The organism is Ruegeria sp. N8 (genome assembly GCF_056531325.1).
In genome coordinates, this window is record NZ_JBQFLQ010000013.1 from 1 (window position 1) to 56397 (window position 56397).

Genomic DNA, 56397 nt, shown 5'->3' on the forward strand with positions numbered 1-56397 from the left:
TCGGACCTGTCTTCACCAAGAAGGGCGACGACAAATCCGGCCGGTGGCTCAGAGTTTCCGAAGTAGCTGTAGGCTGTCATGGCTCTGATCGACTCGCCGTTGACCGTTACTCGCGCGTCCCACTCCCCCTCTGGATCGTCCAAAATTACGGGTTCGATCACGCGCTCTATCGCCCCGCCACCACAATAGACAATGCCTTCGGGCGCTTCGTAGGAGGCCCCCTGGTCAATATCTGACTCGCAGGCGGAACGAAGGGACTGGATTGCCGAGCTGGAACCCTTCAAGTCAAAGTTTCCGTAGCTGACATCTTGATCAATCATCGACAAATTAACCGATGCATTGGCCGCAAGCTGGTCCAGCACAAAACCATAATCCTGCTGACTATTGAAACTGACCTCGACAGGATAATTGTCGACGATCTGCACGTCAGCGTTCTCTGCGCCAACCTGAAATGCGCCAACTTCGGTGGTGCCGTTCTTCAAAAATCGAATGGAAAGCCCCTGCTTATCCACAATGTCCTGGCTGTCCTCGTATCCAGCCGGAGCAAAGCGGATACGGTTACACTGAAGTTCCAGCGTCATGTTTCCGGTCTGAATAAATGCATTGGGATTAGGCCCGGAGTTGAACGACCACTCCGCTGATGCTGTGGTCGCCATTGCCATCATCAGTGTTCCAATGGAAATCGTTTGGAAACTCATTTTCTCTCTCCATGGTGTTGTGGTTCGTACTGTCGTTCAGCAGAGATTCCGGCCCGTTACCTGGGCAACCAGGTCAGGAAACAGGTGCGCCGTATTCGTTTGCGCCTTCTTGGGAAGGTCGCGTCAGCCACCAGATCATCAGGATGGACAGAACCAATTGAAGAATTGAGACAACAACAATACCGGTTACGCCCAGGACGGCCGCAGGTCCTCGCAATGCATCGGGGTTTTCGGTCCCTTGCTCCAATACCGAGAAGAACGCCACCCCACCCAGCATAACAAAAAGAGTTACAATGCTGAGCGCCATCGGCAGCAGCAAGTACCAGCCAGGTCGTCCTGTATCATGCAGCCTTCTCCAACCAGCGGCCAGCATAGGTATGAGAACGGCCAGTTGGAAAACAGAGGACAGAACCCGTGATCCCTGCCCTGTTTCGGGGTTGGTCCCGAATAAGATGGTGTCCAGCACAGCTAAAGCAGCACTCACGAGAACCACAAACAAGAAGAACCACCAGTATTCCGAGCGTATAGCCCGACCGGAGAACTGGAAGTATTTCGAGAAACACGTCTTAACGGCTTCACCAAATCCCATCTTTCAATCCCTTCATTGTTTCTGTGCGGCCTCAAATTGCTTCGCCGCTCAGGGGAACACACTCGCAGCTCCCACTTACTTTTTTGTTTGAACGCAGAGGCCTATCGTACGAGAGCGTAGAGAAATTTACGCGCGGAAAAAATATTGATTTATTAGAAATTAGATTCAAACATGCGAATTCGACACAACTTTATTTTACCTCCGTTGTTGTCGTTGCTGCTCGCTGTGCCGAGCCCTTCCGACTGCTGGAGTGAGTGCTGGCGGCCGGAAGGCACTTTACAATGATTGAGCGCTGGGAGGACGCGATGCTCAGACTAAACGTACTCGCCCTATTTCCAGAGTTTGCTCTAGCATTTGCCAGTGACGTCATTCGGCCTTCACACGTTATTGTCGGCCCCGATAGTCAACGAAATATCGTCCCGCCGACCAAGCCCCCCGCGACAAGTTGTTGGGAAGGGAAATCACAGGGTCGAAGTATGTTCCATAGCCTGCTCTGACGCGAGAACTTCAAACAAGCGCATCCAATTTCAATAATTTCATGGGAACAAGAGGGAGAAGAAAATGTCCAACAAGATGGTGATGATTGCAGGCGCAACTTGTTTCGCATTGCTTGCAGCCTGCGACGAGACGAGTACATCTAGTGCGTCCGCCGAACTCACGCCGGCTCAGCAGGCGTGTTTGCGAGACGTAGCCAGCACAACGAACAATTCGCAAGTCGTGGTGCTCTCATCCGCGTTTAGCGAGGCGGGAACACAGGTCACTGTAGGCGTTGGCGAGGATCGTGCTCCTTGGAATTGCATTGCTTACAGTGATGGCACGACAGCTGGTATCGAGTTCCTGGGCGACGAAGGCGCATTGTGACCAGTTTGGTGCGCGGCGGAGCACGGCTGCGCAGTACTGGCTCGCTCTTTGGAAAGCTCGACTTGGCCTGCCGGATACGCCTTTCAGGCTATGGCATAGGCATCCGTTACGGATCATCGGATGCACCAATTGACCATTAGGAGTTTTGCAAGCAAAGCGAAACCTCTACGAGAAAGAGGCCTGCATGGATGCTAGGTTAGACCTTCTGGTGACTACTACTGGCCACGTGCCAATTGCATTATCGTACGGGCTGATATTCGGTAGTTCGATCCCAGTTTTGCTGGGACTTCCGGTGGAAGGAACGGATCAGACGCATGTCTTCCGTGCGATTATGGGTCTTTACGTAGCAAACGCTTTGTTTTGGTCAGCGACCGTGGCGAAACCGGACTTACAGCGCACCGCGCTATGGGTTCTATTTTTGTCTATCTCGGGATTGGCCGCAGGATGCATACTTAGCATATTTTTTGATGGCGTCCCGAAAGGGATACTTCTCTTTTATCTTGCAGCCGCGATTACAATTGCAGCTCTGGAGGCGGTTTCACTGAAAAAACGTACGATGAAACAGGAAGTGGTAAAATGGTAAGGTTTGGCTTTGCTATCTCGATGATTGCAACACTAGCAGTTTCGACATCCGCTTTTGCACAATCTTCATCTGTCCAGATTGCGGTGGACGAAAACTTCTTAGAACTTGAGACTGCAGTTGCCGATGCGGGAGCTACTCCGATCGCATCGATAGATCATGCGCGCCTGGCCGAGGCCGAAGGTGTCGAAATGCCAGCGTCTCGTGTACTCGTGTTCTCTGATCCAGAGATAAACACGCCAATTCTGGAAGAGAACGTACGAGCAGGTCTGGATCTTCCTTTTCGCGTTCTTTCCTTCGATCAGGATGATCACCCGCAGATCGCATACACAGACTCTCAGTTTCTCAAAGTGCGTCATGGTCTGAATAATAGCCAAGCGTTGAATGCATTTGAGAACAAGTTGCTCGAAGTCCTGAACGACTTGGATGCAGCACCAGCACCGACCAAAGGATTACTTGCAAACTATGGCATCATCGAATTGCGATCTGAGCTCAGCGTGTCAGAGGCAGTAGTACGTCTCAGGACAGCTGTGATGGGACAGGACGATACAGTCTGGTTTGGGGAGATGGATTTTGCGGCCGAAGCGTCCCAACTGGGGGCGCAGCTACCGGATGCTGTTCTCTTGTTATTCGGCGGACCAGCACCCGGTGGTGTGGCAATGGCGGGTTTTCCGGCAATTGGATTGGATGCCTTTTGCCAAAAACTATTGGTTTACGCGAACGAAGAAGGCGGCTCCGTAGTCATTTTCAATGACATCGCTGCCTTGGCAGAATTGCACTACGGTTCCTCAGCCGAGCCTCATCACGGTTTGAACAAAAGGCTTACCGCAACATTTCAAACCGCAATTGAATGACCTTTGGTCAGAAGTCACAATTATCAGAGTTTTATTCTTCGCATTTCACTGCCCCTTTTTAGCTCAATCAGATCGGCATCCAAAATCCGGCAGCGGGCGAACAAAACTGGCACTCAAGAACGCAGCGGGTGGGACGGTTCGGCACCTGCGCAAAATGCAAGATTGGCCACCGCGCCTATCGGAGCGAGTTGGGGCAATCTTCCGGCTTGTTCAAGTGACGATCAACGAGAGTCAAAGGTCGAAATCCCGAGCGGATCATAGACGTTAGACTGCGTTGATTGCGAGTGATCGTGATAGTGGGCCTTACTGCGTGCGTGGCGTAGTGACGCCATCAACACTTTTTCCGGATTATTGATGAGCTGGCTAGCACCGGCTTCGTCATGGTCTGTTTCTGCTGTGGGAGGGACGGGCTGAAGACGGCCTTCAAGTACAGTTCCCCACACTTTGATATCGGCCAGCGTCAAAGGATCCACAGTTAGCGGATTTTCTTCAAGGATTGTGAAGTTGGCCAGTTTGCCGGGCTCGATGGAACCGATCTCATCCTCCAATTGCAGGGAATAGGCTGCACCGATGGTGATACCTTGCAGCGCGTCTTCGGCACTGATGCGCTGGTCCGGACCAACGACACGGCCACTCGTGGAAATCCGATTGACAGCAGCCCACATGTACTTCAGCGGCTCTGCAGGAGCCATCGGCATGTCCGAGTGCATCGAAAAGGGGATACCTGCCCGAACGGCGTCACCTAGTGGCACCATGCGCTCTGTGCGCTCGCTACCCACGCTGCCTGCGGAATACCGATCTGCGAGCGTCGGCGTATAAACGGAATTGCCACTGACAATCGCGCCAAGACGTTTAATACGTGCGATCTGATCTGGTTGAGCGTAGCCAAAGTGCACCACGACGGTGCGATGGTCATATCGCGGATTGCGCTGCATGGCGTCTTCAAGAGCATCAAGAAGGATGTCCAGACCGCCGTCTCCTAGATTGTGTACATGGACCTGAAAACCTGAGTCCCAATAAAGGTCGAACACCTGCTTGAAGAAATCAGGCGTCATAATCCATTGACCTTCATGCCCGTCCAGATAGCCGTCGCGCATGATCATTAATTCACTGAAGATCGCACCATCTAACAGGAGCTTGACTTGCTTAGGTAGGAACTGGGTTCGGCCTTCGCTCCACGCCAGCATAGCTTCGGTCTCGGCCAGTACTTTTTCGGGGCCCTCTGTGTTCAGAAACATACTCCCAAGCGTTCGACCGTCCGGAATAAAGTAAAAGTTGAACGGCGTGTCGTCTGGCCCGAACGCTTCTGCCACCAGAGCTTGGGCGTTCTGATCCACAGGGCCAGCAGGCTCTGCCAGGGTCGTGATCCCGCTGCGGTGATAATAGTTCTCTGTGAACTCCAGCGCCTCCATGACCCTGTCGATAGATGCATAGACCGGAGCAAACTTCTCAAAGAACACATGCTCCCAGAATGCAGCTTCAAGAAAGAGGCCTTTCTCAAGATTGGCTTGAGACCGGGCCAGTTCGCTTGACCAGCCGGCAATGTATTCTTCGGTGATTTCAAGTTGTTCGAGGGCAACCGAGTTGAAGTACATCTCGTGGGTGGAGCGTTGCCATACAGCCAGCGGGATATCGGGGGCCAGTTCGTCCAAAATCACACGGCTCATGTCGCCGTGCCAAGACGCGTGATACCCCCAGACCATCAGCGGTCGCCCGCTGCTTCGATCATATGTGTTGATGACCTCGGACAGACGTTGGCGAAACTCCTCCTCGCTATTGGCAAGAGGCGCAAATCCCGCTGGCGATTGCCAGTCCTCGATGGAAATGATGGCATCCGACATCATCGCAAGCGCGCCCAGAAGCGGGTGCAAATGCTGTTCAATAAACCCGGGCACCATGACCTTGTCTTCAAAACTGCGGTCAATTGCATAGCTACCTTCGGGTAGGCGACCCTCGATTTCCTCCAGGGTTCCAACGTCAGTAATTCGACCATTCCTGACCGCCACCGCTTCAGCCACCGGGGCGTCCGGATTCATGGTGAGAACTTCTCCACCGACGTAGACGGTTGTGCCGGGAAACTCAGGGAAACGCTCGAAGGCGTCTTGCAATGAGGGGGACTGTGCAACGCCGTGAAGCGGCATCAGCGCAAAAGCGAATACTGTGAGAGACTTAAAGAACTTCATTGATGCCTCCGAATGGGATTACGGACATAAATAAATTGCTTCGATCAGAGCAGGCTGATCTGCGATGTGTCAACCTAAGCCCTCAGTCACTCAATACTGACTGAGCAACCCAAACTTGAAAGCCACTTTCGTTGACCGCTGTGGGCTCACAGCAGTCATTCGCCCAAATTCGCAGAATGCTTGCATTGGAAACAACATTGGACTTTCACCAGGCAGCATAGAACGGCAGTAAATCTCGAATTCCCAAGAAAACGGACTACGCTTTGCCTCGTAAAACTAAGTTGTTCAGTTCTTTGAAAACCAGATTTTGACAAGCCGACTGCGGCCGTACTTTAGTTGCAACTCATTTGGAGCGATACTGCGATGCCAAACACTTCGTTACTTTCGAATTCCAATTTTTCAGTTTTTGCGCTTATTGGAGGTTTGATTATGCAAAGCCTTGGAACTTCTCCTGTACATGCTGAAGACGACCCATACGCAACGCCGCGAGAAGATTTTTCCATCCGCGACCTGAGGAATGGTTACACAGCCAAGCAAGCCTACGACCTGAGCTTTGAATGGAATTTGCAGAAGTTCCTCGACATTACCGAAGCCGGGGCGTTTTCGTACATGAACCTCGCCGAGTTCCTGCCAAGTTCGGTTATTCGCCGCGACGGGGCCGTCGCGATGCTTGCGGCAAACCTTAACGATGCCATAGGTGCCACGAGTGTCCCAGGCGCTGATGGAAAGGCTGTCTCGCTTGACGAGATGATTAATGCCGACGATTCCACGGTGCAGGGCGTTATGGTTCTTCACAACGGCGAAATCGCTTACGAGGTATACCCGGGAATGCGACGGACGGACAACCACGTCTGGATGTCCAATGCAAAGATCCTTTCGAGCTTGTTGATCGGCCAATTGGAAGATGAGGGTAAGATCGACGTTCAGAAAACGGTTGGCGATTATGTAGATGGCACAAAAGGAACAGCTTGGGAAAACATAAAAGTCATCGACGTCCTGAACATGCAGTCTGGTTTGGATCTGGAAGAGAACCCCCTTTCACGCAAGGGCGACACACCGTATGGGCGGTTTGTCAGGGCTGAGGTTGGTGTTCCGAACGAAGCAGGCGTCCTGGAAACGCATAACGAAGCCCTGTTTGCTATACCCAAGCTGCGGGAACCGGCTGAAGCCTTCGAATACTCTTCTGCAAACACGCAAATGCTTGGTCTTGTCATTGAAGCCGTTACGAACCAGCGACTTGGCGAAGCGATCACGGAACGGGTTTGGAGCAAAGCTGGAATGACTGGCGACGCCACCCTTGCGCTGTCACCTCAAGGAAACGGTATCATACACGGTCTGATCAGCAGCCGCTTGATCGACATGGCAAAGATTGGTCTGCTCTACACGCCAAGCTGGGACAAGACAGCGGCGGAGCGCGTTGTATCTGAAAAGATGATCGACGCGATCCAAAAAGCGGGTATTGCCGAAAACTACATGAAGGGAACACTCGGCCCACACCTTTCTGAAGCATTCCGTGAACAACCGATGGCAAACGCATACCAATGGGAGGCCGTTTTTGCCGATGGCGATTTCTACAAAAGTGGGATGAATGGCCAAGGCATCTATGTCTCGCCAGGAAAAGACGCAGTCGTCGTTTGGTACGCAACCGGAGGTGCGAGTATCGACATGGAAGCTTACGCCAGAGCCATTGTGAATTCCCTGTAGGTCAGATCGCGCACTGGCGTCTCTGGCCGCAGGCCAATGTATAGTCGGTCGTTTGGTGACTAGAGCATCCATTCGACCGGCAGCCACCTGACCACGGCTGTCAGGGCACGCTGTAAACCATTGGTTTCAGGGTCTACGGAGTGAATGGTGACAGTCCCATCCTTCTCTTCTTGCAACCATATCATCTCGCCGCTGTCGTTGAGTTCGACGCGATAAGAAAACTCAGGCCGGTTCAATTGCTCCGCAAGCGCCTGAGTTATAGTTGGGCTTTCGATCATAAGGCCCATTTCTGTATTCAGCCGTGCGGATCTGGGGTCGAGGTTGTAAGAGCCTATAAAGATCCGTTCTCCATCCGATCCAAAGACTTTTGCGTGTAAACCGGAGGCCGATCCGGCCAGCATCTCGGGCAGGCTGCGCTCGCGATGTTCACGCCGCAAAGCTCGAAGCTCTAACAACTCTACACCGCTGTTCAGCAAGTCTTCCCTGTAACGCATATAGGCCGCGTGAACGGGCATAACATCCGTGGCATCCAATGAGTTGGTCAGAATGCGGACCTTCACTCCGGACTCTGCCAACCCCTCCAAAACCTCCGCGCCTCTTTCGCCCGGAATGAAATACGCTGAGACAAGGTCTAGCGAGGTCTCAGAGGTTTTGGCGAATTCGATAAGTTGCTCGACAATCAGATCTCCACTCTCGACTTCGCCCAGCCCTTTTGACGGATCGTCGACGAAAAGAGTGACTTCGCTCCATTCGAATTTCAGATCGCGCGCCGATATCCGGTCGGCCAGTTCATTTTCCTGAATAGCCCTTTGATAACCTGCGCCAACCGCAGTCTGGCGCGCGGCGTCTGCCTTCGTTTTCAGAGTTTTTTCCGACGAAGGCTCCAAAAATAACTCCGCGTCGTACGCGGAAGCACTGTTCCAATATGCGTCGAAGGATTGCGATACCTCATCTACAATCGGGCCAATAGCTATCGCGTCTACATCCAGGTAGTGCGTTCCCGCCCCGTAGTCGAAATAGATGTCTCCTATGTTGCGTCCGCCAACAATCGTGGCGACACCGTCCACAGTCATTGATTTATTGTGCATCCGCCGGTTCAGGCGACCAAAGTCAAATGCATAAGACAGAAGTTTTGGGTTCCTCAAAGTGAACGGATTGAAAATGCGTACATTTGCATGTGGCAGGGCGTCCAGTTCGGCGAGCAAACCATCCAATCCAGAGATACCGTTATCGTCGACCAACAATCTAACGCGCACGCCGCGCTCTGCTGCTGCTCTGAGCTCTTCCAAAAGCATCAGGCCGGTCACGTCATCTTGCCAGATGTAGTACTGAGCATCGATTGAGGATGTCGCTTCTCTTGCAAGGATCGCCCGGGCCGCAAAGGCTGCACGTCCATTTCCTAACGGCCTTACACCGTCGAGCCCGGGATTGCGTTCAAGTGCATTTTTTATTGTTGCACCCAGTGGTCCGACCCAATCGGCATCTTCCTTCAGCGTTGGCTCAGAAAAGTTTTCTTCAGGAAGCGGAAACGTCAATCGTAACCCCATTATGGTCACTGCGATCACCGCTACCAAAATCAAACATGTTCTGATCAGCCGCATTCGGGGATCCATAGGTGGCACTTCGGATTGTTCTTGCAGCTGAGATTGGCCTATCGACAGATAGTTTTTCAAGAGTTTAGGTTGGAGCAACAGGCTGAGCACCAAAGTTTGTCAGCTATGGAATTGGTCAGCCATGTTTTCGTGCAAACCCGATTAAACATGCCCAAAGTAGTCTCGGGCAGCGACCACCGAGTAGGCATAGTGTAGTAAGGTTCCCCAGTCGAAGATAGGTAGACCCACCTCGCGCTGTGCGGCACGGCTAAACGGTTGCATTCCTGTGCACTCATAGATGATGGCGCCAATGTTCTGATCACGTGCCACAAGTGCCTTTGTCGCTTCGACCATCTGTATTTCGCAGGCTTCGTAACGTGCGTACGGCTCTTGCGGGCGTTTTTCCGGATCCCAGAGTTTGTCGAACTCGGTCACCCCCAGCTCGTCCTGGGCGCCGCCAATGATTAGATTGGAATTCGGATCAATTCCGACAGCCTCAAGGTGGCGATCCGTCAGGAAGCGGCGTTGAGCACACAGGATTGCCACCTTCTTACTGCTGCCTATGAGGGTCTGGGCAAATGGCACCTGCAGCAGGCTGGACGTGAACACCGGCACGCTAACGGCGTTGGCCACCTCCTGCTGGAAATAGGCAAAGTACCCACATTCCGCGGCAATGGCGCGGCACCCGTATTTTTCCAACCGCTTTGCGGATGCAATGATGGGCGCGCGAACTGGTGTTTTGTCCTGGTCCCAAACCAAGGTCTTGTTGCTGACTTCCGTGGCGATGTCATACTGGATCGGAAAGGGAAACGCGCTTGGGTTTCGCACGTCACCGGGGAAGCCCGGATAGGCATCGTCCAGAAGCATGACGCCAAGGCCCATCCCATAGCCCACATGGTTCTGACGCGCGCGGATATCTTTGATGCCGGGGTCACGGGGTGCATAAAACACTTAGTTGGGCCTCTTCGTGTTAGGCATTTGGGCGGGCCAACATACAGTCGACCCAACCCAGTCTGATCAGCTGTTGCGTTTGAGGAAGTCGACCAGCAGGGCCGAGATCTTCTCCGGCTGGTCTTCCATCGAAAAGTGGCCGCAGTCCTCGAGCACATGCAGTTCCGAGCCGGGAATGGCGTCGCTCAGCTTGCAGGCCCACGCGACCACCTGCCAGGCGTCATCCGCGCCCCAGATCAATTGGACCGGACGCTCACCGAGTTCGGCGTAGCGCGGTGCAACCTCATCGGTATGCTTGGGGTCGTAGTGCATAACCTGATGCTGAAAGAAACTGCCCTGTCCTACGGGACCACAGATGAAATCGAGGTAGGTTTCCATCGAGGTCTCGGCGAGACGTTTCTTGTTCTGCACTGTCGAATAGAGCCATTCCCGGAAATGCTCACGGTGTTCTGCATCCGGCGCCTTGATCAGCTTCTCAAGACCCGCTTGCATCTGTTCATGGGTACGCTTCGAGGGCCAGCTGTCATAGCTTACCACGTCGATCATGGTCAGCGTGCGGACACGCTCAGGGGATTGGATGCCGAACCGCTGGGCGATACCACCACCGATGTCATGAGCTATGACATGCAGGCCATCCAACCCCCAGATGTCGAGCAGCCCTTCAAGGATCGGAACCTGCCCGGTGACCGAGGTGTCGATGTTCGGGTCGCGCGGACGTTCCGACAGACCATACCCGAGCAAGTCGTATACATGCACCTTGTACCCAGCCTCTACCAGCGAAGGCAGGATGTTACGCCAGATCCAGGATGAGGACGGAGTGCCGTGGATAAGGACCACGGGTTCGCCTTCACCATGCACGCCGTGAGCGATGCGGTTTCCGTTTATCACAAGGTGTTGGTCCACAAGTTGGATCACGATTTTTCTCCTGCGTTGGTAGGCTGGTCGGGCAGCTATTCGGGATGATTTCAAGGAAAGGGAGCGCAGGAACGGTCAGACGCTCCAGGCAAAGATGCCGTAGGCGCCGGCGGCGATGTAGAAGCCCTGCATCGTCGTCCAGCCCCACATCCGCTTGCGCACCGCAAGGGTAAAAAGCAGCAGCGCCGACAACAGGAAAAACACGAAGGAAAGCACCTCGTATCCAGTGTTGGAGGCGATGAGCAGGGAATAGGCGATAGACAAAAAGGCTCCACCCCACTCAAGCGATTTGTTTGCATCGGTTGTCATGTTTCAATCCGTTTTCTGACTTTCCCCGATTGTAGTTTCAGAGCAATCAATCTATCAAATGAATGATTGTCATGAATCGATAAGAAATTCGAATGGAGCTGTGTCATGGCTGAACGGCTGGAAATAGATGGCCTGCGGGCGCTTCTGGCAATCTCGTCTCATGGGGGCGTTACCCGCGCGGCCGAACACCTTGCGCTGTCGCAACCGGCGGTCAGCCACAAGGTCAGGCGGTTGGAAAAGGTGCTGGATTGCGATCTTCTGGCGCGCCGTGCAGGCGGACCGCTGTTTACTGAAGCGGGTGAGCGGTTGCTGGAATATGCACAGCGCATGATGGATCTGCATGACGAGGCGCTGGCGGCGTTGGGCAAGAAACCACTCAAGGGCACGATCCAACTGGGCATGACCGAAGACACAACGGGTGGCGACGTGGCCCGCATTTTGGGCCGCTTCACCCGGCTGCACCCGGAAACCCAGGTGCGCACCCGGATCAGCCAGAGCCTGACCCTCGCAGACTGGCTGGAGGCCGGTGAAATCGACGTTGCGGTCATGCAGGTCTTCAGCCGTGATGTGCACCCTGACGATCTGGTTCTCTATGAAGACCAGTTGCATTGGATCAAATCTCATGACCTTCCGCTGGATTTGTCGGTCCCGGTTCCGTTTCTCGCCTTTGATAGCAACTGTTTCTACAAGCATTGGGCCAGTGCCGAAGGGGCGCGAGGTGGGCAACGGTTTGAAACGGTCTTCGAATGCCCCAGTGCGTCGGGCATCCTGTCCTCCGTGCGCTCGGGGTTGGGGGTCGCGCTGATGAACGGGCTGCACCTGTCGTCTGACCTGGAGGTTGTCGAAGATGTGTTCCCCGAGCCGCCTTCCATCGCCTATGTCGCGCGAACTCGCCCCAAGAACCGGAATGATGCAGTCAAGGCGCTCATCCAGGAAATCTCCCTTGAGGTCAGAAATGCAATTCCCCTACGCGTTGCTTGACGAACCAGCCCTGGCCTCTATCGAAGCACAGGCAGCCCAAATTCTCGATGAAATCGGGGTTGAGTTGCAGGGGGATCCCGGCAGCCTCAACGCCATGGCGTCTGTCGGGGCACGGATCGAAGGCGAGCGTGTTCGTATCGACGCTGACCGTCTGCGCGGTCTGATTGCGCGTGCGCCCGCCTCCTTTATCTGGCAAGGAAAGACCGAAGCGGATTCGGTCACAGTCGGAGGCGACCGCCCGGTGGTTGTCCCCTTCTATGGCCCTCCGAATGTCCGGCACGCGAACGACACCATTCGCCAGGGCACCCTCGAGGACTACCGCGAACTCGTGCGCCTGTGCGATGCTTCGCCGGCAATCGACAGCACCGGCTTTCAGCTTTGCATCGCACACGACGGGGACGCACTGGTGCCCTACATGGAGCTCGCCCGCGCCCATTTGGAGCTTTCGGATAAGCCGATGATGGGCACCGTCCTGTCCGAAGACGCCCTGCGCGAGGTGGCTAGCGCGGCTGGGGTCAAGGATACGGACGAAGACTGTCGGTTGCTTCATTTGATCAATCTGACGCCCCCGTTGGTCTTTCAGACCAATCCCCTGCGCTGCCTGCGTGCTTCGGCTGAATTGGGTCAGGCCAGCCTTGTTACCTCTTACATGATGATGGGGGCCACGGCACCGGTGACCGTTGCCGGGGCGCTGGCGCAGGGGCTTGCGGAAATCATGGTTGGGCTGGCTTTGACGCAAATCTATCGCCCTGGGGCGCCAGTGGTCGGCGGGATCTTCGCAACCCCGTTTTCGATGCAGTTCATGGGCCCGATCTTTGGAACGCCAGAATCTCACCTGGCCCAATTGGCCGGTTGCCAGCTGGTGCGCCGACTTGGGGTTCCCTGCCGTGGCGACGGATTGGTCACGTCGTCCAAGATCAATGACGCTCAGGCGGGATATGAAGGTGCCAGCGCCTTCGGAGCATCTTTTTTGGGAAGGGCCGACCTGATCCTGCATGCGGCGGGTTGGCTGGAGTTTGGGCGGACTGTCGGTGTTGAGAAGTTCAATTCTGATGAGGCTATCCTAGAGGCGCAGCTCTCAAATCTCCAAATTCGTCATTCATCAGGATACTTCTGAACGACGGCTGTGAGCCGTTCGTCATACTTAGAAAAGTCCGGGTTGTGCGCATCGCAGACCCTGCGTGATAGTTTAAGTTTCCCTAGGAAGCCCCGTTGCGGGATTGAGCAACGCAAAGGGCCATAGCCGCAACGATTTCGCCAAAAATTGATTGCATTCATCGCCAAGGCAGACAATCGCGCGGCGCAAAATCTTGGGCAAACTACGCAGACATATTGGATGCGAGAAGTGTTGTGCGCAAACCCACATTTTCTGTAGGCGCGCATAACACTGCGCTCATAATATTGATTTTAGTCATTAAATTTAGGTCATCTCGCCCATAACTTGCGTGGTATTTGCGCATTAGTTTGCTCGATTTGACCAAAAGATTGCACACTCCCTCTCGGTGTTCGACTACATCCTTCCGAAAGTCTCTTTGAGTTCTGCGACTTGTGCTGCATCCAACATCCGGGTTGGCAGGCCCCGCAAAGCCACGAGCAGCTTGGCTGTTTCTTCTAACTCTTCTGCTGCACAGACCGCCGAGAAGAGGTCCTTTCCCGATACGACAGGTCCGTGATTGGCCAACAGAACCGCACTATAGTTGCCACCCAGTTCGCGGATCAGATCACCGGATTCCGGATCACCCGGCTTGATGTATGGAACTAGTTTGACCGTGCCTACTCGCATTACCACGTATGGTGTAAGCGGTGGAATACAGTCACTGGGATCGGTGTCTTCCAGACACGACAGTGCAGTTGCCCAGGTCGAGTGCAGATGCACCACTGCTCCAGCTTCTGGCCGCGTCTCATAGAAGGCTTGGTGCAGAAATACCTCCTTGGTCGGCTTGTCTCCGGAGACATGGTTCCCATCCAAATCAATCTTGGCGATGCGCTCGGGGTCGATATCGCCCAAGGTCGAATTTGTTGGCGTCATGAGGATTCCGTCATCAAGTCGTGCCGAGACATTGCCAGCTGTGCCAACGGAAAAGCCACGCGCAAACAGCGAGGCGCACAGCTCTGACATCTGCTGCCGCAGCGCCGTTTCATCCGAACTCATTTGCCTGCCTCCATCATTCTGAGCGCTTTTGCAAAGAAGTCTGAAGCGCCAAAGTTTCCAGACTTTAAAGCCAGCGCAATAGGTTCAGTTCTTCCAACGCTTAGGACTGGCACACCCGGGTCGATCTCTGGCCCAATTGACATGGCAGGTGACCCGAGTTCTTCAGAAATGGCCTTGGCAACAGCTCCCGAGGTTTCCCCTCCAGCCACCACCAATCGCTTGTAGCTCTTCTGAACAAGCTCTCGCGCGGTATCTGCAAAGAGATTGTCCAGCCTGTCCGCTACAGCTTCCTGACCGAATTGACTTTGGATCGCACGCACATCATCAGGACTTCCCGACGAGTACGCGAGCGGAGCCTGCCCCGAATGCGCTGCGAAGAAATCCAGAAGCGTTTGTGTGGTCACATCCCCGGACATAACACCCGGAACATCGATGGCGAACGTCGGATTGGATTCCGCATGCACATTGATCTGCTCTCGGGTCGCACCCGAGCACGACCCGGCAAGGATCGCGGCAGGCCCAGCGAAACCGGTGAACTCGCTGCCAGTACTTTTGGATGAAGTCTCTCCCAAGAAGTTTCGTGCTAAGCCCAATGCTATGCCCGATCCCCCGGTGATGAGTTCGGCATCCTTTAGAGCTTCGCCCCAAGCCAACAGATCTTTGTCCGAAATCGCATCGCCAATCAAAAAACGTTCTTCCGCGTTCCGCAATGAATCAGCAATCGCCTCTGGCCCTTGCTTCACGGTGTCAACTGGCACCGACCCAACCGCTTCCTCGGTCTGATGCTGCAACCAACGCCTGATGTTCGCATCCATCATCGGAGTAAGGGGGTGATTTTCCATCCCGGACTCGTTCAACAGCCTGCCAAGCACAAAAAGATGACCGTGATAGACCGTGCGTCCCGTTGTCGGAAAGGCCGGGCAGAAAATCACTTTTTGCGCGCCCAGTTCGTTGGCCAACGCTTCCGCAACGGGGCCGATATTTCCTTCCATCGTGGAATCGAATGTCGAGCAATATTTGAAGATGAACTGCTGGCATCCTTGGTCCACGAGCCACCTCAAGGCACTCAAACTGTCTGCAACGGCTTCCTTGACCGGTGCAGTGCGGCTCTTGAGCGAGATGACGCCCGCTTCGATCTCTTCGTTGGCTGGGGTCGTCGGAATACCTGGAAATTGAGCTGTTCGTAACCCACCTTCCGGCTCAACACCCTTCGCCAAGGTATTCGCAATGTCGCTCGCACCAGTGAAGTCGTCCGCTATGACACCGATTTTCATAGTTCAATGTCCCGCGTCGGCCCTGGATCCAGCCTGCGGATATGGGGTGCCGCGCCTACGGGATATAACGCACGCACAAGTGGATCGTGGCCGGGCACGATAAGCCTAGGATGCGAGGCCAACCTCTCGAGTGTCTTGAAGCCATCCATCATGTCCTGCAAATCGACGACGATAGGAAAAGCTTTGCGCGCCATGAAATTCTCATAATAATGCGAGGCATCAGAGGCGAGTACCATCCACCCGGCTGCCGTTCTAACGCGAACGCATTGCAACCCGCGCGAGTGCCCACCGATGCAGTGCACCGTAACCCCATCTGCAATCTCAGCCTCTCCATCGTAGAACACGACCTTGCCTGAATAGAGACGCTTTACGACCTCGCAAACATGGCCAGCCGTGAAAGGCGCACGTAGGTGGTCATGGCACATGCAAGGGCCGGTGGCGAAGGCCATTTCCGCCGACTGCATATGCAACTTCGCGTTTGGGAACATATGCAGCCCCCCAGCGTGGTCATAGTGAAGATGGGTCACGATGACATCGGTCACCGCATCCGGCGCAATGCCTAAGGGCCGCAACGCCTCGCGAGGATCCATCGCGATGGGACGATCACGGGCGGCGGCCTCATCGGAATCGTAGCCAGTATCGACCAGAATGACTTTGTCGCCGCGTTTGAGCACCCAAACGAAGTAATCCATCGCATGAGGCGCGTCATGATTATCATCGATGATGAAACTATCAGCTCGCGTCCGGGCGTTGCGATCCGCGTATTTCACGGCATGGATTTCCCAATCGTTCATCGGATGACCTCGGAATACTGGTGAACTACCTTGGTGGCGATCATATCAGCCACTGCCGTATCAAAGGACTGAAAATGCGCGCTTTCTAGGTGGGCAGAGAACGCCGCGCTGTCATCATAAACCTCATAGAGAAAAACTGTCTCGGGATCGTCGCCGAGACATACGTCAAATTGCTGGCATCCGGGTTCTTTACGCAAAGAAGTTGAAGCGTTTTCTACCATCAGCGGCAAGAAAGCGCTTCTCTTACCGGGTTTGAGAGTGAAAGTGACAGTGACTACAAACATCAGACAGAAAGTCCTTTCAAACGTGAGAAAGCGCGCTTTGCGAAGGGCAGTTGGCTGAGGATCAGACCAATGTTGAGCACCAGCAGAATGGCCGCACCAGGCCGAGAAAAGAAGACCGAAAGATCCCCATCCGAAAGGAACAGCGACCGACGGAAGGTTTCGTCAAACAGGCTGCCCAGAATAACGCCGATCACCAACGGCGCGACTGGGTATTTCATCAGGTTCATGAAATAGGCAACGGCGCCTACTCCAAGCATCAGGTAGAGATCATTGATGCCACCACCAACGCTGAAAGACCCAATTGTTGTCAGAACCATAACGACGGGCAAGAAGATGGTCTGCGGGATGGCGAGTATTTTAATAAAGACCCGAGCAGTGAACAGGCCCATTAAGAACATTGTCAGGGAGGCCAGCACTAAAATTGCAACCACGCGCAGAATGATCTCGGGGTCTATTGTCGGACCTGGGATCACGTTGTTGATCTTGAAAGCCCCCATCAAAGCCGCGGCGGGTGGTGAACCGGGAATGCCCAAAACCAAAAGCGGGATCAGCGCGCCCCCGATGCAGGCGTTATTTGCTGTTTCAGAGCACAGCAAACCTTCCAATGACCCTTTTCCAAACTTGTCGCCCTCGGCAGAAACGGTCTTGCCAACACCGTAGCTGACCCAACCGGCGACGTCTTCGCCGACGCCAGGAAGCGCTCCTACCCCAGTTCCAATCACTCCTGACCGGCCAATGGTGGGCAGGTAGCGTCGGATGGAGCGTAGGTTCGGAAGAATGCGGCCTTTCAAGGCCAGAACTTTCCCGGCCTCAACGTGCCTCAAACCGTCAATGATTTGGGGAATGGCAAAGGCCCCCATCAAAACTGGCACAACCTGAAACCCGCTCATCAGATAAGACCAACCGAAAGTATAGCGCGGCTCAGACAACAGAGGGTCGAGGCCCACCATGGACATCGCAAGCCCAATCAGACCGGCGATCCATCCCTTAATCACCAGGTCTTCGCTCATCAAAGTGCCAGAAAGCAAAATGCCGAACAGGGCCAGCAATGCTTTCTCTGGGCTTGCGATGTTCTTTGAAACCAAAAGCAGCGCCCAGACAAAAATCAAAAGCGTGATGGTTCCGATAACTGTGCCAATGAAACTGGCCGTTGTGGTCAGCCCTAGTGCTTCGCCCCCTCGACCCGCTTTGGCCAGAGGGTAGCCATCCATCGCCGTCGCCGCGCTGGCTGCCGTGCCCGGAATGTTCAGCAAAATAGACGGGTAAGAGCCGCCGTAAATCGCACCGACATAGGCCCCGAGCAAAGCGATGAGCGAATAGTCGAGCGGGATTTTGTTGCCGAAGAAACCCGTCAGGATCGTCACAGCCAGGGTTGCCGTAAGGCCGGGCAATGCGCCGAACGTGATGCCCAGGAACACGGAAACGATCAGATACAGATAGGTCAGCGGGTCTACTGCCAGGCCCAAGAATGCGGTCCCAAACCCAGCCAGTTGCGAGAGGATAAAGTCCATCCGGTCATTCTTTCCATAGCGGACGAAGCGTCACGTAGTAGTGGTATTCGATTTGCTTGAAGATCAGCCCTCCGCGCGCGGGCACGTTCTGCCGGAAAACAAAGGCCATCGCGCAAACGAGGATGAGCGGGGCAAGTATTGCCACCAATGGAACGTAGCGCAAAACGCGTTCGGTAGTCGCTTTGGCCAGCACCAACAGCGTCAATACGATCCACAGGATCAGCGTGAACCAATCATCGCCGTGCGCATTCCAATCCATCTGTGCCGGAAAGCCGATGAAGGCAAACAGTCCTGCAGCAATTACTGCAAAGCACGCCACCAAAGCACGCCGCGGATGACCTCCGTAGTAGCCGTAAGTCAAAGCTGTAATCAGCAACCCAGAACACAGAATGAAGTCCACTCTGGGAACGAGCCCGAAGACATATGCAAGAAGGATCAGGCCTATTGTTGAAGCTCGATAGGCTTCCGACTTATCCCATCCGATACGCATAGCGCTAAGCGCATTTTGAGCTCCACCTGAACGGATCGAAATGGCTAGCAAGACGAAGGACAACACAAGCAACCCTCCGAAGATAAACAGCGGTACAATTGCAGCCGAGTTGTACCAATCCGATCCACTTACACCTGCGCGGTTTTCACCCCAAAGTGGAATGTCCAACGTCTTCCAAAGGAAAAAGACGGACACTGTTATGAGGACAATTGCTGCCCAAAAGTCGCGCGTCCGCATGACCAGTGTTTCGCCAGGATTGTCCATTGCCTGCCTCCCGAGGGAAAGGGCGCGATCAGGCGCGCCCTTTCAAAAGTGATCGGATTATGGCTTCTCGATACCTAGCGAGGCCGGATCGACCGTAGCAGCGCCCAGATCTTGCAAGGTATAGGCAAAGGTAGCTTCGAGGTTGGCAAACAGCTCTTGAGCTTCTTCGCCGTGTTGACCACCGACATCATAATTGTTGGCAGAGGCCCATTCAGCGACGGTGTCGGAGGCAATCGCTTGCTCGAAGGCATCACCAAGCGCGGCCTTTACGTCGTCCCCGGCCGAACTGTGAACAGCAAACCCGATGGCCTGCTTGAGCGGCAAATACCGGTCGAGACCGTCATAAATGCCAAAGGCAGATGGTACTGTTGCTCCTGCGATCTGCGCGTCCTCGGGCGTCAACATAGCAAGCGGTTTGAGTTGACCGCCTTCGATCAACGGAGCCTGTTCAGCCAGTGAAGTCACAACCAACGCAACTTCCCCCGCTATCGCTGCTTCCTGCCCTGGCGCTGAGCCTTTGTATGGAACAAACTTGAATTCTGCACCGGACCCTTTTTCGATGGCCAGAAGGTTCAAGTGGTGGATCGAACCTGCGCCGGAAGCCGCCGCTGGAATAGTGCCAGGAGCAGCTTTCGCGGCGTCGACCAGTTCTTCCAGAGTATTGTAAGGGCTGTCCGCCGGAACCGAGATCAGATCAGGTGATCCGCCAACAATGAACGGATACCAAAAATCAAACTTCTTATCCCAACCACCTTGCACAGCAGCGGTGACGTTCGACTCTGACAGACCAACCAATGTATAACCATCGTCTGGTTGGTTCATGACATAGACCATCCCGTTGGAGCCTGCGACACCACCAGTTTGATTGATCACATTGATCGAGACCGGAAGGTGTTTTTCCATCTCGGCCATGATCATACGGTTGATCGTATCGGTCCCGCCACCGGCCCCCCAGACCACAGCTGTGGTGATATCACGATAGGGGTAATCCTGCGCAACAGCTGCGCCTGCAACACCGGTCGCCATCACGGCTGCGGCCGCGAACCGCCCTAGCTTTAGTTTCATTTCCAAGTCCTCCCAAACAACCTTGCGTTTATTATTGCATTTATTTGCGTATACATTAAAGAATGCATTGTCAACGTGCTGTAGTAAATGCTGCTATCGCGCTATGAATGCGAAACGGGAAGGATACGGGCTAAGATGAAAAAAACGTACGATGTTGCGGTGTTCCACGGGGACGGGATCGGCCCGGAAATTATGGCCCCTACGCTTGAAATCCTGCGTGAGCTCTCACGCAGCAGTTCCACCTACGAGCTGGTATTTACAGATGCTTCGGCGGGCGCAGGCCACTATGCCAAAACTGGAGATTCGTTTCCGGCTGGATCACTCGAAACCGCGCGCAATGCTGACGCGATTCTGCTGTCTGCAATGGGCTTGCCGGATGTTCGATACCCAGACGGAACCGAGATCTCACCGCAAATCGATCTGCGAAAGCAACTGGGACTTTTCGCTGGTGTACGGCCAGTGAAGGTAAGCAGCGGACAAATGACCCCCTTGGCGCTGCCTCCCGGAAAAGAGATCGACTTTGTCTTGATACGCGAAAGCACAGAAGGACTGTTCTTCACCCAAGGCGCTGGCGAAGTTACTGAACACGAAGCACGTGAAACTCTGCTGATCACGCGTGAGGTGTCCGAAAAACTGTTCCGTTTCGCGTTTGAACTCGCCAAGAACCGCAAAAGAACCGGGCGCGGCCGGGGTCGAGTTACATGTGTCGACAAAGCCAATGTATTCCGCGCCTTTGCGTTCTTCAGATCGATGTTTGATGCGGAAGCCGACCATTATCCCGAATTGCAGGCAGACCACGCTTATGTTGATGCAACGGCTCTGTGGATGGTTCAAAAACCTTGGGAATTTGATGTTTTGGTCACTGAGAACATGTTCGGAGACATCCTCTCCGACCTTGGTGCAGGTCTTATGGGCGGTCTTGGACTGGCTCCGTCAGCGGATATCGGGTTGAATCACGCTGTATTCCAACCCTGCCATGGTTCCGCTCCAGACATTGCAGGACAGGGTATTGCCAACCCCTTTGCGATGATCCTGTCGGCAGCAATGATGCTTGAATGGTTGGGTTTGACCCATGATCACCCAGGCCTGTCCAACGACGGCGAACGATTGCGTGAAGCCGTGGAAAAGGTGACCGCGAACAGACAGAACCTAACGCGTGACCTAGGTGGCACCGCCGGAACGCAGGACGCAGCCTCATCGGTATTGGAAGCATTGCGGGCATGAATATTCAACAAGCCATCAGGGTCGCGTGTGTAGGTGCGGGATATTTCAGTAGGTTCCACTACGAAAGTTGGTCCCGAATGCCCGGTGTTATTCCGGTAGCATCCTGCAACCGCGATATAAAAAAGGCGAAGGAAACAGGACTGACGGCTTATGACGATCTGTCGAAAATGTTGGAGATCGAAGAACCTGATCTCGTGGACATCATCCTACCACCAGTGGCGCAGGCCGACGCCATCCGAACAGCACTGCGCTTTGGAATAAAGTGGTTGATCTGCCAAAAGCCATTCTGCCTGTCTCTAGTTGAAGCGGAGAAGATCGTCTCCGAGGCTGAATTGGCAGGCGCAACTATCATTGTACACGAGAACTTTCGCTTCCAGCCTTGGTATCGCGTTATCAAAGAGGCAGTGGCCGGGGGTCGAATTGGGACACCGCTACAAGCGACTTTCCGGCTTCGGCCTGGCGACGGACAGGGACCGCATGCATACCTTGACCGGCAGCCGTACTTTCAGGACATGCCACGTTTTCTGGTGCATGAAACAGCGGTTCACTGGGTAGATACATTCAGATTTTTGTTCGATGCGCCCAGTGCAGTTTATGCGGACTTGCGCCGAGTTAATCCCATTATCTCGGGCGAGGATGCAGGTTTCATCTTGTTTGATCACCCTAACGGCTTGAAAGCCCTGTTCGATGGGAACAGGTGCCTTGACCACAGTGCCGAAAACCTGCGTCAAACCATGGGTGAGGCTCTCATCGAAGGAAGCGAAGGATCACTGTTTCTTAACGGTGACGGTTCAGTCGACCTTCGCGCCTTTGGGAAACGGGAGAAACAGCGGATTCTCCCCCCCAGCGATCATGATGGGTTTGGAGGAGACTGCGTACACGCCTTGCAAAGTCACGTCGTTTCAGGCCTTGTAAAGGGCACGCCGCTGGAAAATACGGCCCGAGACTATTTGGACGTGATCCGCATCGAAGAAAGCATCTACCTTTCAGCTGCGGAGGGACGAAAGATCAACCTGGAGACGCCGTGAAGGATCAGGACGCAAAAACTCTTTCCAACACCCAACGCGCTGTTAGGGATTTGCGACAGATGATCCTGTCTGGCGAACTAGCTGCCGGAACTGACCATCTGGAATCGGAACTCGCAGAGACACTTGGCATGTCCCGCACCCCGATACGGGAAGCTGCGCTGATGTTGGAAAGTAAGGGCTTGCTTGAGATGCGGCCCCGCAAGGGCGTGCGGATATTGCCTGTTTCATTAGATGACATGCGTGAAATTTACGACATCCTAACGGAACTCGAGAGTCTCGCAGCGCAGCGCGCTGCCGAAGCGGGTTATTCGGAAGATGAACTGGCGGTACTTGCCGGATCAATTGCAAAGATGGACCAAGCCATCGAAGCCGAAGACCTTGAAGCCTGGGCCGAGGCCGACGAGTTGTTTCATCAGGAGCTTGTTCGGTTGGGCGGCAACAAACGTGTCGAAGCGATTGTCGCCATGATGAGCGATCAGGTGCGTCGCGCGCGCGCAACGACGTTGTTCATCAGGCCCCTGCCCGTCAAATCCAATGAAGATCACCGGGTTGTTTTTCAAGCGATCAGTGAAGGTCGTCCAGATGCCGCCCGTGAACGTCACCGTGAACACAGGCTGCAAGCACAGGCTATGCTTTGCGGGATACTCGAAAAACATCGGCTCAACAGCCTCTGACCGACTCGTATCCGGTCTTTAGTCAGCTAAAGTAACTGCCTGTTTTTGGCATTGAAGGCGCTCCGAGTGCTTGTCTACCACGGCAACCCGCAGTTGCCTCCGGCTGCTCTGATTTCTTCTTTCTAGTCGCTCAACCAATCATTGCATCGATTGGGGTTGCAATAGTACGATTTCGCATTATTTTAGTTCGATATCGTACTATTGGAGAGTCAAGATGCCAAATCGAAGACGTTTTCTTAAGATTCTAGGCGGAGGCACAATTCTGGCGGCAACGGGTGCGGTTGCGTTCCTCGCTACACGCACGCCGCATGACGCGCTGGCTCCGTGGACGCCAAAACCGTACGAAGACCCACGCAAAGCCGCTTTGTCCTACGCAATTCTCGCCCCCAACCCACACAACTTGCAACCTTGGCTCGTCGAGTTGGTTGGGCAAGACAAGGTTCGCATCCACCGCGATACTGATCGCGAGCTTCCGGAAACCGATCCTTACCACCGCCAGCTCTATATTGGCCTCGGCGCATTTGTTGAGACGATGGTCCTGGCGGCAGGTGCACAGGGATTTGATACCGAGGTCAAGATACTGCCAAATGGAGATGACGGACCTATCGCAGAAGCAGTGTTTGTTCCTGGCGGAGCGCCCGATCCACTCTCAGATCAAATCCTCAAACGGCATTCCAACAAAGAACCGTACACTGAACAGCGCCTCTCTGCCGATCAAGTGTCTACGCTTGGCAACTATGCAACTTTGATTACCGATGAAGATTTGGTGGTGAGTGTTCGAAACCTCACGAAACGCGCTTTCGAAATCGAAATGCGAACACCGCAGACCCTGAAAGAATCCGTCGACCTCATGCGGATCGGGAAAGCAGAAATAAACGCCAATCCCGACGGGATTGAATTACGCGATTCCATGCTGGAAGCGCTGCGTCTTTCCGGCCTGTTAGACAATGAGACCCTTATGAATGTTGACCACCCAGGCACTCAGTCTCACATGCGAGGCTACTTCGCTATGCTAGACGCGACGCCGCAATACGCAGTCCTCACGACTGCCACCAACACTCGAAGGGACCAACTTGACACAGGACGTAAGTTGATGCGTTTTTATCTGAAGACAACCGAAATGGGCCTGGGCGTTCATCCGGTCAGTCAGGCCCTTCAGGAGTATCCTGAGATGGCCAATGAATACGCTCTGGCGCATGAGCTTCTTGCGTCACCGGGCCACACGGTGCAAATGTTGCTGCGTTTGGGATATGGACCCGAGCCAATTGCCACACCCCGCTGGCCACTGGAGAACCGAATTCTGAATGAAGCCTGAAGATGAGACCAACGAAGTCTACCGGTTCTTCACCGAGATCGGGATCATCAATCAGTTGATCTCGACCAAGCTCGAAGCGTTCTTGCCCGGAAGAATGACAGCGACTCAATTTGGAGTATTAGGACATCTGGTCCGGCGTCCCGAGGGAGAAACTCCGCTGCAGCTATCGAACGCGTTTCAAGTGCCCAAAACGTCGATGACGCACATGCTCGCGAGCCTTGAAAACAATGCGCTGATCACCCTTGAAACCAACCCCAACGACAAGCGCTCCAAAATTGCCCGGTCAACGCCGCAAGGCGCGGAGTTTATGAGAGTTTGTACGGAGCGGATGTCCGAGTCCCTGGCTCCGGTATTATCAGAACTCGGGTCAGGCCCATTTCACAATTCGCTACCCAATCTTACGCTCATTCGGGAAGCTTTAGACAGCGAACGAGACTAGGCAAAAATCAGTTTCAGCCTGAATACAAAGCTAAATTCTTAGAACATCATGCAGTCTCCGCCCGGGGGAAGCGGCGGTGATCCTGCTGGCAAGGTGGGCGTGTAGTCAAATGTCACAATCTTCGCGCCGCCGTCGAATGCCACGAACAGTTGGTTAGATCCCGGCCTAATGGCGATGCCTTCTGGATCAACGCCGAATTCCAACAGACTTTGCTGGGCGAGCAGTCTGCCGTCTGCCGTAAACTCATACAAGCTGTTTGACCCTTCCCAGTCATCAACAATCAACATGTGACCGGTGCGCGGGTCAATCGCGATGCCCTGCGGCTCACTCAAGGGAGGAGAGAGTTTCATGGTATCCAACCTTGCCGTAAGGACGCCTTCTGAAGTGAACCAGGACAACCGTTCGGGATCGTCTTCGACGGTCACGATCTGCCCCTGGGCATTGATTGCGATCCCTTCGGTATCCGCAAAACCACCTTCAAGCTCAAAGGGTGCTGCTAAAGTGACACCTTCCTTAGTTACACGTTGGAGGCTGCCGAGACCGTCGCCTAGCAACAAGTGATCCCCTTCGATAGCAATTGCTTTAATACGGAAGAGATCGCTGGATATGCGGCGCAACTCATCACCTTGCAGTGTGACAAGAACTGCTTCGGCCCCCTCGTTCGCGATCCACAAGCCACAAAACGTCGGATCGTAGTCAAGACTTGCGGGTTGGTTGAGCTCGTAACGACCTGTTTCGCGCAGCTGCAATGCCACGACAGGATTCGAAGCGGCGCAAAGCAACAAGGCGATGGTCCTTGCAAACACTCAGAATGCTCCTAAACCTGCATCAGAAAGGTGGATCGGTGTCGCGAAGAGTCAATCCAACAAACGCATGAACTCCTAAAAGCAAACCGCATCACTTAGGCTGATCAGATAGACTCAGGACACGGAAAATCTGCACAGGATTGCCGATGCCCTTCATCTTTCTTTCTCCCAGTTCTTCTGTCTTTACATACTCTTCTATGTCTAAAAACGCTCGTTGGTTCAAAAGGATCTGCCCGTCGATGGCAAAATCGCAAAGCCTCGATGCGGTGATCACCACGCCGCCGATAGCGGTGTAGTCGGCACGACCATGAAACCCGACAAGCCCTAGGGTCGCGTATCCGCTGCTGATTCCGATACCCAGACCCATTGCATGCCCCAGTTTTTGCCAAGGTGCTCGAATTCCTTCAAAGGCTTCGCTTATTGCTCTAGCCAACCGTACGGCTTGCAGGACGGGTTGATCGCATGGAACCGGATCATTGAAAAAGACCATTAGTCCGTCTCCAGCTCGGTATCCAATTGTTCCCTTGTGTTGGGCAACTAGTTGACCAACCTCGTCGTGGAATTGCTGGAGAAGAGTAATGGCTTCTTCCGGTTCAATCGCCTCGGAAATAGCGGTGAAATTCCGGATGTCGCAGAATAAGCAGGAGATGTATTGACGATGGGTATTAAGAAGCTCGTCAGAGTTTTCTTCTACGACAAGCTCCGCCACCTGAGGAGCAAGGAATTGTTTGAGTCGCCCTAGCCTGTCAATCTCGCCTTCCTGGCGCTTCACCTTCTCTGTCAGCCTTTCGTTCAAAGCCTCTATTTCATGCGTCTGGTTGCGAACCGTGTGGTTTAACGCGTCGAGAATGAAGTTCTGGTTTAGCAAAGCCGCAATCACCAAAAGCACATAGGCGAGCGCTTCTACGCGTTCGTCATAGCCGAAATACAGCGTGATAATCAGGATAGCTGCAGCAATTCCACCGAGGACAAGTGGAAGCTCTTTGGCATGCCGCTTCCGGTCTCTCCACAAGAAACTAACCGCCAACACAGCAAACACCCACATGAGCACGGCTTGCGCATGAGGGTTTATAGAAAGCGCTTCATAGCCAACCAAATAAGTCAACAGAATCCCAGAATAGCATGTGGCCAAAGAGGCAAGTGCAGCCAAAACTGCTCCGATCCCTATTGGCATCGAAATTCTGAATTCCTCCGTTGCCATGCCGATACCATCGGTTGCAGCACGCGACGAATGTTCCGCGGCGGAGTCACTCCTGTTCTCGGGATCAGACATGGTCCTCGTTTGCGATTGGCTGCTGCCAGAGTACGTTTGAAATGATGTTACGTCAAAACCGCCAGCCCCTAATTGGGCGGTCGAGGCTTTTTGCGCAATCATCACCCTCAGACAAGGCAACCTCAAGTTTCACATTGACTGGCAACAGAGGTAAAATTAGGGACTAGTCCTTCAGTAGAAACCAATCTCGCTGACATCTACGCGGGCCACGTAGTCGCGCCCGAAGGCAACAACTCCAACTGAGGTGATTGCATCCGCAACGGGAATAGCGCGTAACATGGCACCTGAAGCCTTGAAGCCTTGAAGCCTTGAAGCCTTGAAGCCTTGAAGCCAGACAGAGGCAAATAAACTTCGGTCCATTCATCAAAAGTTGCAAACTCGGCCTGACAGTATTGCTATGGAATCACGGTGCCACTTGTCCTGAGGTAGACGAAGTATTGTTCGCCGTTGCACCGGAACAATAGACTGACACCTGATACACCTGTATCTGGCCGAACAGGCAACTTGCGTCGGAACTGGATAAAGCCGCCTTTGTTTTCAGTACTGGCGGTTCCGGTCAACTACGCGAATGCAATATTACCTTCCGAACGAAACTGCTCCTGCCCTGAAGAAACTCCTCCCATGACGGTGTCGGCAACGTAGTCCCAACGCATCTCCGGAGACTTGGAGAAGTCTTCAGTCAGTTTTGCATCAGCCTGAGCCAACGTGGATCCGATGATAACAATACCTGAAACAAGCCCAATGAAGTTGCCACGCATATTGTTCCCGCTCAGTTCAGTATCGCAATGGAAAGGTTCAGCGCCGTGGCAAATGAGACCCATGCCAAGTACGGCAGGAAGACCAGTGCGGAAGCCCGATCTGAATTCCTGACCAGAGCGATGAACATGACGATTACGGCCAACAACACGACAATGACTACAAGGGCAAACCACGGCAGTTGCAGTACGAAAAAGGCTGGGGACCACAAAAAGTTCAGACCCATCTGCGCCCACCACAGCTTCATTGCGGTCGAGCTTCGGTCTGTTTCGAACTGGCGCCAACCCGCCATAGCGATCAAGACATAAAGCACCGTCCAAACCGGCCCAAAAATCCAATTTGGTGGATTGAAAGCCGGTTTAGAAAGCTGCGCATACCAATCGCCAGGTGCAGTCAGTGTCCCGATCAGTATGCCGCCGCCCACCACAAGCGCCAGGAATGCTATGCGGATCAACCAATTCGACATTGTAGGATAGCTTTCAGCAGTCCTTGGTCATCACGTTGACAAGCGAGCCCGAAGAGAAGGTCGCAGTACTGGTCTCATCCGCATCGGTATATGACACCATGGCGCCTTCGATCTCCGACCCGGTACGATGATTTCGCATTGCCCGATGCTGTCATCTACACATCCTGTAGGTGCGCGCATAAAGCTGCATTGCCATCATTGATTCTGTTCAGAAAATTTGGGTGTCTTCGCCCATAGTTTTGCGCAGCATTTGCGCATAACTTTGCACAATTTGCCCATAAGTTTGCGCGGTTCACCATACACGCTCAAATGGTGATTGTCGTAGCGTGAATCTATCAACTTAAACTCACCGAAACTCGGTCAAAAGTGAATTCTTATTGGGGCAAATCAATCCATAGTCGAGTCGACTTTGTAGTCGCTGAGCTGGTTATTTAGCAACCATATCTCTACCTGTTGCAAAGTCATAAGCCTCCGGACTTGGCCCATCTTTTCTCAACCGAAGAAGTCTTTCCTTTCCTTCAATCAGGCTCGGAATATGTCCGGCCTGGATCGGCCAGATAACATAGCTTGCCTCATCAAAATGCTCAAACCACTCCATCCGTCGGTCAAGAAACTGACCGTGGATAGTCCTGTGAACAAAATGCTCTAAGTCTGCAAAGCTCTGCCAAGTCGATAGCGTCGCCAGTGCGACATGTGGCCGACCAAACAATGCACCCGTGTCGTTCTCCGGGAGATCGTAGCCCTCTCCTTGAAGGCGCCAGATAAAACCTTTGGATCGATCTGCGACAGCGTTCAGACGATCCGAGTTGTCCTCGAACCCTGCAATACGGGGATCGCCCGGAGGGTGTAGCAAGTACCCCATGTTCATTTGTGCAATATGTTCCACAAAATATCTCCACAGCTGAACGTGGTTTCTACAGTCACCAGCAGCTCTGACTCTGTCCAGCGATTTTAGATCTGCGGCTACAAACCGACACGCAGAAACAACGCCGACGCTGTTCGCTCAATGCATCCTCTGCGGTTTGTTCGTTTGTCAAACAGCGGCCCAAAACGGACCTTTTCAACCAGTCTTTGCAATTTTCGATAAGCGGGCAAAACGTGTGTTCGCTGCGGCTGAGCGAATGTCTGCATTGGCTGATGGAATCTATTTCGATTCAGTCATTCGAAACATCAACTTGTTTCTGTCCGAAAGGCGCTACTTAGGACAGTTTGACTAACTGTCTAAGTCCAACGCCTTCATCAATTCGAAGACTTGGCTACGCATCCAAGCCGCCATCGGGGCGTTGTCGGAACGCTTGTGCCAGATGCCGATGATCAACGCTGGTTCAATATGCATCGGAGGTTCGAACACCTTCAGTTCGAATGTCTTGGCCACTTTCCTTGCGAGCTGAGCGGGTACAAGCGCGATGAGGTCGCTTTCGCTAACCGCGCGGCAAACGCCACTGAAGACGGGCACTGTCATAGCAACCTGTCGCTGTTTTCCGACGCGGTTTAGGGCAGCATCGCCCATCGCGGCCAAGTTCCCTTCGGGGGAGAACAAGACATGGTGGAGCGCACAGAACGTATCCATGTGCATTTGTGTCCCTTCCTGAAGCCCCTCAAGCTTTGGATTTCCCTTGCGAGCTATCACGTGGAACGGCGAATGGAAAAGCGGCTCCCGATTGACCCAGTCCGGCAGGAGCAAATCCGGGATCAGCGCAATGTCAGCGTTGCGTCGCTCAAGACTGGCCACATAGTCATTCGGAACCAGATCAACCAGCTGCGCTCGTAGATTGGGCGCCGACTTTTGCAGGAAATCACCCAAAGGCGGCATCAGGAGTTCCGCGAAAAAATCGCTGGCGGCGATCCGGAAAGTGCCTTCAGCGGTTTGCGGGTCAAAGGTAGCCGGTGGGGCTAGCAAAGCTTCCAGACGTTCAAGTTCTTCGCGCAAACCGGCTTCAATCTTGGATGCATAATCGGTAGCGACCAAACGGTTTCCCTGCCGGACAAAAAGGGGGTCGTCCAAGGCATGACGAAGACGTGACAATGCACCGGAGACTGCGGATTGCGACATGGCGAGCTTGTCGGCCGCCTTGACGGTTGAGCCTTCGCTAAAGAGGGCGTCCAGCACGCGCAAAAGGTTGAGGTCCAGTGTAGCGAAATTCACCTAGCCGATATCCTATATTAGATATTGCGGTTTGCCTGATAGGTTGGCCTTCGGATAGGATTCTGTCAACGGAAGCGCTTTCGTTTCAATCCAATGCCAATGGAGAGAAACGATGAAGGATCAGGCCCAAATCGACGGAGCCATCGAATGGCTCGGCGTAAAATACAAAACCATCCTCGGCCCAGAACAGACAGGCGGCACTATGTCTATAGTGGACAGTTGGTCTCCTGCTGGTAGCGGCCCTCCACGCCACGTGCATCAAAACGAAGACGAAACCTTCGTAATCCTCACCGGAACATGCAGGTTCTGGCTAGAAGGCGAGGAGTTCACCGCAGGGGCCGGCGAAAGCGTATTCATCCCACGAGGCAAGGAACATACCTTCAAGGTGACAGACGACGAACCTTGCCGCCATCTCGTGATCCTGACACCCGGCGGATTCGAAGGTTTCTTTTCCGACATGGCGGCCGGTCAGTGCCGCATTCCCGAGGACATGCCTGCTATCGAAGAGAGCGCCAAGCGGCACAACATGGCCTTCACTGGCCCACCATTGGATTGATACCATGACTGGCAAACATATCGTGTATCATATCCCCGTCTGTCCCTTCTCGCAGCGACTGGAAATCCTACTTGCGCTGCGCGGACTGACGGATGCCGTAGAATTTCGTGTAGTAGACATCACCAAGCCGCGCGACCCTGAATTGCTAGCCAAGACCCGAGGTACGACAGCCTTGCCCGTGCTGGAAACAAGCGACGGTCGTATTTTGAAAGAAAGCCTCGTGATCCTGCGCTATCTTGACGAAGCCCTACCGGGGGCACCATTGCGCCGCAGTGATCCTGCCGAACACGCCATTGAGTCGATGCTGATCGCGCGCGAAGGACCCTTCACAATGGCGGGCTATCTCTTTGTCATGAATCAGGATCAGGCGCGCCGAGATGAGCATTTGAACAAACTTCTCGCGCTCTATCGAGACCTTGATGGTTTCTTAGGTCATTACAACCCGACTGGCCCGTTCTTGTTCGAGGACTTCGGGTTGGCAGAGGCTGTTTTTACGCCGATGTTCAAGCGGTTTTGGTTCCTTGACTACTATGAAGGGTTCAAACTTCCGGTGGGCAAAGACTATAACCGGGTACGAGCGTGGCGTGATGCATGCATGGCGCATCCAGAAACAGCGCAGGTGACCGAAGAAGAGATCGTCAAGCTTTACTACGACTACGCGCTCGGGGCCGGAAACGGTGCCCTGCCTAACGGTCGCAGCGTTTCAAGTTTCACCTTCGAACCGCCTTGGCAATCGAGACCCATGCCCCCAAGGGAAAAGTATGCAGCGACAGCTACCGACAAAGAGCTGGGCCTTGTCGCCTGACCATGGAGTAAGTAGTCAACGCCGGACATTTGTGCGCTGTGCGGCATCGAACAAATTGGACTCGTGTGCCGTTCTCCGCAGCAAGTATGATTGGCTGATCGCAGCCTTGAACGATCTTTCAAAACTGGAAATAACACCTCAGCTACCGTGGCTCGCTGCGACCGATTTTATGTTAAAGTAAGCAGGCATCAATTGGAGATTGTTGGCTCGGAGCAACGGAGATGGAACGCAAATTGGCGGCCATTCTGGCCACCGATATAGTCGGTTTCGCGGGATTGGTATCACGCGATGAAAGCGGAACATTAGCTAAGTTGGTTCGACTAGAACGTGAAATCATCGGCATGCAGGTGGAAGCAAACCGGGGTCGTGTTTTTAAGTCTACTGGCGATGGGTTTTTGGCTGAGTTCTCGAGTGTCTTTGAGGCGGTCAATTGTGCAATTAACATTCAAAGAGCCTGCGCACGCGAAGTACGCCAATCGAACAGTGACGACCCACTCATTTTACGCGTCGGAGTTTCGCTCGGTGATGTCGTTGTACACGGCGACGATATTCTCGGAGACGGCGTAAATACTGCCGCACGGCTTGAGGCAATAGCGGAACCAGGTGGAATCGCGGTTTCAGGAGAAGTAATGGCGCAAATAGCGGGCAAGATAGATCTTCCGCTGGCGGATTGCGGTCACAAAAGACTCAAGAGCACTGATACTCCAATACATGTCTACATGACCGTTTCAGAACCCGGAGAGGAAGGGGGTTTTCTGGATTTTGATGAAGATGAATTGGCCAAAACCTTAGTGACAGGTGGCTGCATCTGTGGGTTGGTCCGGTATGAAATAAACGCACCCGCCATAAGCACAGGGTATTGCCATTGTAGTTGTTGCAGAAAATTTTCTGGTTCAGCAGTTAATGCATGGGCGGCTTTTCCCGCTTCTGCTGTTCGATTTCTCACCGAGGAACCTCGATACTTCGCAACTACGCCGATAGCAAATCGTGGCTTTTGTGCCAGATGCGGGGCAAGCCTAACTTATAAGCTCGTAAAGCCACGAGAAACGGCCTATCTGGTCCTGCATACTTCGAGCCTCGACCAACCGGAAAACTTTGCTCCTTCAGTCCACTCCGGAATAGAAAGCAAAATGCCTTGGTTTGATATTTTGGATGATTTGCCGCGGACAAGATCTTCAGACTCCAGAGTTTTGCAAGAAGCGTGGTCAAGTGTCGGTCTACCAGACCCTGAAACTTGGGGACCTTTGGCTAAGCCGCCTGAGGTTTTTTAGTGACCGAGCGATTTCTGCTTTATCCGCAAAGAGAACATTCCTAGCGTTTGAGAAAATGACAACATCGAGCCCAATGCGGGCGCCCATAAGACGTTAGCGCTGCTGTACAGCGACCGACCGCTCGGAGCCCAGATCGGTCGGTCGTTTTTTCTAGATTTCCAGTGTCCCCGGCTCACGATCTACTGATCGGCTTGATTTCCATTGAGGCCATGTCGCGGCGGTCAACAGTTCTAATATGCGACAGCACCTCCATCTCGAAACTTTCCTTGAAGGTAAAGGGACCCAAATGGCCAGCACCTTTCAGAACCTTTAGTTCAACAAGCTTGCCTTGGGATGCCAGAAGTTCCGCGATGCGCTTTGTGTGCACATGCGTCTGCGATCCGCGAATGATCGTAGAGGGAACTCCCTCAGAAAGAATGTATTCTGGGTCAGGTTCTTTCAGAAGCGCATCGAAATCGCTTGGGGCTTTGTGAACCCAATCAATCATAGCGCACCTGCGTTCGCGACTCAGGGCTTGCCAAGAGCCAAGTCCTCCCCAAAAATCAGTGAAAACCTGTGCGCTAAACTCTTCGCATCCCTCTTCTATGCCAGTTCGTATTGCGTTTGTGAGGCTAACAATCTCGGAATACAATAAACCGTCAGTCACCTCTCCGGCTTTCAGTAGGCTGAACAAAGTTGGTTCATAGAGACAAAGTGATCGAACAAGGTCGGGTCGAGCTCTGGCGATATGCAAAGCCAGTGCTCCTCCATAGGAGTGTCCAATCAAGTGAGCGGGCCTGCCAAGCTTCTCTATCTCGGTGATAATCGAAGCAGCTTCGTTTTCCAATGTGAACGGCCCGTCCGGGATTTTATGACCCCTAGACAGGGTTCCTATTAGGTCGGGTGCTATCGTTTTGGTTTCTTCGCTCATCCGGGCAAACAGATTGCGCCACTGGCTTCCGTCAGCGCCAGAACAATGTAGCCCCACGCAGGGAGCAGGCGATATTTGGGACCAGCACGGCCAAGCGTGTAGTGATGCGTCAAATTGCTTATTCATGTGATGACCTCCATTCTGAGTTTCACAACGGTGTCACTCATCTGGCCTTCAACCTATCGGACACATGTCCCGGCTAGACTCAAACCGACGGGAAATTGATGGGACATTTGCCCCAAATTGACTAAAAAAAGACATGCGAACCGTTAGATACACTTCTTCAAGCGATGGTACGTCGCTGGCGTGGAGCAAATCCGGAACCGGCCTACCAATGGTAAAGGCGGCTAACTGGCTCACGCATCTCAGTTATGATCTAGACAGTCCAATTTGGTCTCACTGGATCGAATTGCTAGAAAGTCAATTCACCCTTGTTCGATATGATGAGCGAGGCTGCGGATTATCTGACAAACGAGTTGAGAACCTGGGTATTGATTACTGGGTTGATGATCTCGAAGCTGTAATCGACGCCGCTGAAATAGACGAACCAATTTATCTTCTGGGTATTTCTCAGGGCGCTGCGACTTCTATCGCGTATTCGCTGAGGTATCCCGGCAGAGTCGCCGGGATGGTACTCGTTGGAGGCTATGCAAGGGGCAGCAACCACCGCGGATCGGTTGCCGCCAAAAACTACAAGACTGTTATCGATGTATTTCGCCTGGGTTGGGAGAATGACAACCCAGCGTTTCAAGATGTATTTACATCAAGATTTCTTCCTGGTGCGCCGTCCGAACAACGCTCTTGGTTTACAGAACTTTGCCAAAAGACCGTTTTGCCTGAGACAGGGGCCGACCTGCTTATGGCGCGCGCTGACGTTAATGTTGAAAGTCTATTGCCAAAGGTTTCAGTTCCAACACTGGTGATCCATTCAAGGAACGATCAGGTTATTCCGTTTGAAGAAGGACAACGTCTCGCTCAGAATATTCCCGGAGCGACAATGTCTGCTTTAGAGGGAAAAAATCACATTATCCAACGCGATGAACCTGCCTGGCGCGCTTTTTCCAAGAGCCTGCTTGAATTTACATTTTCCGGTCAAACGACGGACTTTAACGATTTGACAAAGCGCGAGCAGGACGTGCTGAGACTCATCTGCCAAGCAATGAGTGGTAAAGAAATTGCTAGAAGTCTTCAAATGAGTGAAAAAACCGTTCGAAACCACACAAGTAAAATCTACGCCAAACTTGAACTGCAAAACAGACAGCATGCAATTCGCACGTATGGGCATCTGTTCTGATTAGAGCATGAAACTGCAAACCTATTAATCTGATCTAACGTGGCAATGGCGGCTTTGTCCGCAGAGCAATCGTTCACGCAGAGCGCCGCGAAGGTTCGATTGCCGCTCGCCGCTATTCACTTCAACGACTGTTCGCAGACCAAATTGGGCATTCTTCCAGCGGCAAAAATATGTTTCCACATGTTGCATGCTTGCTATGACTTGCCGCTGGTCTACAACTGGTGTCGTCAATCAGGAATTCCTGCGGCTGCCAGCATTTTATAGTAGGCGTCATAGATTTCTGGTTTTGCGATAGAGATACGAGCGCGCATATGCCGGAACATTGAAACGCTAAAATCGGGTTCCCGCGACACGTGAATACGTGCGAGTTCTCTAGCTCGGCTCTCATTGCCGAGAGCCATTTCCGCCACAAGTTCGTTCAGGCGAAAGACAGTCACAGTATTATGAAATGCACGCATTTTTTGGGCGGTTTCTCTTAGATCGCGCCAATTCCCTTCCGCGATTTGCGACAGGCTGATACCCATGTGGACACGGTAGTTTAGTGGGTCATTCGGGTTAAGTCGGAGCGCCTCCCTGGCATGTGCCTGTGCCGTCTGTGCTTGGCCCATCAGGCCACGCAGTACGCAGCTGGATCCCCAGGCTGAAACGCAATTTGGGCTTCTCTCGACGACTTGATCCACAAGTGACAAACCATACTCTGTATCCTCCGACAGAAACGCGAGTACGTAACCGGCATATGCTTGCGCCTCTAGGTCAAGATGTGATGCCGCCAGAGCCTCATGTGCCAGCTGAATTGCGTAATCAAATCGGGCCTCGTTTGGACGCGTATCCGGGTTCCATAGCAAAGTGCGGATCCAGCCTCGAAGAGCGCTTGCCAATGGGTACTCACTTGAGAGTGAAAGAGCTTTTGACAAATGGTCGTCTGCTTCAGTGAAATTGAACCTGTAGATCAAGGACTGCGCACGTAGGAAGTGATCATAGGCTCCAAGGGTGTCAGGGCGCTTGTGAGCGGCACGGTCTATTTCAGCTTGTCGGATACCTGGCGCAATCGAAGCAACGACAGCCTCGGTAATCTGGTCCTGAAGCTCGAAAACATCATCGAGCTTGCCATCGTATCGATCCGCCCAAACATGAGACCCGGTTTCCGCATCAATCAGCTGACCCGTGACACGCAACCGGTCACCAGCGCCGCGAACGGACCCTTCCAATACATAGCGGACACCAAGCTCTCGGCCGATACGACGCACATCAACCGAAAGCCCTTTGTAAGAAAAAGAAGAGTTTCGGGCGACCACGAATATCCAGGGCACTCTGGATAAGCTGGTGATTATATCTTCGGCTATACCTTCTGCAAAGTAGTCCTGTTCAGCGTCAGGCGACAGATTGTCAAACGCCAATACGGCCACCGAAGGCTTGTCTGGGCGAGATTGAATTATCGGGGATTCAGTAGCAAATGCTGTTTGTACCGAGTAAGCAGATACAGGGCGTGTGATATTCTTCAGATATTGCGGCCCCAATTCGGTGAACGATACATCCACCTTACCCACAAGGTCTTCGTAAACCCGACCTGAAACGATGATCCCTCCGGGAGGAGCAAGACCTTCCAGCCGGGCCGCGATGTTGACGCCGTCACCAAGAACATCACCGTCGTCATCAAAAACATCGCCTGCGTGAATTCCCATACGGAATTGCATTTCCGGACTTTGCCCGCGCGCCCCGTTCCGCTCAGCCATCTGACGTTGCATCGTTTCCGCACATGCTAGCGCATCTACAACCGAGGAAAACTCTGCAAGAAAACCGTCACCGGTTCTTTTGAATAGGCGTCCGCCATTCAGGCCGACATGCGGCTCCAGCGCCCTAAAGTGGCCCCTATATGTGTGCAATGCGGCTTCCTCGTTAGCACTGACAAGCGCGCTATAGCCAACAACATCAGCCACGAGTATGGCAGCCAAGTACCGCTCCAAACAAATTCCTCCCGCGTATCCATTGTGAAGGAGTGTCAAAGGGATATTAGGGGTTTCGCGCATAAATCGCGATCAATATTCAATGAACATCAGTGACCGAATAACGACACGCAAGCTTTTTGCTTTTGGGTAAATTAGGCAGAAGCGGACCTCGAAAAACCGAACTTTGTAATTTCGACTTTACACCGCAGCACAGACACTGGAGCAAGGTGCCGCGTATGACTGCCTTGAGGGCAAAACGAGCTTCTAGCCGCGAATGCAAGGTTTTGGCTTGGCACTTTTGACAAGCCTTCCTACTCGGGTGCCATCAAAATTCTAGGTTCAGCGCCGCATGCTTGCTATCGTTTCATTAAGGGTCCATTAGCGGAAATCAGAATGACAATACGAGCGTCTTCAAGAAAGGCATTCGAGTACAGAACACGTCTCACCGACAATCGGATTTGGGACATGTTCGCGCTGCGCCAAGGAGATGTGATTGTAGCAACACCGCCTAAGTGCGGAACAACATGGACACAGGCCCTTGTGCTGTCGCTCTTGTTTGAAAAGCCTGGTATGGACAAGGTCATGGATGATCTGTCGGTTTGGCTCGACCCTGCGTTTCGAGATCAACTCCCTATAGTTCGAATGTTCGAAGCTCAAAACCACAGAAGATGCATCAAGACCCATACGCCTTTTGACGGCATTCCTTTCGATCCAGATTGCACCTACATCGCGGTGTACAGACACCCAATCGACGCACATTTTTCGATGCGCCAACATGTGGCAAACCTGAAGGAAGACCTGATCCAAGACAGGTTCCCGGATGAGCCGACAGCTTCATTCGCCATTTTTCTTGGTGAGACCGTTCGAGAGGCGATGGCCGATGGAATCACCCTTGAGGCCATCGTTCATCACTTCAAGTCCTTCAAGTCAAACATCCAATATCCCAGCATACACATTTTCCACTACGCCGATATGCGGCGCGATTTACTCTCTCATACCAGAAAGCTAGCTTCCGTACTCGGCCTCAAAATTGACGATAAAATGTTGACCGCGATTGCGGAAAGTATCCAGTTCGAGAACATGCAAGCTAATGCGCGCGCGAGTGCCAAAGAAAAAACACGACGGTCCACAACCTTCAAAGACCCGTCAGCCTTCTTTGATAGCGCAAGCAGTCGCAAGTGGGAGGGCAAGCTTTCAGACGAAGACCTTCGTGCCTTTCACAAACGTCTTGCAGAGTTGCTCCCGGAAGACGACGCGCGATGGCTTCAGTCTGGCGGAGAGCTTACTGCTTAGGACGTTGCTCGCTGAATAAATTAAGATAGCCGCTCTGGGGTCGTCTCGGCCATCTGGGACTTTTTCCGGATGACCCGTAACCTCGATGAGCGGTCATTCATGGCCAGCGACCGCGGCCAGGCTTTGCCGTTACCAACCACGGCCGTTCGCCGCGGTTTCGTCCTATGTCTCAGATGCGGACAAAGCGGACTTTGCAAAGTTTGGTGGTCGAAGCCAGCTTTGGGCATGGTTTATGGTAAGATCCATGCAAGTGCTGCGAGGGAGAGTACCATGATCGACGCTGAACAGCGATTGGTAGACCACAACATCATTTTACCTGCGCCGCTAAAATTGCCTGTTGGTATGGTGTTGCCATTTCCGTGGATTAACGTTCGGGGCGACCGGGCGTTCGTATCTGGTCATGGACCACAAGAAATAGACGGTACTCCGGCCGGGCCATTTGGAGCAGTCGGAGAAAATGTGTCTGTGGAAGAGGGCTACGCCTCAGCACGCAAAGTCGGGCTTTCTATTCTCGGCAGTCTAAAGCGCGAACTTGGCAGTCTAAACCGAATAACGGGGTGGTGCCGAGTTCATGGGATGATAAATTGCAAATCTGGCTTCAGCGATACGCCTGCGGTTCTCAACGGTTTCACGGATTTGATCATTGACGTCTTTGGAGAAGAGATTGGCCGCCATTCACGTACGGCGGTCGGGGTGGCAGGCCTACCAATCAACTTCCCAATTGAAATCGAAGCAGAGGTTATTGTCTCAACGGCCTAGAATACACGTGAATCCGGAACGACGTACCGGTCAAAGAGGAGCAGGAATGTCGCTGCGTCGGGCAGAAGTACTGTATGGAAGAAGGCATTTGGGTGAGCCAGAAAGGAGACTTCATGATTAAGATTATGCCTAAGTTTCTGATTGTAACGGCGCTCTGTACGATCCAATACTCTCAATTAGCACTCGCGCAAAGTCACACTCACGACGCTGAAGTCATGCCATACGCCGGACTGCAATCCAGGACCATCAAAAGCTTATCTGACACCGATTTAGAAGAGCTGCGGCGCGGCGGAGGTTGGGGTTTTGCTTTACCAGCGGAGCTGAATGGCAAACCAGGCCCAGCACACTTGCGCGAATTGAAAGATGAACTTGGACTCTCGAAGGATCAGCTGAGAAAAATTGAGGCGATCCATTCTGAAATGCGCGTACAGGCAGTCGTCGCAGGCGAGCGGTTTATTGAGGCCGAGGCGGCGTTGAGTGAAGCGTTTGCCGGTGACCAGCTTGAATTGGCCGAGCTAAACAAACTTGTTGAAGCGGCCGAAACTGCCAGGGCCGAATTACGACTGGTTCATCTGTCCCGGCACCTGCAAACAACACCGCTGTTGAGCGCAGATCAAATCCAGCAATACAGCATTCTAAGAGGGTATGCGAACGACCCGTGCTCCAATGTGCCCGAAGGCCACGACCCAACCATGTGGAAAAAACACAACGGTTGCAGCTGAATCCTTTTGAAATCAGCGGAAACTAATGTTGGACATGGAGCTAAGAAATCTGATTGCCCTTCATCCAATCTCTCAGCTATGTCGAGCAAACACACTCGTTGTTCCATCCAGACCAACGAGCAAGGTTTCATAAGGTTCTCGTTCGTCTGAAAAATCCATGCCGGGTGAACCCATCGGCATGCCTGGAACTGTTAGGCCGAGGCCTTCAGGATGTTCGGACAAAAGTCGATAGATATCTACTGCCGGGACATGACCTTCGACAAAATAGTCCCCAATAATTGCAGTGTGGCAACTGGAAAGCTCATCTGAGATTTTCATTTGTTCTTTAAGCGACCACAGCTGCCCCTGTTCCATGTCTAGCGTATCGGCGCGAAATCCTGCGGAAATCAGGTGATCTACCCACGCGGAACAACAGCCGCAGGTTGGCGTCTTGTAGACTTTGATGAGTGGGGCTTCTTGACCGACGGCAGGAGTGGCTAACACTGCTGCTGTACCCGCTAGTAAAAATTCGCGTCGTTTCATTGGTCTCTTCTCCGCTTCCTCATGGGACTACAAAGATATTGTGCCAAGGCCAAACTTTTCAATGTTACCGGACTGAGCATCAAACGGGCAGTTTCGATACAAGATCTGAATCTCAATCCAAATAACACTGGTCGCCAAACGTTTTGTGAGTTGCATCGCGTATGGCTCAAGTTCACTCGAGCGTTCGGCAACGGACCTCGCGATCAACGTCGTGGTGAGGTCCATAGCAACCTTCTAAGCCGTGGCCATGCCAGTTGCCTTGGTGGTGCCTGCCCGTGCACCCTGACAATGCAATCACTATGACCAAGAATGCCGCTCTTCGCGGGTGCTTGATCCAACAGTTCTGTTCCATGTGCAAACCAACCTAGTAGCAATCCGGCTACCTTTGCTTTGACGCAGGTCAACACCCCATTGCGGCAGCTTCCAAATAGCGGCAGTTAGTCTATCGTGAACAGCTCCTGTCTTTCAGCAACACCGCGCAATCTGTATTGCCCCAGGGAAACAAGACTTGGAATGGAGCCCACTAAGTCACCCGCCACCTTATCGGAAACCACAATGTTCTGATCAAGCGCGCTGCACATGCCTAAAATGCGCGAAGTTGTATTTACCGCTGGGCCGACCACTGTGAAATCCAAGCGAGACCTACCGCCAATATTGCCGTAAAGAACATCGCCTGCGTGCAACGAGAGAGTGAAGCCGGTCGTTGGCAAACCATCAGCTTGCCGTCGTTGGTTGAGTTCCTCAAAGATATTTCGCAACTCCACGGCCGCGTGAATTGCGACGCGGCGAGCGTCCGGAACTTGATTGATATCGAAGATGGCAAGCATTCCATCTCCCATGAATTTCAAAACGTTACCGCCATTGCGTTCGACTACGTCAACAGCTTCCGCGAAGTAGTCGTTTAGCAATTCTATGATTGAGTCCCCCGGAAGCGCCTCTGACAATTTGGTAAATCCTTGCAGGTCAAAATACCAAATCACCGCTGAAATAGTTTCCGATGAACCTCGGGTGATGTCCCCGGAAAGAACGCGCCTACTGGCGTCTTTGCCCAGATACGCGGCGGTTATGTCTTCAGCCATCAGCCGGTTTGCCCCACATTTCAGCGTCAGGCAAAGTGGAGATATCAGTTGACGCAAACCATCAAGTTGCTCGCTTGTGAAACCCCCGCTCGCGTCGGTTGTCAATGAGATTATGGCACCTTCCTCGGCCTGCAATGGATCGACTGGCGTAGTATTGTCCTGAATAAGGAAAAACCGTTTAACAGCGAAGTAGTCAGTTGCACCGCGCGCGCGAAGTTCGTCGAAGATCGGAAAGTTGAGCGCGGGTTCTTCGACTGTCAGATCTTGTCTGATCTCTTCAACGTTGTTTGCCAAAAGATGGTAAATCGGGCTTAGAACGTATTGCTCAGGCGCATCCGTTCTTCGGACAAAGTTCTCTCGCTCATGACCGCCTTCCCTGTGCCAGCGAAAAGCGACAGTCCCAATCTCGGGATGATGAGCGCGAACAGTGATGTTTGCTCTTTGAAGTGGAATTCCTGCCGAAACAAGACGTTGGCAGAATGCCTCAAGCCAGAGCTCCACAGGCGCATTCTCCAAGCCCTGTTGAACCAGCCAATCGGCTATGTCCTTAACGGCGGCAGTCAGTTCCCAGTTTTGGACTAAAGGAGCTGCCATGATGTCCTCTTAGTGAGCTATCTGAACAGTTGGCTCGTAGTCTAATTCACTTCAAGGACACATCAAATTCAATTCTCCCACTGCGCTTGCAGCCCTAAGGTATATGCTGATCTTGTGGCGTATTGCACGCGCGACACCTGGGCGATGGTCGCAATTCATCGGGAATTACTGGCGGTGCTGCTCCCCTAGGAGACTAGGCGATTTGCCGGAGTTACGGCGCCCCCAACACTTAATCTTGCCAATCCAACCGATACAAGACGTGGTGACCGCGTAGACCTTTCAGGAGTCTGGGTTCTATTTCAAAAAACGAGAAATCAGTTCGTCCTCCGACCATGGCGCGAGTCGCATCTGAAACGAGTATCTCGCCCGCCGCACCAACCGTGGTTATGCGTGAAGCTTTGTTGACCACAGTGCCAAAAAAATCTCCACGAGATTGCACGACATCACCAGTGTGAATTCCAATCCGGACACCGAAAGACGGCTCCTCGGAAGCCGATGCAATAGCCTTCTGAATCTTGACAGCAGCCGTTAGCGCTTCCTTCGCGGACGGAAAGACGGACAACGTTCCGTCTCCAAGGGATTTCACGAACTGGCCATGATACTTTTCAATGATCGCCGCCAAGACTTGGAAGTGGTTTTCGATCAGCACCGACCAACGCTGATCGCCCAACGCCTCCGCCAACGTTGTGCTGCCCTCCACATCAGTGAAAAGTACTGAAGCCAAACCTTCGGTTTGGATCAGTTCGGGTCCATCTTCGCGCGCAGCATCAACCAGTTTTTGGATGGCCAGCTGCTCTTTACCCACGAGTTCAATATTTGGAGTTGGCACTGAAGCGTGGCGATTGATGATCTTCCAGGCTGCTCCCTCCAGGACAAAAATCAGAACGGTGCGGTAAAAGACGGCTTCATCAAAGCCGACAAACTGAATCTTGTGGACGAAGGATGACCATCCCGTCTCTCCGTTATCGAAGGCCTCAGCTTCAACTTCTTCGAAAACGACTGGTGCCGGGATCTCCGCGAAAAAGCCGCTAACCCCATCGCGAACTGCTTGCCCGCTCCAAAACTCACCTTCTCCTGTCCCAACGAACCGTAGTTCATCTGCTTTCGACAGAAAATCCTGCAACTCGTCAGTATTCTTCTTGGTTCTGAGTATTTCATACCAACGCCTCGAAACCGCCAGCAGCTCAGGTGAGGAACGTATCATCACAAATGACTCGAGACGCTAAATGGAATGAGGCTTACAAGGTCTTGCAACCGGGATCTCCATTTTTCGAAAGATGCAGGTCAATGCTGCCGCTGAGGTTTGGTCAGATCAAGACTTTTGTATTTCTCCAGAACGGAGCGCATAAGACGCAGATCAAAAGACGCACGTCGGTTCAGAGCGAACTATCGACGGAGTTTCTGAGTTCGAGTCCGGATCACAGGGTATCGAATCGTTTCGCTGTCGGAGAGCTACTCGACGCTGTACTGACCCGCAAAATAAGATGCGTGAGTGTATCGGGCACACGCTAAGCTAGAAGGTTCCCAGAACTACGCGGTGAATTTCTAAGTACAGCACGCTCCGTCTTGACATGGTTATACGAACTGGTTCAGCTTCCGATCATGACATACACACGCATCCACTGCCATCGAATATCGGCCTGAGGTCGATAACCCACGCGAAATCCGTGGGAGGCAGCATTGGTATGCGGGCGAGGCTTATATCCTTGTAATTGCTCCAGATTAGAGTGCACTAGTCGGTTCGATTCCGACGCCTCCTACCATCCTCAGGAGGTGTCCGACATGGCGGACGGCGTCATGAACACAATTGATTTCAACGATATCAAGCAATCGGTCGAGAAGAGCCTCGGAAGCACACCCGAAGGCTGGTCAGGCTTGGTAGCGACGCTCTTCACAGAGGTTAAAGAACACTGTGATCAGAAGGATGCCACCTACCCCTTCATCCTCCAGATCAAAGAGAAACTCGGCGAGCTCCGCATCTACCACCGGTGTGATGATCGACACATCCAGTCGATGATCACCGCCACAATTGCACGAGCAAATCGTACCTGTGAACGATGCTCAAACGCTGCCGAAACCCAGATTTTGGATGGGTGGTACACGACCCTGTGTTGTTGGTGCGCGCATGATGTCGCGAGCAAGCGCCATCCGGAAAGGAAGAGGTTTTTTGGTGTTCGAAAAAAGCCTGCTCGGAATCGAATGACCTGCGGTATCTGCGGATACTTCGGTCAGATCGACCGATCTGATGATCAGGGACGCTGCCCTGCATGTGTGAAGAAAGGGGGGTGAGTAGTGCTCAAGATCGTCGTCTATGTGAATGAAAGCGAAGTGGCTCGGGCTCATTTGGGCAATATCAGCGAGCTGGCTGATTTGTCCGACTATGAAATCCAGATGAATGAGAGAGCGTCTGAAAGGCTCGGAATCAAGGAGAAGAGCATTCGTGGCGAGATCTTGCAGCATCGTCGAAAGCAGACTGTCTGGTCTTTGGTCCAGAAGGCCGCGCAGCTCTGGATGGAGAAGACAGGAGCACGAGAGCCCCGCGCTGAGATGGATGAGCTGACGACTGCGTTCCTGAAGTTAAAGAAGGTCGAGTTTCTCGCCGGGCGAGCACCGCTGTTTGACCCAATCAGCAGCCCGGATGATTTTGATGAGCTCATCGCTGACGTCGAGATTGATCCACTGACCAGGGCGCTTTTGGCACTGCAAGCAGCTGAGATCGCATTGGGCCATGCAAGACTGTCTGATCCGGTCAGTGCAGACGAAATCAGAGCGCGAAAGGTGAATGAGAGTGACAACGAACTGCTTTCGCAGATCCGGGCGAGCATTCGCGAGTTGGATGATCTTATCGCTGACGAAGAGAACGGTAATGACGAGGACAATTGAGCCGGGTTTCTCAAATACTGAAGATCCAAGGTTCCTGAAGCTGTCGTTCGCTGTCCACGACAGTGAAAGCAGTGTTGTGATCCCAATCTCGCCTGCCGATTTCGAAGGGATCGAAGATCTCACTGATGAAGAGATCATGCGCGCTATTGATAAAAAATCTGGCGCGCTGAAGGATGTGTGATGAAACAGGTCGTTGACTGGAATGACATCCATACAAGCGTGCTGAAAGCCCTTGGAGAGCATCGTGTGGGCTGGGCTGACCAGCTCGCTCTAGTGTTAGAAGATGTGAAGCACAGTGTTGCGCAACACCCCGATGTCTTTGGAGATGAGTTGCCGGTGATCGTACAGATCAAGCAAAAGTTGGGAGGCCTTCGTGTCTACACACGAAAGTGCAACCAGAATACTCTCGACGAGCTTGATACGCGTGTAGACCAGATCGAGAAGACGTGTGAGAAATGTGGGAATTCTGCTGAAAGCCAGCTCGTGCAAGGCTATCTGACGACGCTTTGTTGTTGGTGTTACAACGATTTCCTCGAAAGCCGATTTGAAGATGCGGAGGCGACTTGGCCGACAGATCTTGAGCTCAACATTGCAGATCGCTTTCCAGACCTGGTGAGCGCTGATACGGCATCATTATGGCCAAGCATTGGCCCGGGTCGGCTCGTACTGCTGGGGAGGTTTCTTGCGGAGGCTGAGCATTTGGTTCGGGAGACCTTTGAGACGCCGATTCAAGTGCAGATCTCGGATGTGACGACGGGCTCAGATGGTTCAATCCAGATCGACTTCCGTCGATACGATCAATGCTTGGATCTCCCGCTCAAGCGCCTCGTAATGGACAGCAAGCGCACATGTGCAAGATGTGGCCATGTGGGGGATATCGTACGGAAGAGGAACAAGCCGACTGCCCTGTGCGCGCACTGTCAGGAGCAAGGCGATTGGAACCCTTTCGATGAGTGATGAGTTTTCAGATGAAGCGATCTCTGGTCGCCCATTGCACGATATTCCTTTGGATAACTTGATTGCGGAGATCCGAGCGCGCTTGAAAGAGGATTCAGATGCATGGCCGGCACTTCTGGCGACTGCGCAAGAACACATCGCGGAGATTGAGCCAGCTGATGGTGTAGCGGAGTGGCCCGACCGATGAATTATAGAGAACAAGTGGCCAGAATGAGTGAAAACGATAAAATCACTGAAGGATCTGGCGGCGTCTATAAGGATATTGGCCTGCCGGAACCGGTTGTCAGTGTGCTGTTCTGCGACCTGAGGATCGTAGCCGTAAGAGGACAGTTCTACCCAGTTGAAATCGCGGTCATGAGAGTGATCGATGACGAGCCATACACTTGGTCAACTCGCATCTACCCTGCCCTGAACTGGTCACATCAGGTTTTGGACGCATCTCCAATCAACCTTTCGACGGCTCCACCTGCCGTGGATGTTGCAAGCCAGGTTTCGGGCATCATCGACCAATGCCCGGCGGGTTGGATCTATTCAGATTCTTCATCAACGTCAGGACTACTGGAGCGCTTGCTGGCAGAAGCAGAGGTTGAATACGTTCAAAAAGTCGATGTGCTGCGTGCGGACCAGATCATGCAGGATGATGCATCTCGTCGAACGATGAAACAGCTGCTGAATTCACACAAGCGAACCACTGACGATCCGCTAGATGAGGTGGAGCGGTTGTGGACATGCTACCAAGCAGCGAAGGCCTCACAGGAAGGAGATGAGCGATGATTTTGGCGAAAAATGCCTGACGTAGATAATCAGCCCTAGGCAAACATTCGCAACTGGACTTTACAAATCCGAATAAGCGGACGGAGCTGACATTCGAGATCACCGAGTCTACCATAGCGGCATAAGTTAGGGAGGCTTCAACATGACTGATCCCAATGAAGTCGCGCACCATTACCACTCCGGTCACTTGCTAAAGCGAATTTCTGATGGTTGCGCAGCACTAGACTTGACCCCACCGATTTCTCGCGACGCTTTGGCGCCGGTTGACGAGTTTCACATTGGTGGACGCCTTGCGACCGAACCTTTTGTGCAGGCTTTAGACCTTTCGCCCCAAAGTCGGGTTGTCGATTTTGGATGTGGCCTCGGTGGTCCTGCCCGCTATGTCGCAGCGGCCACTGGTGCTCATGTGACCGGCATCGATTTAACTGCCGAGTTTGTGGAAACAGGACGCGCCCTTACAGAATGGACGGGCATGTCGGATCGGGTTCAACTCATCGAAGGCAGCGTGCTTGATCTGCCGTTGGAATCTGACTCGATGGACGCTGCTTACATGATCCACGTCGGCATGAACATTGCGGACAAAGTTGGCATCGCGCGGGAGGCAATGCGTGTGCTTAAACCAGGGGGTATATTTGCGATTTACGATGTGATGCAAGTCGGCGAGGGCAATATGGATTATCCAGCGCCTTGGGCTTCGACTTCGGATCAGAGTGCGCTTGCACCACCAGAGACATATGAGGCGGCTTTGAAGTCCGTTGGTTTCGAATTGACCGATAGGATCGACCGCACCGTGTTTGCCAAACAATTCTTTGAAGATTTGGCGGCTGCGCAAAGCCGTGCGGATGGTCCTCCACATCTTGGCCTGCATCTGATCATGGGCGACGACACAGCGCTAAAGATCCAAAACATGGTGCGAAACATAGAAGGCGGATTGATAGCCCCGATTGAGATCCACGCCCGTCTGCCCATCTAACTTTGCGTCCGCACTGGGCTCGAATTAATCATTCTCTGCGGTGTGCGGATGGACCGATGGCAGCCCGAAGCAGACATTCACAGTCACGCTTTTCAGTTTTGCACTAAGCCATTCACTAGGACATGCGCGACGTTCAGAAAATCATGTTGTCTTTTCCAAGCAGCGTAATTTGCGCTACCAATAGACATGAATGGAGACCGCAGACTTTCCGCAGTACTCTCGGCCGATGTAGTAAACTACTCAGGCCAGATTAAGGCAGATGAAAATAGGACTCTCAGCGAACTTCGTGTTCTACGTCGAGAGTTATTTGATCCTTTGGTTAGCGATCATCGAGGTAATGTCGTTAAGAGGATGGGTGATGGATGGATAGTCGAGTTTAACTCGGTATCTGATGCAGTACGATGCGCCCTTGATCTTCAAAGCCAGGTGTCAACTCAGTCCTCATTGAAACTACGAGTGGGTGTGCATCTTGGAGATGTCGTATTCGACGAAGATGACATTTTCGGCGATGGCATCAATCTATCTGCACGTCTACAAGAGGCTTCCAACGAAGGGGCTGTGTTAATTTCAGATGTCGTCCATCGCAGCCTTGACGAGCGCCTCGCTGAGCAATTTTATCGCGCTGGAGAGCGACAGTTTAAGAACGCGCCGTCACCAATAGAAGTTTTCCAATGGTCGCCGCCAGGTTCTGCCCCACCGCGAGTAACTCCGGCTAGCCATACAAAGTCTCTGCTAATCGGCGTCTTACCTTTCGATAATCTCTCTTCTGACCCCGATCAGGAGTTTTTTGCAGATGGAATTACCGAAGAGATCATCACCACTTTATCAAAACTCCCGAATTTACTGGTCGTCGCGCGTAACTCTACATTCGTCTACAAAGGTCGCTCCGTTGACGTGAAACAGGTCGGTCTGGAGCAGGGTGTCGATCTTGTTCTTGAGGGAAGTGTCCGTCAAAGCGGTAACCGGGTGAGGATCACAGCACAGCTAATCGATGCAAAGTCCGGCATGCATATTTGGGCAGACCGCTATGATCGCCTCATTGAAGATGTATTCGAAGTTCAGGATGAAATCGCACTTAGGATTGCAACCGAGCTTCAAGTCGAACTGTTGGCGGGAGAAATGGCTCGTTTCAGAGGATCCGGCACAAATAACCTAGGCGCGTGGACTGCTCAACTAAAGGCCGTTGAGGCTTCGCGCAGAATTACCAGGGAAGCTCAGGCCGACGCTCGCCGATTTGCACAACAGGCAATTGCACTCGACCCGGGTTACTCGGCTCCGTATTGTACTTTGGGATTCATTTGCACTGTCGAAGCACGACATGGATTTGTTGCTGACCGGCGTGCCGCGCTAGCGGAGGCTCGTGACTGCGCTCAGCGAGCTCTGGAAATAGACAGCTACAACCCAGAGGCTCACGCTATTGCGGGTTTTGCGGATGCAATCGATGGCAAGCTGGTTTCGGCTATCGAGAAGTTCAACGAGGCACTAGCGCTGAATCCAAACCACGCTGACGTGGCTGCCAGACTGTCAATCACCCTAGCTTTCAATGGCCAGGCAAATGAAGCGATCCAAGTCGCACAACAAGCCATTACCCTGAACCCTCACTATCCAGGTTGGTATGCAGGCGTTCTGGGTTTAGCCCTTCGACTCGACGGTCAATACGAGGAAGCCAAGAAAGCATTCACCGAATATGGTCAAAGGGTTGAAGGCTTTGGTCACCTCGACCTCGTAATCGTCCATGTAGAGACGGAGAACCTTGAGGCCGCTCGCGATGAAGCACGGAATGTGATGAAATACCGCCCTCAGTTTTCCATATCGGACTGGGCGAAAACTCAACTTTTCTCTGACAGAGAAAGGCTGGAGAAAGACTGTGCGTCTTTGCGACTAGCCGGTTTGCCTGAATAAGAGCAGGGTTTCGCAGTAGAAGGTTGGTTTGTGATGGAAACCGATCTCACACGTTTCCGATTTGGGTTCGCGATGGCCTTGCGCTTCTAGGTGCCTTGGCGGTGGGCCGCAGTCCAAACCGGATAATCACAAATGGGCCTAGCAATTTCCCGGTTGCGGAGGAAAGCTGCCCTTCGCGGTTAAACAAACCAAGCCAAAATTTTGGCCGATTATCCGCAGGAACTTGAAGCTTAATTTATTTGATCACGCGGGCTTTATCAGTGTTTCCAGATATTCTCGAGTGTCGGCGTCCCACGAGCTGGGGTCCTCTCCATGGGCGACCACCGCGTGCAGTTCCATGAGCTTCCAGACTTCGTCCTTGGTCGCAGCAACTACTTTGCCCGGGCAGGCCTCCATGCCTTCGCAATCCTTGCAGGCATATGAATAAACAGTGTTCATCGCTTTCTCCTCCGTTCGCTCGAAAAGTTGCTTAGAACTCAGGAAACGTCGGCAGCCCGTCGTCGAGTTTTATCCATGGCTGCTGATGTGACACGAAGATGTGGGCCTTGGGTTGCGCAATCGATGGGTCGTCCAACGTTACAGAAGAAAACCAAGCGTCAGCGCTCCAGTCTTGGCCCTCAACTTCATTTAGGGCGGCATAGGTCAACGTCGTTCCACAGTCCCGACAAAACCCGCGGCGAATACCCGAAGTTTTCTCAATGTGTTGGATTTCGCCTTTGATAACGGCGAAGTCTTCGGCGGCCACTTTAGCCCAAGTTGCAAAGGCGCCACCAACGGCCATTTGGCATGAACGACAATGGCAATGTCCCGACCAGACAGGTGGTGTCGCGATCTGGTATCGAACAGCACCACAGTAACATCCACCTTGAAGTTTTTCCATCGTATCAAGATCTCCTGGCATGCGGCTAGGTTGACATCAGCACTAAAGCATCCGCTCCAATATTTTATAATAGAAGCGCAGATTTCACTGTGAATAATGTCAAGAATGCCGATATCATGCGACTCAAATAGTCTAATCAAACATTAGAAAATCTACAGCATGGACTGGCTGCACCTTCCCCCAATGAACGCTTTGCGCGCCTTCTCAGCGGTTGCGGAAGCTGGGAGTTACACCGTGGCTGCTGAACGCTTGAACGTGACCCAAGCGGCTGTCAGCCAGCAGGTCAAATCGTTGGAAAGGCATTTGGGTGTAGCTCTCGTTGTTAGACGTGGGCGCAGCATTGAATTGACAGAGCCAGGCATCATTCTCGCACGTGAACTCGGTATCGGCTTTGAAATCATTGCAAGGGGTGTCGAACGACTGGCAGAACACACGGCGCAGCGTCCCGTTCAAGTGACAATGTCACCCGCATTCGCGGTGGAGTGGCTATTGCCGAGAATGGCAGAGTTTCAACAACAACATCCAGAGATCACTTTGATGCTGAACCCAACTTCTGAACTGGTTCAGATAAGACCAGGCGGCATCGATGTCGCCATTCGGTATCACGATAGACGCATGCCAAGAAAAGAAGAGGACACTGTCCTTGTTTCCGACATGGTCGTGATCGGAGCACCTTCACTGGTGGAAGGCCAAGATCTGCGTGACCCGGCCTCTTTAACGAAGCTGCCCTGGTTGCAGGAACTGGGCACAAACGAGGCGGCCGACTGGTTCACCTATCATGGAGTCGTACCTCCCGAGCCATTGACGATAAATCACATGCCTGGGAACTTGATCATGACTGCGGTTCGCCGGGGTGACGGTATAACGTATTCTGCCAGAGCTTTTTTTTTGGACGATCTGTCATCTGGTCGGATGATTGAGTTGTTCTCTGAGCCACTCTTCGGCGTCTATTACATCCAGACTCAAGCAGAATTTCAGCGTCCCGAGGCTAAGGTGTTCGTCAATTGGCTTATGTCTCAGTCGCAAGTCGTATCGAGACACAACTCTGGAAGCTGAGACGTATCTAATTTCCCCCTGCTCTGTTTGCTCAAGACCGTTGGTCTCGCCGTTTCTTAAGGCTGCTCTGTGGAGGAGCCAGCTGCGATCAGAGCCGCCATCCCTCCATCAATGAACTGCACGTTTTGAAAACCCATCGCAGTCAATACATTTGCCGCTGCCGCGCCTCGGTAGCTTGGAGTTCCGCCACAAGTGGTGAAAATTCGCCTTCCACGATCCTGTAACTCTTGAGATCTGTATTCACTTTCAAGGTCTGCCATCCAAGCGACGGCGCGACCAGGAGCCGGAATTGCTCTCGGGCTGATACCCGTGGCCGCCATTTCAGCACTATCCCTCACGTCCACCACAAGTGCGTTGGGGTCTTCGATCAGTACTGCCAGCGCGTCAGTTGCTGAAATTGGATTTGCTTTGGATATTTCCTGAGCTTCCATTTGTGCGAATGTTAAGACCATGTTGCCCCCCGACTGCAAATCTTACGCGATGCTACCATGCGGCTGATTTACCGCAAAACGGCATCCAAGCGATGATTGCCGGTCTTGTGGTCGCCCAGACGGTTGCCATCAACGAAGTTAAACAATTCCCGATCAACGGCAGAAGCGGGCCTCGCAAATGCCCCAGCCATTGCTGTTGATCCGAGATTACTCGGCGGCCAACGCCTTCTGCCTGCAATAACACGACGCCTTTATCGGCACCTCGGCGCGGGCAGCGGCCTTGTCCAGTTGTAGCTTAATGTGGGCGGCTTCGACCGTTTCACCGCGCCGGGTGAGACATTCGTGCAAACCATGCAGGCTCCAGACGTTGCCCGGATGCTGACAGGCCCGGCTGAGCGTTGCATCCAGGCCAAGGTCTGCACGGTAAACAGCTTCGGCTTCCTCCATCTGGCCCTGTTCAAGAAGAAGAGCACCCAGCGCATGACGGGTGGGTTGCATCCAGCCCCATGGCTCGTCGTATGGCAAGTTATCGTCGATCTCGACTGACTTTCGCAGGTGATCAAAGGCCGTTTCGTGCTCTCCTGCGTGATAGGCCAACTCACCCAGCATCATTTGCTCAGCGACCTTCAGAATGTCCTGGCATGTGTTGTTGAACAGCATTCGGGTCTCAGGAACTCTGGCCAGAGCATCATAGAACTTGGCTTTTTCACTCTCGGCTTCAGCGACCCTGTGTAGGTTGGCCAAGGCAACCGTCCTTGCATACCGCATCATGGCGATTGTGACGCTGTAGAGCTCCGAATCTTCAGGTAAATCCTGATCAAGGATAGCCTGCCAGCGTCCAAACCTGATCAATACATGTTGTTTCATAGGAATGAACGCCTCGAACCAATCAGCCATTGGTCGAAGTGTCTCTGAAGGTAAAGTTTCGACAAGCTCATCGGCAGCTTCCAGTGCCGCCGTTGGCTGCCCTAAAAACATCGCTCCGTAGATTTTGAAGTGGTAGTTGTGACACCTGTAAACGGAATAGAAGTTGTCAGGACCTTCGCGTTCCAGGAACTTTCGATCTGACAAGATGGCTTTGTGATTACGCAACACAACGTTCATGTAATCTCCACACAAGACGTCAATATGGGTGGGCATGTGAAGCAAGTGCCCGGCTTCAGGCACCAACGTGCTGAGCACATCACCATGGCGAAGGGCTCGCTCAGGATTTGGCGACATTTCCATCAGGTGAATGTACATGTGAAGGAGCCCTGCGTGCTCCCATGCTCCGGGGAGTGTATCAAATGCAGTTTCGAGGACTGCTATGGCTTCAAGTGTATCGGCTCCATCCGCTGGTTTCCCAGTCGGCAAGTCCCAAAGCTGCCAAGGGGTCCGATTCATGAGTGCCTCGGCCAGGAGGGCGCAAACGTCGAGATCCTGTTTGAATTCAGCATGCAGCTTTCGCATCGCGTCAGCGAAGGCATCATTCCACGGGCTGAAATCCTCAATATCCGATGAGGATGGATAACGAGCCGGAATGGCTTCGATGAGCGCGCGTTCAACAGGCGTCAGTTTGTCCTTTAACGACGCAGCAGCCTCGATTGACGCTTTTGCCAAGGCGATACAGTCAGGCTTCTCGTCTTCTTCGAATGTTTCCCAGGGCTTGTTGTAGTTCGGCCCAATGCAATACGCGATGCCCCAATGCGCCATTGCGCAATTTGGATCCGCAGCCACGGCATTCTGAAAGCATACAATCGCTTCTTCGTGGTTGTACGCGTAAGTCCAAGCCAAACCACGATCAAACCAAAGCTGGGCTTCGTCCGACGAGGTTGTGATCTTTCGGCTGTAGCTACCGAGATCATAGTATTCCATCACAATAACCCCCTAATTAAAGGTAGGAGGTTACCACAATGGGCTGCTTCTCGATACTGGCGACATCAAAGCCGACCCAAGGCATAGACCCGACTTATATGAGCCCCATTTGATCGAAGCACTCTTCTTGGCGACTGATCAACTTATCGGCTACGTGCGTGACGCACCGTCCAATCCATCCACAGTAGCCCACCGACAAGACCAAAAACACCGCTCGCACACCTAAGACGGTCTTTTGAGAAAGCTGATGTCGGCAGTCAGGTTGGTCTTTTCCGCCAACCAACACTTTTGGGGCCTGGTAAGGTCGTGCGACAGCTTCTGTTCTAACTGGCGTTGAAAACGTGTAATTTGGGCTCATTGCGGGCGTCAAAAATACGGGCACCCTACCCTTCTAGCGTGGCAACTGCATGGTCGTGAGAGGTATGCGGTCGATGCATGTTGAGGATACGTCGAGCTTCATTCGATTGTCCCGATATTGCCAGCGCATGCGCCAATGAAAACTCAATAATGTCGCGTTGCGCCCGGCTACCACCAAGGCGTTCGTGCTCAGACATGACATTTACGAATTTCTCAATCGCTTCGTCCGCATTTCCATCCGCCAACGCACGGAATGCGCCTGCTACCGAAGCAACGGTGGGGCCTGCGGGTCCCTTTGCGCCGTCAATGGTTGCTTCCAGACGCTCTCTTTGTCCCGCCATCGCATGCGCAATAGCCGCGTGAACATCCGCAAAAGCCAAGCCAGGCGAAGGAAAGAACTGAACAGCATAGTCGCTGAGTTGTTGCCAACGCTCCTGAGGAATTTGCTCGCCAGCCAAAAAGGCGCGGTGAACAATTGCTACACTATCAGTCAAAACGTTAAGTGGCGGCGCAGGAGGTCGGTCGGGGGAAACATAATCATCGAACAGCTTCCACATACCTGCCACATCGCCGCTCTCAAGCGCCCACAGAGCGACGTGCCAGCTGAGATGGCAGTGCAGATACGCTGTGAAGGGATAGTCTTGCCAGAACTCGCGAAGATAAGCGTAGCCAGCGTCCGTCTCCCCGTTCTCATAGTAGAGATGGGCCCTGACATGTGCACTGTGTGCGCTGTCTGGCTTCAACTCAAGTGCGCGCTCGATGTTTTCCGCGGCCGGGCCAATCTGTCCGGCCTCCATCTGGGCAAATGCATGCTGGCAGAGAAACCACCAGTCGTCGCCATAGTGTGGCTTTAACATGGTTGTGTACGCAAGCTGCTCTGCCTCGCGTCCAGCCTGACCTGAAAACCCTATTAAACCAAATACGCTGGTACATGTCTGAGCAAGCAAAATATCTCGCGGATGGTCTGCGACGTGATCTCGGATGCGCCTGTAGGCCTGCGGTGCACGCCCCTCAATGAGATCGCTGATAATGTCGATCTGGGCGGCTTCGCGCGGGCTGACGCCATGCGAAAGCTCTTTTGCGACGGCTATTTCACGCTTTGCATCTTGTCCACGCCCGACAGTAACAAGGTAGCGCGCAAACCCAACATGCGGCATAGCAAAACCATCATCTGCCCGCATTGCTGATCGGTAGGCTTCTTCAACATCATCAAAAGCACCCAGAAAACGGTCGATGCCTTCAACGTACGCGTCTCGCGCAGTTTGTGATGTGGTCGTTAGCGGGCTTCCGTATCGATCTTCAAGCATCCAAACCTTCCACTATCTGTACCAAACCTGTCCGTCAGTTAGCTATATGAGCATGCCTAGCCATAAACGAGTCAAAGGAAATCGACGGTACGAGGCGCCATGATTTCAGCATCCGTTTCTTTCAGAAGTCTCATGAAATCATCAACATGCCGTTTAAATCATATTTACTTTATCAAATCCCGATTTTCCAAAATTGGACTCCGAAAGCAATTTTGGGGATTATTCCGTACGGCTCGCCCCGCGTCCGGTTAGAGGAGAAAGTAGGTATGACAACCCAAACTCGCCCGCTCATTGATACGGCTTGGTTGGCAGATAACCTGACTAACCCGAAACTACGCATCATTGATGTTCGCTGGAAGTTTAGGGAGGAAAACGGCAAGGGCGTAGCCTATGACGATAGGAGCGAGTTCCAGGCCGAGCACATTCCTGGCGCCGTGTATGTTGGCATGTCGACGGAGCTTGCAGACAGCACTCAGAACACTCCCGACATGATGCTCGGCCCAGAGGACTTCGGGGAAAGGATGCGTGAGTTGGGTGTTTCCGACGACAGTCATGTCGTGGTCTACGATGACTCCGGGCTTCCATTGGCGTCTGCGCGTCTTTGGTGGGCACTTTCGCACTATGGCCATAAAAACGTGCAGGTCTTGGACGGCGGCTTGCAGCAATGGAAACTCGAAGGTCGACCCACTGAAACTGGCGATCTAACCGTTGAGCATGGTGACTTTGAACCAACAGTGCAGAGCAATTGGATTGCCCGCAAAGCTGATGTCTTGGATGCGATGGGTAAGCCCGGAGTCAGAATTGTGGACTTTCTACCAAACAACCTCTTCCGAGGCGACGGAGTACACACATGGGGAGGTCGCTCGGGACATATTCCCAGTGCCGTCAACATACCGGCGATATCGAACATCGATCCGGATTTGGCACACATACCCATTGCCGAACGTGCAGCTAAACTAAAGGAACGTGGTTCATTCAAGTTGGCGGATCATTCCAAGCTCCTCAAGCACTATCAGGACAAGGGAATTCAAACTGACGATGAGGTCATCGCCTATTGCGGCCGTGGCATAGCTGCTTCTTGTGGGCTCCTTGCG

The 56397-nt window shown here is 53.0% G+C and carries 59 protein-coding genes (1 of these 59 only partly in view); 28 read left to right on the forward strand and 31 right to left on the reverse strand.

What is annotated here, in order from left to right; all coding sequences use genetic code 11:
* The coding region (locus ACR0C5_RS17920; RefSeq protein WP_480878158.1) for a hypothetical protein at nucleotides 1–698 on the reverse strand (698 nt) is incomplete at its 3' end.
* A gap of 73 nt (nucleotides 699–771) precedes the next feature.
* Nucleotides 772–1287: a DUF805 domain-containing protein gene (locus tag ACR0C5_RS17925; RefSeq protein ID WP_117870863.1), complete on the reverse strand. Its 516-nt coding sequence runs from the start codon at nucleotides 1285–1287 to the stop codon at nucleotides 772–774.
* Nucleotides 1288–1848: 561 nt separating this feature from the next.
* Between ACR0C5_RS17925 and ACR0C5_RS17930 the strand changes: the two genes are divergently transcribed.
* The 3 genes from ACR0C5_RS17930 (at nucleotide 1849) to ACR0C5_RS17940 (ending at nucleotide 3582) form a co-directional block, all read left to right on the forward strand.
* Nucleotides 1849–2148 (forward strand): hypothetical protein, encoded by a 300-nt coding sequence (locus ACR0C5_RS17930; RefSeq protein ID WP_480878160.1) that lies wholly within the window; start codon nucleotides 1849–1851, stop codon nucleotides 2146–2148.
* Between the two features lie 184 nt (nucleotides 2149–2332).
* Nucleotides 2333–2731: a DUF4345 domain-containing protein gene (locus ACR0C5_RS17935; protein ID WP_480878162.1), complete on the forward strand. Its 399-nt coding sequence runs from the start codon at nucleotides 2333–2335 to the stop codon at nucleotides 2729–2731.
* Nucleotides 2725–3582, forward strand: coding sequence for a DUF302 domain-containing protein (locus ACR0C5_RS17940; RefSeq protein ID WP_480878164.1), 858 nt, complete (start codon nucleotides 2725–2727; stop codon nucleotides 3580–3582). The genes ACR0C5_RS17935 and ACR0C5_RS17940 overlap by 7 nt, the downstream gene beginning before the upstream one ends.
* A 221-nt stretch (nucleotides 3583–3803) precedes the next feature.
* Here ACR0C5_RS17940 and ACR0C5_RS17945 read toward each other — a convergent pair whose 3' ends face one another.
* Complete coding sequence (locus tag ACR0C5_RS17945) at nucleotides 3804–5765, reverse strand: amidohydrolase (RefSeq protein ID WP_480878166.1); 1962 nt, start codon at nucleotides 5763–5765, stop codon at nucleotides 3804–3806.
* A 363-nt stretch (nucleotides 5766–6128) separates the two neighbouring features.
* Here ACR0C5_RS17945 and ACR0C5_RS17950 point away from each other — a divergent pair, with 363 nt between their 5' ends.
* Nucleotides 6129–7469: a serine hydrolase domain-containing protein gene (locus tag ACR0C5_RS17950; RefSeq protein ID WP_480878168.1), complete on the forward strand. Its 1341-nt coding sequence runs from the start codon at nucleotides 6129–6131 to the stop codon at nucleotides 7467–7469.
* Between the two features lie 59 nt (nucleotides 7470–7528).
* On the opposite strand, the gene ACR0C5_RS17955 is transcribed toward ACR0C5_RS17950, so the two are convergent.
* From ACR0C5_RS17955 to ACR0C5_RS17970, 4 genes are all read right to left on the reverse strand, one after another.
* Nucleotides 7529–9070 (reverse strand): phospholipase D family protein, encoded by a 1542-nt coding sequence (locus ACR0C5_RS17955; protein ID WP_170775464.1) that lies wholly within the window; start codon nucleotides 9068–9070, stop codon nucleotides 7529–7531.
* Between the two features lie 153 nt (nucleotides 9071–9223).
* Nucleotides 9224–10012 carry an aspartate/glutamate racemase family protein gene (locus ACR0C5_RS17960; protein WP_480878170.1) on the reverse strand — a complete coding sequence of 263 codons (789 nt, stop codon included), beginning with the start codon at nucleotides 10010–10012 and terminating at the stop codon, nucleotides 9224–9226.
* Nucleotides 10013–10078: 66 nt separating this feature from the next.
* Complete coding sequence (locus ACR0C5_RS17965) at nucleotides 10079–10927, reverse strand: alpha/beta fold hydrolase (RefSeq protein WP_480551770.1); 849 nt, start codon at nucleotides 10925–10927, stop codon at nucleotides 10079–10081.
* Between the two features lie 75 nt (nucleotides 10928–11002).
* Nucleotides 11003–11236: a hypothetical protein gene (locus tag ACR0C5_RS17970; protein WP_170380068.1), complete on the reverse strand. Its 234-nt coding sequence runs from the start codon at nucleotides 11234–11236 to the stop codon at nucleotides 11003–11005.
* A gap of 105 nt (nucleotides 11237–11341) precedes the next feature.
* Between ACR0C5_RS17970 and ACR0C5_RS17975 the strand changes: the two genes are divergently transcribed.
* Both ACR0C5_RS17975 and ACR0C5_RS17980 read left to right on the forward strand, forming a co-directional pair.
* A complete protein-coding gene (locus tag ACR0C5_RS17975; RefSeq protein ID WP_480878172.1) occupies nucleotides 11342–12217 on the forward strand; it encodes a LysR family transcriptional regulator in 876 nt (291 codons plus the stop codon).
* Nucleotides 12192–13334, forward strand: a complete 1143-nt coding sequence (locus ACR0C5_RS17980) for a trimethylamine methyltransferase family protein (protein WP_480878175.1) — start codon at nucleotides 12192–12194, stop codon at nucleotides 13332–13334. The genes ACR0C5_RS17975 and ACR0C5_RS17980 overlap by 26 nt, the downstream gene beginning before the upstream one ends.
* 393 nt (nucleotides 13335–13727) lie before the next feature.
* Here ACR0C5_RS17980 and otnC read toward each other — a convergent pair whose 3' ends face one another.
* The 7 genes from otnC to ACR0C5_RS18015 are packed head-to-tail and all read right to left on the reverse strand — an operon-like array spanning nucleotide 13728 to nucleotide 20051.
* Nucleotides 13728–14369, reverse strand: a complete 642-nt coding sequence (otnC, locus tag ACR0C5_RS17985) for a 3-oxo-tetronate 4-phosphate decarboxylase (RefSeq protein WP_480878177.1) — start codon at nucleotides 14367–14369, stop codon at nucleotides 13728–13730.
* Entirely contained in the window at nucleotides 14366–15643 is a 1278-nt protein-coding gene (gene otnK, locus ACR0C5_RS17990) for a 3-oxo-tetronate kinase (protein WP_480878179.1), read from the reverse strand. The genes otnC and otnK overlap by 4 nt, the downstream gene beginning before the upstream one ends.
* Nucleotides 15640–16437, reverse strand: a complete 798-nt coding sequence (locus ACR0C5_RS17995) for an N-acyl homoserine lactonase family protein (RefSeq protein WP_480878181.1) — start codon at nucleotides 16435–16437, stop codon at nucleotides 15640–15642. Before ACR0C5_RS17995 ends, otnK begins: the two co-directional genes overlap by 4 nt.
* Complete coding sequence (locus tag ACR0C5_RS18000; protein WP_480551759.1) at nucleotides 16434–16721, reverse strand: putative quinol monooxygenase; 288 nt, start codon at nucleotides 16719–16721, stop codon at nucleotides 16434–16436. The genes ACR0C5_RS17995 and ACR0C5_RS18000 overlap by 4 nt, the downstream gene beginning before the upstream one ends.
* On the reverse strand, nucleotides 16721–18232 hold the full coding sequence (locus tag ACR0C5_RS18005) for a tripartite tricarboxylate transporter permease (RefSeq protein WP_480878183.1): 1512 nt from the start codon (nucleotides 18230–18232) through the stop codon (nucleotides 16721–16723). Before ACR0C5_RS18005 ends, ACR0C5_RS18000 begins: the two co-directional genes overlap by 1 nt.
* A 4-nt stretch (nucleotides 18233–18236) precedes the next feature.
* On the reverse strand, nucleotides 18237–18986 hold the full coding sequence (locus ACR0C5_RS18010) for a hypothetical protein (RefSeq protein ID WP_480878185.1): 750 nt from the start codon (nucleotides 18984–18986) through the stop codon (nucleotides 18237–18239).
* A 57-nt stretch (nucleotides 18987–19043) separates the two neighbouring features.
* Nucleotides 19044–20051: a Bug family tripartite tricarboxylate transporter substrate binding protein gene (locus tag ACR0C5_RS18015; protein WP_170775443.1), complete on the reverse strand. Its 1008-nt coding sequence runs from the start codon at nucleotides 20049–20051 to the stop codon at nucleotides 19044–19046.
* Between the two features lie 87 nt (nucleotides 20052–20138).
* Between ACR0C5_RS18015 and ACR0C5_RS18020 the strand changes: the two genes are divergently transcribed.
* From ACR0C5_RS18020 to ACR0C5_RS18040, 5 genes are all read left to right on the forward strand, one after another.
* Nucleotides 20139–21275 carry an isocitrate/isopropylmalate dehydrogenase family protein gene (locus tag ACR0C5_RS18020; RefSeq protein WP_480878187.1) on the forward strand — a complete coding sequence of 379 codons (1137 nt, stop codon included), beginning with the start codon at nucleotides 20139–20141 and terminating at the stop codon, nucleotides 21273–21275.
* Entirely contained in the window at nucleotides 21272–22303 is a 1032-nt protein-coding gene (locus tag ACR0C5_RS18025; protein WP_480878189.1) for a Gfo/Idh/MocA family protein, read from the forward strand. Before ACR0C5_RS18020 ends, ACR0C5_RS18025 begins: the two co-directional genes overlap by 4 nt.
* Nucleotides 22300–22977 carry a GntR family transcriptional regulator gene (locus tag ACR0C5_RS18030; RefSeq protein ID WP_480878191.1) on the forward strand — a complete coding sequence of 226 codons (678 nt, stop codon included), beginning with the start codon at nucleotides 22300–22302 and terminating at the stop codon, nucleotides 22975–22977. The genes ACR0C5_RS18025 and ACR0C5_RS18030 overlap by 4 nt, the downstream gene beginning before the upstream one ends.
* Before the next feature lie 214 nt (nucleotides 22978–23191).
* Nucleotides 23192–24292: an Acg family FMN-binding oxidoreductase gene (locus ACR0C5_RS18035; RefSeq protein WP_170775437.1), complete on the forward strand. Its 1101-nt coding sequence runs from the start codon at nucleotides 23192–23194 to the stop codon at nucleotides 24290–24292.
* Nucleotides 24282–24731 (forward strand): MarR family winged helix-turn-helix transcriptional regulator, encoded by a 450-nt coding sequence (locus ACR0C5_RS18040; protein ID WP_170775435.1) that lies wholly within the window; start codon nucleotides 24282–24284, stop codon nucleotides 24729–24731. The genes ACR0C5_RS18035 and ACR0C5_RS18040 overlap by 11 nt, the downstream gene beginning before the upstream one ends.
* A gap of 38 nt (nucleotides 24732–24769) precedes the next feature.
* Here the strand turns inward: ACR0C5_RS18040 and ACR0C5_RS18045 are convergent, their stop codons facing one another.
* The 7 genes from ACR0C5_RS18045 to ACR0C5_RS18075 form a co-directional block, all read right to left on the reverse strand.
* Complete coding sequence (locus ACR0C5_RS18045; RefSeq protein ID WP_480878194.1) at nucleotides 24770–25537, reverse strand: hypothetical protein; 768 nt, start codon at nucleotides 25535–25537, stop codon at nucleotides 24770–24772.
* Nucleotides 25538–25628: 91 nt separating this feature from the next.
* Complete coding sequence (locus ACR0C5_RS18050) at nucleotides 25629–26810, reverse strand: adenylate/guanylate cyclase domain-containing protein (RefSeq protein WP_480878196.1); 1182 nt, start codon at nucleotides 26808–26810, stop codon at nucleotides 25629–25631.
* Between the two features lie 560 nt (nucleotides 26811–27370).
* Entirely contained in the window at nucleotides 27371–27568 is a 198-nt protein-coding gene (locus ACR0C5_RS18055; protein WP_480878198.1) for a hypothetical protein, read from the reverse strand.
* An 11-nt stretch (nucleotides 27569–27579) separates the two neighbouring features.
* Nucleotides 27580–28032, reverse strand: a complete 453-nt coding sequence (locus ACR0C5_RS18060) for a TspO/MBR family protein (protein WP_480878200.1) — start codon at nucleotides 28030–28032, stop codon at nucleotides 27580–27582.
* A 13-nt stretch (nucleotides 28033–28045) separates the two neighbouring features.
* Nucleotides 28046–28171 carry a hypothetical protein gene (locus ACR0C5_RS18065; protein ID WP_480878202.1) on the reverse strand — a complete coding sequence of 42 codons (126 nt, stop codon included), beginning with the start codon at nucleotides 28169–28171 and terminating at the stop codon, nucleotides 28046–28048.
* Between the two features lie 288 nt (nucleotides 28172–28459).
* Nucleotides 28460–28918, reverse strand: a complete 459-nt coding sequence (locus ACR0C5_RS18070; protein WP_480878204.1) for a DUF3291 domain-containing protein — start codon at nucleotides 28916–28918, stop codon at nucleotides 28460–28462.
* Between the two features lie 327 nt (nucleotides 28919–29245).
* On the reverse strand, nucleotides 29246–30148 hold the full coding sequence (locus ACR0C5_RS18075; RefSeq protein WP_480878206.1) for a LysR family transcriptional regulator: 903 nt from the start codon (nucleotides 30146–30148) through the stop codon (nucleotides 29246–29248).
* A gap of 142 nt (nucleotides 30149–30290) precedes the next feature.
* On the opposite strand from ACR0C5_RS18075, the gene ACR0C5_RS18080 reads away from it, so the two are divergent.
* The 3 genes from ACR0C5_RS18080 (at nucleotide 30291) to ACR0C5_RS18090 (ending at nucleotide 32810) form a co-directional block, all read left to right on the forward strand.
* On the forward strand, nucleotides 30291–30734 hold the full coding sequence (locus tag ACR0C5_RS18080; protein WP_480878208.1) for a cupin domain-containing protein: 444 nt from the start codon (nucleotides 30291–30293) through the stop codon (nucleotides 30732–30734).
* A gap of 4 nt (nucleotides 30735–30738) precedes the next feature.
* Nucleotides 30739–31539, forward strand: a complete 801-nt coding sequence (locus ACR0C5_RS18085) for a glutathione S-transferase family protein (protein ID WP_480878210.1) — start codon at nucleotides 30739–30741, stop codon at nucleotides 31537–31539.
* Nucleotides 31540–31760: 221 nt separating this feature from the next.
* The gene (locus ACR0C5_RS18090) at nucleotides 31761–32810 is read left to right on the forward strand and encodes a GFA family protein (protein ID WP_480878212.1); all 1050 of its coding nucleotides are present in this window, start codon (nucleotides 31761–31763) and stop codon (nucleotides 32808–32810) included.
* A 172-nt stretch (nucleotides 32811–32982) separates the two neighbouring features.
* Here ACR0C5_RS18090 and ACR0C5_RS18095 read toward each other — a convergent pair whose 3' ends face one another.
* A complete protein-coding gene (locus ACR0C5_RS18095) occupies nucleotides 32983–33846 on the reverse strand; it encodes an alpha/beta fold hydrolase (RefSeq protein ID WP_170568092.1) in 864 nt (287 codons plus the stop codon).
* 208 nt (nucleotides 33847–34054) lie between these two features.
* Here ACR0C5_RS18095 and ACR0C5_RS18100 point away from each other — a divergent pair, with 208 nt between their 5' ends.
* The gene (locus ACR0C5_RS18100) at nucleotides 34055–35014 is read left to right on the forward strand and encodes an alpha/beta fold hydrolase (RefSeq protein WP_170700179.1); all 960 of its coding nucleotides are present in this window, start codon (nucleotides 34055–34057) and stop codon (nucleotides 35012–35014) included.
* A 227-nt stretch (nucleotides 35015–35241) separates the two neighbouring features.
* Here ACR0C5_RS18100 and ACR0C5_RS18105 read toward each other — a convergent pair whose 3' ends face one another.
* A complete protein-coding gene (locus ACR0C5_RS18105; RefSeq protein ID WP_480878215.1) occupies nucleotides 35242–36966 on the reverse strand; it encodes an adenylate/guanylate cyclase domain-containing protein in 1725 nt (574 codons plus the stop codon).
* A gap of 459 nt (nucleotides 36967–37425) precedes the next feature.
* Here ACR0C5_RS18105 and ACR0C5_RS18110 point away from each other — a divergent pair, with 459 nt between their 5' ends.
* The 3 genes from ACR0C5_RS18110 (at nucleotide 37426) to ACR0C5_RS18120 (ending at nucleotide 39734) form a co-directional block, all read left to right on the forward strand.
* Nucleotides 37426–38253 (forward strand): sulfotransferase domain-containing protein, encoded by an 828-nt coding sequence (locus tag ACR0C5_RS18110; protein ID WP_480878217.1) that lies wholly within the window; start codon nucleotides 37426–37428, stop codon nucleotides 38251–38253.
* A 270-nt stretch (nucleotides 38254–38523) separates the two neighbouring features.
* The gene (locus ACR0C5_RS18115; RefSeq protein WP_170803326.1) at nucleotides 38524–39012 is read left to right on the forward strand and encodes a RidA family protein; all 489 of its coding nucleotides are present in this window, start codon (nucleotides 38524–38526) and stop codon (nucleotides 39010–39012) included.
* A gap of 113 nt (nucleotides 39013–39125) precedes the next feature.
* On the forward strand, nucleotides 39126–39734 hold the full coding sequence (locus tag ACR0C5_RS18120; protein WP_480878220.1) for a Spy/CpxP family protein refolding chaperone: 609 nt from the start codon (nucleotides 39126–39128) through the stop codon (nucleotides 39732–39734).
* Nucleotides 39735–39806: 72 nt separating this feature from the next.
* Here ACR0C5_RS18120 and ACR0C5_RS18125 read toward each other — a convergent pair whose 3' ends face one another.
* The 3 genes from ACR0C5_RS18125 to ACR0C5_RS18135 form a co-directional block, all read right to left on the reverse strand.
* A complete protein-coding gene (locus ACR0C5_RS18125; protein ID WP_480878222.1) occupies nucleotides 39807–40256 on the reverse strand; it encodes a DUF411 domain-containing protein in 450 nt (149 codons plus the stop codon).
* Between the two features lie 437 nt (nucleotides 40257–40693).
* Entirely contained in the window at nucleotides 40694–41929 is a 1236-nt protein-coding gene (locus ACR0C5_RS18130) for an adenylate/guanylate cyclase domain-containing protein (protein WP_480878224.1), read from the reverse strand.
* Nucleotides 41930–42158: 229 nt separating this feature from the next.
* On the reverse strand, nucleotides 42159–43133 hold the full coding sequence (locus ACR0C5_RS18135) for an adenylate/guanylate cyclase domain-containing protein (protein WP_480878227.1): 975 nt from the start codon (nucleotides 43131–43133) through the stop codon (nucleotides 42159–42161).
* Nucleotides 43134–43711: 578 nt separating this feature from the next.
* Here ACR0C5_RS18135 and ACR0C5_RS18140 point away from each other — a divergent pair.
* From ACR0C5_RS18140 to ACR0C5_RS18175, 8 genes are all read left to right on the forward strand, one after another.
* Nucleotides 43712–44218, forward strand: coding sequence for a hypothetical protein (locus ACR0C5_RS18140; protein WP_480878229.1), 507 nt, complete (start codon nucleotides 43712–43714; stop codon nucleotides 44216–44218).
* A 3-nt stretch (nucleotides 44219–44221) separates the two neighbouring features.
* Nucleotides 44222–44812 carry a hypothetical protein gene (locus ACR0C5_RS18145; protein ID WP_480878231.1) on the forward strand — a complete coding sequence of 197 codons (591 nt, stop codon included), beginning with the start codon at nucleotides 44222–44224 and terminating at the stop codon, nucleotides 44810–44812.
* Entirely contained in the window at nucleotides 44796–44993 is a 198-nt protein-coding gene (locus ACR0C5_RS18150; RefSeq protein ID WP_480878233.1) for a hypothetical protein, read from the forward strand. The genes ACR0C5_RS18145 and ACR0C5_RS18150 overlap by 17 nt, the downstream gene beginning before the upstream one ends.
* Complete coding sequence (locus tag ACR0C5_RS18155; RefSeq protein ID WP_480878236.1) at nucleotides 44993–45769, forward strand: hypothetical protein; 777 nt, start codon at nucleotides 44993–44995, stop codon at nucleotides 45767–45769. The genes ACR0C5_RS18150 and ACR0C5_RS18155 overlap by 1 nt, the downstream gene beginning before the upstream one ends.
* Complete coding sequence (locus ACR0C5_RS18160; RefSeq protein WP_480722409.1) at nucleotides 45762–45956, forward strand: hypothetical protein; 195 nt, start codon at nucleotides 45762–45764, stop codon at nucleotides 45954–45956. Before ACR0C5_RS18155 ends, ACR0C5_RS18160 begins: the two co-directional genes overlap by 8 nt.
* Before the next feature lie 23 nt (nucleotides 45957–45979).
* Nucleotides 45980–46543 (forward strand): hypothetical protein, encoded by a 564-nt coding sequence (locus ACR0C5_RS18165; RefSeq protein WP_480878238.1) that lies wholly within the window; start codon nucleotides 45980–45982, stop codon nucleotides 46541–46543.
* A gap of 142 nt (nucleotides 46544–46685) precedes the next feature.
* A complete protein-coding gene (locus ACR0C5_RS18170; protein WP_480878240.1) occupies nucleotides 46686–47516 on the forward strand; it encodes a class I SAM-dependent methyltransferase in 831 nt (276 codons plus the stop codon).
* A gap of 186 nt (nucleotides 47517–47702) precedes the next feature.
* Nucleotides 47703–49418 (forward strand): adenylate/guanylate cyclase domain-containing protein, encoded by a 1716-nt coding sequence (locus ACR0C5_RS18175; RefSeq protein ID WP_480492649.1) that lies wholly within the window; start codon nucleotides 47703–47705, stop codon nucleotides 49416–49418.
* Nucleotides 49419–49661: 243 nt separating this feature from the next.
* Here the strand turns inward: ACR0C5_RS18175 and ACR0C5_RS18180 are convergent, their stop codons facing one another.
* Together ACR0C5_RS18180 and ACR0C5_RS18185 are read right to left on the reverse strand one after the other, a co-directional pair.
* A complete protein-coding gene (locus tag ACR0C5_RS18180; RefSeq protein ID WP_170415288.1) occupies nucleotides 49662–49856 on the reverse strand; it encodes a DUF1059 domain-containing protein in 195 nt (64 codons plus the stop codon).
* A 31-nt stretch (nucleotides 49857–49887) separates the two neighbouring features.
* Nucleotides 49888–50298 (reverse strand): GFA family protein, encoded by a 411-nt coding sequence (locus tag ACR0C5_RS18185; protein WP_480878243.1) that lies wholly within the window; start codon nucleotides 50296–50298, stop codon nucleotides 49888–49890.
* 183 nt (nucleotides 50299–50481) lie between these two features.
* Between ACR0C5_RS18185 and ACR0C5_RS18190 the strand changes: the two genes are divergently transcribed.
* Entirely contained in the window at nucleotides 50482–51354 is an 873-nt protein-coding gene (locus ACR0C5_RS18190; protein ID WP_480878258.1) for a LysR family transcriptional regulator, read from the forward strand.
* A 56-nt stretch (nucleotides 51355–51410) separates the two neighbouring features.
* On the opposite strand, the gene ACR0C5_RS18195 is transcribed toward ACR0C5_RS18190, so the two are convergent.
* The 3 genes from ACR0C5_RS18195 to ACR0C5_RS18205 form a co-directional block, all read right to left on the reverse strand.
* Nucleotides 51411–51806 (reverse strand): rhodanese-like domain-containing protein, encoded by a 396-nt coding sequence (locus ACR0C5_RS18195; protein ID WP_480878245.1) that lies wholly within the window; start codon nucleotides 51804–51806, stop codon nucleotides 51411–51413.
* 186 nt (nucleotides 51807–51992) lie between these two features.
* The gene (locus ACR0C5_RS18200) at nucleotides 51993–53639 is read right to left on the reverse strand and encodes a hypothetical protein (protein WP_480878247.1); all 1647 of its coding nucleotides are present in this window, start codon (nucleotides 53637–53639) and stop codon (nucleotides 51993–51995) included.
* Nucleotides 53640–54022: 383 nt separating this feature from the next.
* Nucleotides 54023–55303: a tetratricopeptide repeat protein gene (locus ACR0C5_RS18205; protein ID WP_480878249.1), complete on the reverse strand. Its 1281-nt coding sequence runs from the start codon at nucleotides 55301–55303 to the stop codon at nucleotides 54023–54025.
* A 266-nt stretch (nucleotides 55304–55569) separates the two neighbouring features.
* Here ACR0C5_RS18205 and ACR0C5_RS18210 point away from each other — a divergent pair, with 266 nt between their 5' ends.
* On the forward strand, nucleotides 55570–56397 hold the 5' portion of the coding sequence (locus tag ACR0C5_RS18210) for a sulfurtransferase (protein WP_480878251.1). Its footprint extends 93 nt past the window's final position; the window shows 828 of its 921 coding nt (coding positions 1–828); its start codon is at nucleotides 55570–55572; its stop codon lies beyond the right edge, outside the window.

Coding starts and splice junctions, on each gene's coding strand:
- ACR0C5_RS17955 (WP_170775464.1), bottom strand. CDS start 9,070: ATGCGGCTGATCAGAACATGTTTGATTTTGGTAGCGGTGATCGCAGTG.
- ACR0C5_RS18000 (WP_480551759.1), bottom strand. CDS start 16,721: ATGTTTGTAGTCACTGTCACTTTCACTCTCAAACCCGGTAAGAGAAGC.
- ACR0C5_RS17980 (WP_480878175.1), top strand. CDS start 12,192: ATGCAATTCCCCTACGCGTTGCTTGACGAACCAGCCCTGGCCTCTATC.
- ACR0C5_RS18035 (WP_170775437.1), top strand. CDS start 23,192: ATGCCAAATCGAAGACGTTTTCTTAAGATTCTAGGCGGAGGCACAATT.
- ACR0C5_RS18010 (WP_480878185.1), bottom strand. CDS start 18,986: ATGGACAATCCTGGCGAAACACTGGTCATGCGGACGCGCGACTTTTGG.
- ACR0C5_RS18150 (WP_480878233.1), top strand. CDS start 44,796: ATGACGAGGACAATTGAGCCGGGTTTCTCAAATACTGAAGATCCAAGG.
- ACR0C5_RS18200 (WP_480878247.1), bottom strand. CDS start 53,639: ATGGAATACTATGATCTCGGTAGCTACAGCCGAAAGATCACAACCTCG.
- otnK (WP_480878179.1), bottom strand. CDS start 15,643: ATGAAAATCGGTGTCATAGCGGACGACTTCACTGGTGCGAGCGACATT.
- ACR0C5_RS18115 (WP_170803326.1), top strand. CDS start 38,524: ATGATCGACGCTGAACAGCGATTGGTAGACCACAACATCATTTTACCT.
- ACR0C5_RS18025 (WP_480878189.1), top strand. CDS start 21,272: ATGAATATTCAACAAGCCATCAGGGTCGCGTGTGTAGGTGCGGGATAT.
- ACR0C5_RS17995 (WP_480878181.1), bottom strand. CDS start 16,437: ATGAACGATTGGGAAATCCATGCCGTGAAATACGCGGATCGCAACGCC.
- ACR0C5_RS17950 (WP_480878168.1), top strand. CDS start 6,129: ATGCCAAACACTTCGTTACTTTCGAATTCCAATTTTTCAGTTTTTGCG.
- ACR0C5_RS18065 (WP_480878202.1), bottom strand. CDS start 28,171: ATGCGAAATCATCGTACCGGGTCGGAGATCGAAGGCGCCATGGTGTCA.
- ACR0C5_RS18080 (WP_480878208.1), top strand. CDS start 30,291: ATGAAGGATCAGGCCCAAATCGACGGAGCCATCGAATGGCTCGGCGTA.
- ACR0C5_RS18155 (WP_480878236.1), top strand. CDS start 44,993: ATGAAACAGGTCGTTGACTGGAATGACATCCATACAAGCGTGCTGAAA.
- ACR0C5_RS18135 (WP_480878227.1), bottom strand. CDS start 43,133: ATGATACGTTCCTCACCTGAGCTGCTGGCGGTTTCGAGGCGTTGGTAT.
- ACR0C5_RS18160 (WP_480722409.1), top strand. CDS start 45,762: ATGAGTGATGAGTTTTCAGATGAAGCGATCTCTGGTCGCCCATTGCAC.
- ACR0C5_RS18085 (WP_480878210.1), top strand. CDS start 30,739: ATGACTGGCAAACATATCGTGTATCATATCCCCGTCTGTCCCTTCTCG.
- ACR0C5_RS18140 (WP_480878229.1), top strand. CDS start 43,712: ATGGCGGACGGCGTCATGAACACAATTGATTTCAACGATATCAAGCAA.
- otnC (WP_480878177.1), bottom strand. CDS start 14,369: ATGAGTTCGGATGAAACGGCGCTGCGGCAGCAGATGTCAGAGCTGTGC.
- ACR0C5_RS18180 (WP_170415288.1), bottom strand. CDS start 49,856: ATGAACACTGTTTATTCATATGCCTGCAAGGATTGCGAAGGCATGGAG.
- ACR0C5_RS18170 (WP_480878240.1), top strand. CDS start 46,686: ATGACTGATCCCAATGAAGTCGCGCACCATTACCACTCCGGTCACTTG.
- ACR0C5_RS18095 (WP_170568092.1), bottom strand. CDS start 33,846: ATGAATAAGCAATTTGACGCATCACTACACGCTTGGCCGTGCTGGTCC.
- ACR0C5_RS18100 (WP_170700179.1), top strand. CDS start 34,055: ATGGTAAAGGCGGCTAACTGGCTCACGCATCTCAGTTATGATCTAGAC.
- ACR0C5_RS18050 (WP_480878196.1), bottom strand. CDS start 26,810: ATGTCTGATCCCGAGAACAGGAGTGACTCCGCCGCGGAACATTCGTCG.
- ACR0C5_RS17970 (WP_170380068.1), bottom strand. CDS start 11,236: ATGACAACCGATGCAAACAAATCGCTTGAGTGGGGTGGAGCCTTTTTG.
- ACR0C5_RS17930 (WP_480878160.1), top strand. CDS start 1,849: ATGTCCAACAAGATGGTGATGATTGCAGGCGCAACTTGTTTCGCATTG.
- ACR0C5_RS17975 (WP_480878172.1), top strand. CDS start 11,342: ATGGCTGAACGGCTGGAAATAGATGGCCTGCGGGCGCTTCTGGCAATC.
- ACR0C5_RS18190 (WP_480878258.1), top strand. CDS start 50,482: ATGAACGCTTTGCGCGCCTTCTCAGCGGTTGCGGAAGCTGGGAGTTAC.
- ACR0C5_RS17935 (WP_480878162.1), top strand. CDS start 2,333: ATGGATGCTAGGTTAGACCTTCTGGTGACTACTACTGGCCACGTGCCA.
- ACR0C5_RS18060 (WP_480878200.1), bottom strand. CDS start 28,032: ATGTCGAATTGGTTGATCCGCATAGCATTCCTGGCGCTTGTGGTGGGC.
- ACR0C5_RS18165 (WP_480878238.1), top strand. CDS start 45,980: ATGAGTGAAAACGATAAAATCACTGAAGGATCTGGCGGCGTCTATAAG.
- ACR0C5_RS18020 (WP_480878187.1), top strand. CDS start 20,139: ATGCTGCTATCGCGCTATGAATGCGAAACGGGAAGGATACGGGCTAAG.
- ACR0C5_RS17945 (WP_480878166.1), bottom strand. CDS start 5,765: ATGAAGTTCTTTAAGTCTCTCACAGTATTCGCTTTTGCGCTGATGCCG.
- ACR0C5_RS18040 (WP_170775435.1), top strand. CDS start 24,282: ATGAAGCCTGAAGATGAGACCAACGAAGTCTACCGGTTCTTCACCGAG.
- ACR0C5_RS18015 (WP_170775443.1), bottom strand. CDS start 20,051: ATGAAACTAAAGCTAGGGCGGTTCGCGGCCGCAGCCGTGATGGCGACC.
- ACR0C5_RS18125 (WP_480878222.1), bottom strand. CDS start 40,256: ATGAAACGACGCGAATTTTTACTAGCGGGTACAGCAGCAGTGTTAGCC.
- ACR0C5_RS18005 (WP_480878183.1), bottom strand. CDS start 18,232: ATGGACTTTATCCTCTCGCAACTGGCTGGGTTTGGGACCGCATTCTTG.
- ACR0C5_RS18120 (WP_480878220.1), top strand. CDS start 39,126: ATGATTAAGATTATGCCTAAGTTTCTGATTGTAACGGCGCTCTGTACG.
- ACR0C5_RS18175 (WP_480492649.1), top strand. CDS start 47,703: ATGAATGGAGACCGCAGACTTTCCGCAGTACTCTCGGCCGATGTAGTA.
- ACR0C5_RS18130 (WP_480878224.1), bottom strand. CDS start 41,929: ATGGCAGCTCCTTTAGTCCAAAACTGGGAACTGACTGCCGCCGTTAAG.
- ACR0C5_RS18195 (WP_480878245.1), bottom strand. CDS start 51,806: ATGGTCTTAACATTCGCACAAATGGAAGCTCAGGAAATATCCAAAGCA.
- ACR0C5_RS18090 (WP_480878212.1), top strand. CDS start 31,761: ATGGAACGCAAATTGGCGGCCATTCTGGCCACCGATATAGTCGGTTTC.
- ACR0C5_RS18205 (WP_480878249.1), bottom strand. CDS start 55,303: ATGCTTGAAGATCGATACGGAAGCCCGCTAACGACCACATCACAAACT.
- ACR0C5_RS17940 (WP_480878164.1), top strand. CDS start 2,725: ATGGTAAGGTTTGGCTTTGCTATCTCGATGATTGCAACACTAGCAGTT.
- ACR0C5_RS18055 (WP_480878198.1), bottom strand. CDS start 27,568: ATGCGTGGCAACTTCATTGGGCTTGTTTCAGGTATTGTTATCATCGGA.
- ACR0C5_RS18110 (WP_480878217.1), top strand. CDS start 37,426: ATGTTCGCGCTGCGCCAAGGAGATGTGATTGTAGCAACACCGCCTAAG.
- ACR0C5_RS17925 (WP_117870863.1), bottom strand. CDS start 1,287: ATGGGATTTGGTGAAGCCGTTAAGACGTGTTTCTCGAAATACTTCCAG.
- ACR0C5_RS18185 (WP_480878243.1), bottom strand. CDS start 50,298: ATGGAAAAACTTCAAGGTGGATGTTACTGTGGTGCTGTTCGATACCAG.